Below are 49,806 nucleotides of genomic sequence, written 5' to 3' on the forward strand. Positions count from 1 at the left end.
TTCACCTTTCACCTTTCACCTTTCACCTTTCACCTTTCACCTTTCACCTTTCACCATCAAGCCCTATCGACAGGAAACGCCAAGACATGCTCGATAGACTCGGCTCCGGCCATCACCATCAATAAACGATCCAAACCGATCGCCATCCCGGAACAATCGGGCAAACCCGATTCGAGCGCCTGTAAGAAGCGCCGATCTTTGTCAACAGGCGGCAGCCCATTGCTGGATCTAAATTCGATTTCCTTATCGAAACGGGCCTCCTGCTCGTCGGCATTACACAGTTCATAAAAACCGTTACCCAATTCCACGCCGTCGATAAAAATCTCGACACGGTCGGTTATTGCGGGATTATCGGCATTCAGGCGCGCAAGCGACGATTGACAGGCCGGAAACCCGTAAACCATGCATAAACGGCCTTCTCCCAGATGAGGCTGCACGCAATGACTGAAAAGAAAATCCAGCCACAGCGCATGATCGTTTTCACAAATCGAAACAGCTTCCGGTAGGCCCGCGCTTTCGGCAAATTCCCGGTAAACGCTGGCCGAAAACATCAGCGGATCAAGACCGGTATAATTTCGAAAGATTTCTTGGTAATGAACGGTATGCGTTTGCTTAAGTGTTCTAAAAGGCTTCGCGACAACCTGTATCAACCGGTCGATTTCCGCCATCAATTGAAATAAATCGAAGCCGACTCGATACCATTCGAGCAAAGTAAATTCGGGATTATGAAAACGGCCGGACTCGCCGTTTCTGAAAGCCTTACAGATTTGGTACATCGAACCATAACCAGCTGCCAGCAATCGCTTCATCGCAAATTCGGGCGAAGTCTGCAAATACAGCATCTGCCTATTCGGATGAAAGCAAAACTCGGTACTGAAAAAGGCTAACTGCGGATCTGTGCCGATGCCGTGACAGAGGAGCGGTGTTTCAACCTCAAGTATATTCGATTCGTCGAAGAACCGGCGAATCGCAGCCAGCATTCGCGCCCGCTGACGCAAATGCTCCAACGAACCGGTCGGTCGCCAATCGCCCGGTGTCACTATTCTTTGACGCGCGAAACATACTCGCTGGTACGAGTATCGACCTTGATCACTTCGCCGGTTTGCACGAATAACGGCACGCGAACGACCGCGCCGGTTTCCAAAACTGCCGGTTTGCCGCCGCCACCGGAAGTATCGCCGCGGACGCCCGGATCGGTTTCGGTAATCGCCAATTCGACAAAATTGGCCGGCACGATCGAAAGAGGAACGTCGTTCCATAGCGTCACGGTACACATATCTTGATCCTTAAGCCAAAGGCCGGCATCTCCGACGGCCTTTTCATCAGCCTGATACTGTTCGAAAGTATCCGGAACCATGAAGTGACGGAATTGACCGTCGTTATAGAGGTATTGCATTTCGATATCGACCACATCGGCGCCTTCTAAAGACTCGCCCGATTTGAACGTTCTTTCGATGACTCGTCCAGTTTTCAGATTTCTGATCTTAACCCGATTGAATGCTTGGCCTTTTCCCGGCTTGACGAATTCGTTTTCGATAATCGCGGCGGGATCGCCGTCCAGCATAACTTTCAATCCGGCTTTAAATTCATTGGTACTAAATGTGGCCATATTTTCCTCACGACTGCCAATTAAGAATAAAGAATTAATTAAAAATAAAAGCTCGCCATTATAATAGACGCCCGAACTGTTAGAAACACGAAATCGCACCCGATGACCAAAAACCCTCCGTTTATCCCGAAAATTCCCTGGCAACAAGAGCTTGCCGAAGCCTTCACGACTATCGATGCGCTGTGCGTGTTCTTGGAACTCGACCCAAAAAACTTACCGATATCGAAACAGGCCGCGAAGCAATTTGCACTGAAAGTGCCGAAAAGCTTTGCAGAAAACATGCATAAAAACGATCCCAACGATCCTTTATTGCTTCAAATCCTACCGGTTCACTATGAAACCCTCGCCAACCCGGGCTTCAACGACGATCCGGTCGGCGATCTCATGGCTACCCGCGAAAACCATATTTTGCACAAATATCAAGGCCGGGTATTGATGATCAATACCGGAACCTGCGCGATCAATTGTCGTTATTGCTTTCGTAGAAATTTTCCGTATGCCGATTACCAACTCGGACGCCAAAAACAAAACCGGGCCATCGAATATATCCGCAATGATACGAGCATAACCGAAGTCATTCTCAGCGGCGGCGACCCGTTGTTATTAAGCGATAGCCGTCTAGCCGAACTCATCGAGCAGCTAAATGCGATCGAACATCTAACCCGCATCCGCATTCATAGCCGCATCCCTATCGTGCTGCCGTCGCGAATCACTGATGAATTAATCAAGACCCTGAATACCGCAAGGCCAAGCGTTACGATCGTCATGCACTGCAATCATGCCAACGAAATAAGTACCGCCGTCGAGACCGCAAGCCGTAAACTCAAGCTTACCGGCATCATGCTTTTCAATCAGGCTGTGTTACTAAAAAACATCAACGACAATGCCGATCAACTCTGCCGGCTCAGCGAAACTTTGTTTCGCAACGGCATCGTGCCTTACTATTTGCATTGCCTCGACAAGGCGACCGGTACCGGGCATTTTGAAGTTTCCGATGAAAGAACTTTGAGCCTATACGAAACCCTGCAAAAAAGACTGCCGGGTTATCTCGTACCGAAATTGGTGCGAGAAATCGCCGGAAGTCCTTATAAACAGCCGCTTACTCCATAACAACATAGATGCATACCTTTTGCACTTCAAATTTCGGTAGTGGCCCAGGAGGGGCCGGATGTCCGATCCCTTGCCTAACGCTAGATGAGGGATCGGCACGGAGCTCACTTAGAGCCTACATGGACGTATTCACCCAGCGCCTAAATTATTCAAGATAGTTAACCATAGCTAATTATAAAAAGAGCAGTTTGAGACTTCACTAAGCCGGTGAAAGTGTTGTAGACCCTTCATGTTTCGAATTGGCTCAGCACGAACGGTCTAAAACACATGCCAACTGTTCTTTTCAGACTAATGGACTAAGGAATTTAGGTGATGGGGGTCACGGCGTCCTTTGACGCCCCCCCTGGTGCCGAATTTTGATCTACGAAGGGTACGTTATCTCAATAAATTATTTACCCGTAAGTCGAATTGCGAACATTTTCTCAACGAAGATAGCTACACCGATTACAATTATTAAAAAAATGACCGAGATCCTTACAATGAAAAAAGCTGAATCATTACCATTTTCACTTGAGACGGAATCGGTTAGCTCATGGTTGAGCCAACTCAGCGAACTCGATGCGATATCATCCGGCATGGAACTTTATGCGGTTTTAAAAATTCTTTACCGCATCGGTATAGGCGACAGCGACCTACTATCAACACTCGATTTATTAAGCCCATCGACCCTTCATGTTTCCGATAAACTTTACTCGTTACTGGTACCTGCAATTGCTGCCGAAGGTTCGGTTAATCCTAAGTCCCGCAAGATTGCAAGACTCGGAAGCCAACTTTTACGGAGCCACTGTCTCGCCTATTGTCATGCCGCAATCGATCAACCCTTAACCCAAGACCGCAAGGCCCACGCCATTTACTCCGGGCTTCAACTGGCCGGTTTAACGATGCGAATGAACACATTGATTTCCGAACGCCAGTCAATGACGCTTTGGCAAAAAACGGCCGAACTCTATCGAATCGCCGTTGAAGAAAAATTATTTCATTCGGCTATTTCAACCAAGTTTCAAGCATTTAAACCGCTTCAATCGATTGTATTGGTGTTGCAACGCAATCTATTATTCGCGTTATTCGAGCCCTACCCTGCCTCACCTGAACGCATCTCCTGGTATTACAATCTCGCCGGAAAATGCGCAGAACTGATCAAAATCGAAAATACTTTTGACTCAACCAACACTTATTTCTGGGACACTTGCGAAAATAAACCGCGAAAGATTCTTCCGAACGATCCGGAAGGAACCGGGCTTGTCTTTGATATCGAAGCCGTCTCACGGCACTTGCTCGAAATTGCTCCGGAAATCGAAGCTCATGACGGTTATTTTTTTAAGCTAAGACAAAAACTAAACGGACATCAGGAAATACTCGACTCCATCATGCTATCAAAACCGAAGGCGCATTACTTTGCAATCGGCTTGACCGCGATAAGCGCAAGCTTAAAGCGTCTGGAACGAATCTTTAAAATCAACCGCATAAGCGGTCAACCCGCCCCCGCTGCATCGATTCGCGACTTGGAACTCGCACCTTTGGATAGCGACTTTAAGTCGGCAAGCCCTCAACACATGAATTTATCGCAACGACCGGGCAAAAGTATCGTAACGGACCGGATTCATTTACAGCAGGCTAAAATTCCAAACTATTATTTGGGTCAAGCGAAACAAGACGGCATCGCTACCGGCCAACCGATAATCATCTATAACGAACAAACCAAACCGAAACTCGGCATCATTCGCGAATCGCTCAGCAACACATCGCCCTCTCAGCAGGTGCTCATTGAAACAATTCCCGGCGAGCCGAAATCCATTTCAATTCAGAGACTGTCGAATCACTTCGAGGCCATCACGATCGAAGTACCGAACAAGGATAGCTCCGCCTTTTTACCGCCCGGCAAATATTCAACCGGCGATCAACTCATACGCTCCGATCGGCCCGAAAGCCGATATTTTCTGAAAAAACTCATCGAAGAAAACGACCATTTCATGCATTACCGGATCGTTTCCGATTATTGACCCCGTGCGGCACATGAGCCGCGGCAACATGCCGAGCAGCCGATTCGCAATGACCTTGTTGATCGTCGAAAAAGATATCCGCACCGAAAGCATCCAAGAAAGGGCCTTTCGGCATGCCGCCTAAAAATAAAGCCTCATCGATTCTGACCCCCCAAAGTCTAAGCGTCCTAACCACCCGTTCGTGAGCCGGCGCGCCGCGCGCGGTTACTAAAGCCGTACGAATCGGCACGGCATCCGGGTCGAACTGAGCCTGAATACGATGCAATGTACTCAAAAACTCCTTGAAAGGACCTCCAGGCAGTGGATTTTTAGCTTGGCTGCACTCGTTTTCGGTAAATGCGCTTAGACCGCGCTCTTGATAGATACGCTCGGAATCGTCCGAAAACAAGACCGAATCGCCGTCGAATGCGATACGCAATTGATCATGAGACTTTTTCAGCGAAGAACCCGACAATATCGTCGCGGCCGCATAACCCGCCGCCAAGGCGTTAGCGACATCGACCGCATTCGACGAAAGGAACAAATGCGCGCCGAATGCCCGAATATATTCGTAAGGTGAAACACCGCTGGTAAACGCCGCGCGGGAAATATCGAGTTTATGATGCGCGATCGAATTAAAAATTCTAAGACCGGTATCGGCACTGTTGTGAGACAACAAGATCACTTCGACAATCGGGCCGCTTTTGCTGATGGCGTTCAACGCCAGAAACTTCTTCACCAGTTCATAACCGAAACCGGGCTCCAGTATTTCATCCTCATGCTCGATCTGGTAACGGCAAAAAGCCTCCTTGCCTTCCTTCTCGAAGATACGGTGCGACTCGTCCAAGTTAAACAAAGCCCGGGATGAAACAGCAACAACCAGCTTTTGATGCGTGATCTCGATCGGCGCCGTCATATCATCGGCACTTGGTAACGAACATGAAATAAATTCGATAACTGTTGGAAGGGGGGTCGGCGGCTCGATTGACAGGGTCGGTGGCAGGGAAAGCCGCCGTCAAGCCTACATCGAAGTATTCACGGCTTCCTGTCAAGCGAGTCACCGAACCGCCACAATGCGTAATGCTGGTAGAAGTTATTTTGTACATATTCCTTATTTTTTACTGGTATTGAAGGTATACGACCGAACAATGCCGTTATTGTCAAAGCGAATGACCAAATCCTCTGTTTCGGCCGGTCCGAATAAGGAATATTTATATTTTCCGTACGTCCAAGTGTGACGACCGTCTTCCATGCCCATCCGCCATGGCTGACCAAACATTTCCCGTACTTGATTTTGAGTCGTCTCGCCGATTTTTAGATCCATCACCCGCGATGCGGCAAAATCCTTACCGACCGTAGCGCAACCGGAAAGCCCCGCGACACCTATCGAACCGGCAAACAATATAAGACTTAAATTCAAAGCCCGTAAAGAAGGTAAACTAACATTTTTCATAGCAATTGATCCTATTCGATTAAATTTTCTGATGAAAACAGCATGGAAAAGCCATTATTCGGCATAATTCCACCGCGTAAGTCGTATTTAAATATTGAGCCATATTAACTGTTTACAAGGCTTTTATAAATTTTATTTACTCAAGTCCTAAGGATTTCATGAAAAATAACTTCCTGGAGCTATGAGTTTTGTAGCGGGTTACCGAACCTGCTTACCGTGCATTAAAAATAGGGAAGTTATTTACGACCGAATCCTAAAAAACCGCGACCAAAGACCTTGAAACTGCGTTCTCTCATAAGCCGTAATCACACACTCGCCGAAATATCGAGAGAAATCGTCTAAAATGAATTAGGCGTTAAAAAAAAGGTCTGAAACAAATATCAATAAACACCGTGAGCCCAGGCTATGAAATGGTTTACCCTCTTTTGCGCATTCATCTTACCGGGATGTTCCAGCCTACCCGTGGCAATACAAAACGCACCGGTGCCGGACATTCAATATATCGAAACCATCAACCGCATCGACACCTATAAAAATTACCGAGTACGCTGGGGCGGCACGATCATCCAAGTCGATAATGAGGAGAACCTTAGCCGACTACAGATTCTTCATTACCCGTTAGACAGATTCGGAAGACCGCAAACCGACAAAGAAACCGCAGGTCGATTCATCCTGGAAACTCCCGAATTTTACGACCCTGCCGTTTACCGTAAAAATACCCAAATCACAGCCGCCGGCACACTAAAAGGCAGCGATACGCTTAAAATCGGCAATAAATCGCTGACTGTACCCGTCGTCGAAATCCAAACGGTTCATCGTTGGCCCGAACGCACTCAAAGGGATTGCCGCTGCGATTTCGGCGCCGGTTTCGGTTACGGACCTTATCCCTGGGGCTTTTATCCTTACGGGTACTACCGCTATCGTCCTCGTTTTTATTATCCGTGGTATTAATTCCAATTATAGAACACACTCCCGGTCAGCTTTCTCGGCCGCCGCGCGCCCGTTTGCCTCGCTTACTTGTCGGCTGAAATACAAAGCCGCGCCAAATAGTACAATGCAAAACAAGATCGCGCTTTTCAGCCCGACCAAAATCTGCAACAAACCTATTGCCATTAAGCCGAACATGCCGGCCAACTTCATCGATAAACCCCAAAAACCGAAATACTCGGCAGAACGCGATAACGGCGAGAACAAGCCGACTAGAGTTCGAGTCGACGACTGGCAAGACCCTAAACTCAACCCCGCAACACTACCGACGAATAAAAAAACATATTGCGCTTGCCAAGCGACATTGAACTGAGACAGCATCATCTCAGTAAACACAGGAGTCAAATAAATCATCGCAATGGCCGATATCCACAATATCAACGTCAGCCGATAAGTAAACAACGCACCCAACTTATCTTGTATGAAACCAAAAGCCACCGCCCCTAAGGCTGCGGTAATCTGCACAATAATGAACATCCAAGTTCTGACCTCTTCGTCCCAACCGATAATTTGCGCACCATAGATGAATGCATACGTAATGATGATATATATACCGCTCATCGCGAAAAAAATCGACACCAACATTACCGCTAGGTCGCGGTGATCCTTGATATGTTCAACCGTATTTCGCACACGGCCGATACCGATACGAAAATATCCTGTTCCAGGCGGCAATGGACAAGGCACGCCACGCTCCTTGACCCATAAAAAAGTCGGAATCGCCGCGACTAAGAAAAATGCCGCCGCCCAGGGGCCCACCCAACGAATACTTTCAAAATTTTCAGCGCTAACTTCACCCAGCACGAGCAATACAAATATCGCCGAAACCATCCCGCCGACATAACCGAGCGCCCAACCGAAACCGGAAATTTTGCCTAAATCGTCCGGCGGGCCGAGATCGGGTAAAAATGCCGCAATAAATGCTTCGCCGATCGAATAGGCAAAATTAGAAATAATCAATAATAATACGCCCAACCACGCCAAACCCGGCTCGACAAAATAAAGCGCTGCCGTACTGAACACCGTCAATAGATAACTACCGAATAAAAAACGTTTCTTATTGGCTGTGTAATCCATAACTGCGCCGGCTATGGGCGAAAAAATGACGACACCCAAATAACCGATTGCCAACGAAAGACTCCAAAGTAGATTACCCAGCCGATAATCGGGCGCATCACCGACGATCACTCGCGTAAATAAATCGCCGAAGACGACCGTTACAATGAGCAAGGTATACGCCTGGTTTGCAAAATCGAACATCGCCCAACCGAATATTTCTTTATTCGACGCTCTAACACGTGGATTCATTGCCTTATTCCTGACTTGAATTGACTGATTTGGGATATTCTTTGCGATTCCCGTAAAAACGACATTATAGACTCGGAAAATAAATTGATTTGTAAGTATTCATCGATACTTCATAAAATATTTATTCACCATGAAGAACATGAAGAAAATGAAGAGAAAGACAATAATATCAAAAATTTAATCCTTAATATTGCCTCATGCTTTTCATGGTTATTTCATAATATTGAATACTTTCACAGCCTCTCCGGCTAGAGAAACCCTGAACGCTCTTGCAGTAATTATTCACATCCCCCCTATCGTTCCCACGCTCCAGCGTGGGAACGAAGACCGAGACGCTCTAGCGTCTCGTACCGCTGGAGCGGTACTCAGGCATTCCCACGCAGAGCGCTCATCGTTATACATAAGCCAAAAAATTACCCTTTTGCAAGCTTAGCCAATGAGACCTCAATACCATTTATTGTCACTTAACACTCGCGGACCACCTAGCGCTAGGCGATCCGCGTAGGGTACGCTGAGCGTACCATGGTAACCCCGCAATGTTCATGTGCCAACCGAGCCGCCAGGGCACGGTTTTGGTACGCGCAGCGTACCCTACAATTTATGTATAACGATGAGCGCAGAGCATGGGAACGATAATTGCCGGAGGACTGAAAAGTTACCTCTTGCATGCCGGTTTCGAGAAGCTCGTCAACAAAACCTTTTTCGACAACGATGGTCGAAACGAAACACTAACTCCAAAAATCTTACTTTGCGAGTCCGAAACCGTAACAACATATTCGGGTAAATAATGATGAATAAAATTCGAATTAGCCAAACAGTTCCACTATTGCCAGTATCCGATTGGGTACAGGGAAACCCTATTGATTTAACACAGCAACACGGGCGAGTCGTACTTATCGAAGTCTTTCAACTCAATTGTCCCGGCTGCTTCCTTTATGGCTTGCCCCAGGCAATAGAAATGCATCGAAAATACTCCGATAAGGGCCTGACGGTCATCGGCATATCAACGGCTTTCGAAGATTTCGATAGAAACACGCTGGACAACTTAAAGCTTTTGGTTGATCAACAACAGGTCATCGGGCATACCTATCGTGTATTGGCCGAACATGATTTGCTGGATGACGGCAAGCTTTCCTATCGGATCCCATTTCCATTGGCCATGGACCGCTTGATCGAACGCAGGGCAAACTTCACCGACGAAGAAATTACCGAGTTCATAAATTCGCGTATTCCCGATTTCGAGCAACAAAGCGATCTGCAACGCGAGCAAATCCGGCAAAATGTAGCCTTTTACCTTGAAGGCCTTAAATACCGTGCCGAAACCTTCGAACTTTTCGATCTGCAAGGCACGCCGTCCAGCATTCTAATCGACAAAGAAGGCCGGTTGGCCGAATGCTTGTTCGGACATGATCCTGAACTGGAATTTAGAATTCAAAAGCTGCTTGAAGCATAAATACAGTAATGATGTTTTTTGCCATTAGGTTGGCAAAGAATTAACTGATTAGCAAGTTTCTTCAGCTAAAGCCCAAAGATCAGCATATCCCCTAGCAGGACGGGGTTCGTAAGCCATGCGCGTCAAGCTAAAAACGACCAACCCGCATCACGCTCTTTCCCAAGGTCCGGCTTGGGAAACACGCCCCGGAAGCTCCTGCTTCCAGTGACCGAAACAACCGCAATCAACCCCGACTCGCTCGTTCAATCTTCCTTGATCGTCGGGAAGCTAGAGCTTCCTGAACAGCTTACCCAAGCTGGAGCTTGGGTAACAGCATAATCCTCCTTTTTTAAAGGGGGAGGCCAAGTTGTCAACTTGTTTTGGATGCAAGGTCTGAACAATTACTTGGCGACTATCGTATTCCATCGGATTGCAATCTTTTCGAAAACCATCTTTTTTTTAGCGCCGCTTGCTCCAATCCTTTATGCATATCCTGACAATATCGGCCTCAGAAATAGATTGATTCAATTTTTAACCGAAATGTCATAAAGGCTCGCTAAAATCCAAACATATATACACACTAGGGGTTAATAATGAGCCGGCCTTCCTTACTTCTGTTGATGCTAGCGTCGTTTCAAGCCCATGCAGTTTCGATCGCTAACATCGGATCGATGAACTGTTCCGGCATTCAAACGGTTTCGTTTTTCAAATCCGTCTCGCTCGGCTGTTCCGGAGATTTCTCTATATCCGACGGGACAATCGAGTCCGATAGTAAAATCTCGATAACTTCCGGCGGTTCTTTATCGATCGATAATGCAACCCTTAGCGCACCGACGATTGAATTAGTAGCCAGTAATATGCTTATTGGTTCCGATGTAGTCTTCGGTGCGCCCGAAGGCTCGATAACATTATCCCAAGGAAGTGATATCGGCAATTCGAGAGATAGTTATAGCAGCATTTCTGTCTCTGCAGGCAGAGGTACCCTTCTAGTGGGTAACACTCCGGGTTCTATCAGTGTAAGCGGTGCGTTGAATTCACCAAATATCGATCCAGTTCAAATTTTGTATCCAATACTTATAGCTCCTCCTGCCCTAGTCCAATTACCGGACGGAATTACTCCTTCAGCCCCAATACCATTACCTGCCGGTATTAGCTTATTTTTCTCTGGCATTCTTTTATTGACGAGTTTACAAAAACGAAACAATCTTGACGCCGATCAAAACAACACGGATTAAGGCAAATCGTTCAGCCACCCGCTGGACTACCTATAGCTCGTTTCTTTTCTAATATTTCTATCGCATACTAAAAAATAGATCGGGCAATAGAACGCAAAATGGCGTTCTTGGGTGCTGGAATGTCTTATCTTCCTTCAGTCTGTTGTTTTTTGCGTGTAGGCGACTCCGATCATCGCGACGAAGGCGTCGCTCCCACAGCGCTTGGAAATCCATTGTGGGAGCGACGCCTTCGTCGCGATTTCGAAGCCCGGAGAGGACGGGTAAGAAGAAAAGGTATCGAAGCCGCGTAGCTTAAATAAACTCCGCAACCGATACAAATTTAAACATCCTCAAGCGCCTTCAAAGTCTGCTGGGCTTCCTCGATACCGATAAATTTGTCGTCTTTGCCTACGGCCCGCTCAAGATGCTCTTTCGCCCGTTTGCTATCGCCTTGTTTGAAATACACCATGCCCAAACGGTATTGAGCGATCGCCGATTCGGGCGCGAGCGCTGTCACTTTCAACAACAACTCTTTCGCCTTTTCGTAACTACCTTGCTTGTAGGCCAACACGGCGACCGTATATAACATATCGGGATGCCCCGTTTTCGCCAGCGGCGCGGCCAATTTGGCCGCACGATCCAATGTTGCGCTATCGTCGCCCAGTTCGGTCAAATAACGGACCCAATTATTCAAAGCCACCGCCGAATTCGGTTGCATACGGTAATTTTCCTCCAATAAGGCAAGCGCTTTATCATGAGCTCCGTCGCGGTGATAAATCGCGACTAAGTCGCCGGTCAAGGTCGTCGATGCGGTTTTCTCGATGCCTTTATTCAGAATTTCAACTGCCTTCGTTTTATGGTTTTGATTGAGATAAATACCGGCCAAATTGCGGTACGGATTTTCCCACTCGGGCTTGATATCGATCGCCTTTTTGAATGCGGCGACCGCATCGTTCGCTTTGCCCGCCGCGGCCAACACGCCGCCCATCAGATTGTAAGCGACAAAATGCTCGGGTTGCCGCTTCACGGCTTCTTGAAGCTTGACCAAAGCGCGGTCCGGCTTTTTCGATTGCAACTGGATATTGACCAATTGCGTCAACGGCTCGATCGCATCGGGTTGTTTGACCAACGCATCGGCAAAGCGCTCGACCGCCTTTTCGGAATTACCTTCGGCTTGGTAAGCCAAACCGGCCAAATAGTACCCCGTCGCTTCATCGGGAAAGGCTTGCTGCACGGCATCCGAGACTCGGCGGGCTTGTTCCCATTGCCGTTGTGACAAATAAATCTTGAACAAAGCCTCCAATCCTTTTTTATGATTGGGATCGGTTTGCAATAACGCGCCGATATGCTGAACGGCCTTACCGGGATTACCGGTAGTAAGCAACAATTCGGCCAATTCAAGCCTCGCATTCTCGTCGGTCGGCTGCAATTGCACGATTTTTTCAAGATTTTCCAACGCCGGCACCGGTTCTTGATTCAGCCGATGGGCGGTGCTCAACAACTTCAATACCACGACATCGTTCGGGCGATCCACCAACACCTCGCGCAAGTCTTTTATCGCATCGGTCAAGCGGCTTTCGGCGAGCGCCAACTCGCCGCGCAAAATCAAGGCATCGCTTTGTTTGGGCTGTTTGTGCAATACGGATTCGAGTAATTCGGCAGCTTGCCTGTTTCGGCCGGTATTGGCGTAGAGCCTTGCCAAGCGATTTTCGGCATTGATGCCCTGAACACCGGAAGGATCAGCCTCGACTATCTCCAATAACGCCTGCTCGGCTTTATCGGTCAGATTTTGCGCCAGATACAAATTAACCAAGCCGAACTTCAAAACAAAGTCGTCGGGATATTCTTCCAATAACGGAATCAGTTCGGCTTCGGCGATTTCCGGCCCCCGCTTTTCGGTCAGGAAATCGAGCAGATTGACAATCGCCTGCCGATTGTCGGGCAAATCGATAACGGCATCGCGCAATACGCTTTCAGCCTTGTCGAGTTGATTGTGCTCGATCAAAAACAAAGCCAAACGCTTACGATGCAGCAAGGGTTTCGGTTCGATTTTAATGATGTCTTCGAGAGTTTTTTCGGCCTTGTCGAAAGCTTGAGTCTTGACGTATAGATTGACCAGCATCAAGCGTAACGAAGTATCGTCGGGATTTTGATCTGCATAACCGCGGACAAACTCGATCGCTTGATCCAGTTTGCCCGATTTGGCCTTGAGCGATGCAAGCAGCAATACGGCAGGAACATCACCCGGCCTTTTCGCGAGTGCGGCTTCCGCCTTGACGATCGCGGCATCACTACTATTTTGCGCGGCCAAAATCCCAGCCTGCAAGACCAAGGCATCTGGACTCTCGGCATCGATAGCCAACGCCTGTTTCATCAATGTCTCGGCCTCTTGGACTTGACCGGCCAACAGATAGATTTGTCCGAGTTTGACGCGAGCCTTCAAATGTTTCGGATCGGCATTGGCGACCTGCCGGTAAAGGTCTGCGGCTTGTTGTACATTGCCCAACTTTACTGAAATCTCGGCCGATTCGAACAAGGCTTCGACTTGATCCGGTTTAAGTTCGAGCGCCTGTTCGAAAGCGGCAAGGGCTTTCTCGTAATCGCCCGCTTGAAAAAATTGCTTACCTTGTTCGAGATATTCGTTCATTTTACGTTCGGTGTCGTCGCAGGCAGTCAAGGCTGCGGAGGAAAGGATGATAAAAAGAATGGAACGGTACTTTCGTGTAAAAGACTTCATGAATATTTGTTTGGTTCTGAAATTCGGGCTGTTCTGACGGGTTTGCCGATTGATGTTTCTTCGCATTTTCCAAGAGCGGAAGCGAGCAGGCGAGGCAATAGGTATAAGTTATCGCTCCTTCCCAAGCTCTAGCTTGGGAAGGCAGAGACCGGAAGCTCTAGCTTCCGGAGACCTGTTCGACCGATTGAACTTCGGGTTCCCACGACCCTCCGTGGGAACCCATGCGTTGGCTGCCGAGGGCAAGATCGGTATGCATTCACAGGCTAGAACGATGGAACGAGGCAACATTAGCTTCTCTTTCACTTTTCTGGTTCCCACGGTCCTCCGTGGGAACGAGGGAATGCCTGCAGTCTTAGCCTATAAGACCTCGATGACTTTTATTGCAACCCACCTTTAACGACTTTCCCTCACCTAGCGTTAGGTGAGGGACGATCTGGGGATCGCTCCCACAGAGCATCCGCCCCCTTGTGGGAGCGACACCTTCGTCGCGGCGATCGAAGCCCCAATCGCTCATGTTCCATAGTCTTGCCGGACAACATGGCAATTTAGCACTCGGTCGCTGCCCTTTTTCTGGTTCCCACGGTCCTCCGTGGGAACCCAGACATTGGCTGCCGAAACAAGATCGGTATGCATTCCCACGGAGGACCGTGGGAACGAGGGATGTTTAGATATCGTTCGATATTTCTTTTAACCGCCTTCCTCAATTTCGTCAGGTTCTTGAGCTTCTTCAGGTTCTGAATCTTGAGCGGATTCCTGCATTTCATCCACGATTTCTGCCTCTTCGTAAACTTCCTCAAGCTCGGTCTTGCGCCTGTACTTTTGCTCTATCAATTTGTCTTCATATTCCTGAATGATGTTTTCGAGTTCGACGCTTTTGAATTGGAAAACCGGCTCGGACTGCACCAATCGCGACCAAAGGCTTTGCCCGCTATAATCTTTGAGCATGCCTCGAGTCGCTTGATACATCTTGATATTTTTATCTTCGCAGGTATCCAGTTCCGAAACGGTAAACTCTTGTAGTTTTTGCAACTCGGCATGTTCCAGGCTCAATTGGTTTTTGGCCTGATTCAAAACCTTATATTTTTCGACAACCTCTACCAATTTCTCATGGGTTTGATCGAGCCGACCGCGAACCGCTTCATTGGTACTTTTTTGCGTGTCCAGCTCGCCGCTCAGCTTTTCTTCACGAGAAACCGCCGCTTCATGCTGCTCTTTCAGCGTTTCGATTTCCGCGGCCAGCGTTTCATTTTCGGATTTCAACGCATCGCGCTCGGCGGTCATTTCTCTGACCATCGCCTGCAGCTTGTTGATAACACGCGCGCTGCCGCCGTCGTCTCGGCGTGCCGCCTGAGCATGAACTTCGGTAACCGTCATTGAAACAACAGCAAGCGCCAGTACGATCGATTTAATTATATCGGCCTTGTTTAACATTGGCTTAGAACTTGGTGTTGATATCGAATTGGAATACGTCGACGGCGAACGGCGGACCCGTAATCGCATCGGCGCTCAACCAGCGGCTAGTCAGCCAGACATTGTTCAAAAATGCATAGTTCGCGCCGAGAATCCAACCTTTCGCGTTCGTGCCGCCGAGATGAAAGTCCGAATCCGTAAACGCATCGAGGACGGCATCCCGCTCGACCCGTTTATAAGCGACAAAAGTACTCCAGTTACCTTTCTTATCGACTCGGAGCCAACCCAAGTCGGCACGGACTTGCCAAGCTGTAGTTTGCTCGTCGACCTCACCCGCACCAAGCACCCTTCTCGCCGCAACCTTGGCGCTATCGAAACCGATATTCTTCGCATAGTCTCCTGAAAATGTCAGATGAACATCGTCGAACAGGGACATATCGTAACGCATATTGACATTGACGATATTGAAATCGGATGCGAGACCTAACATTTGGGGTATTTGAGTAGGAGCCGTTTGCGTCCCTTCATAACAAATCGTAGCCAGGCTATTTCCGCCTTGCATGAACTCGGGCATTGATGCGGTGTTTTCTCGATTATTCAAATCGCAAGTATTCGGCTCTGTCGAGTTCGGTCTAGCAGCAATATTTTTATAATCGTAATAAGCCACGGCAACTTTAAGGCTGTCGTGATTTTTGAATCCCCAGTTCATCCCAAGCTGTCCGCCGAATAACCATTTGTCGTTGTGACTGAACGGTGCTTCCTGCAATGGAAAGGCGCCGGCAGTCGCATAAATCATGCGGGCATCATCGCCGAGTCCGTTGGTCAAACCCAGATTATAGCGGTAGGTCGCGGCAAAACCCTCGAAGGACAAATCGGGATCCCAAACCATCTCGGAGCCACCGGTGAACTCGCCGCCTCCGACGAAGAATGGATTCTTGATTCGTCCTCCCATCAGAGAAAGCCAATTAAAACCAAAACTGTCGACATCGTCGTATTGCAGATAGGCTCGATCGACACTGAATTCATAACGATCGCCGGTTTGTCCCAATGTCTGATTCGTCGATACAGGATCGCGGAAATTGCCGGTCGACAATCGCACTGCCGCCTTTAAACCTTCCGCGATATTGGCTTCGATTCCTAGACGAAAACGTTGGCGAAAACGCTGGTTGTTCGTCTGCGTGTTTTCGAATGCTTCTTGTCTGGCGATAGCGTTAGTCAACCCCCCTAGTTGATTGATCGCCTGGACATTAGGATAACTGGGGCCGGGAGCGGCATTACTATCCGATAAAAACACCGGCTCATACCGCAACCGCATATCCCCCGACAACTTAAACTTCCGCGTCCATTCCGGCAACGCATCAGCCAAGCCCCAGCCTTCTTCCTTGGCCTTGCTGATCACGTCACCAGTCACATCCTCGCGTAGTTCCGCGCGAATCTCGTCGCGAATTTGATCTTTGATGAAATCGGGAATATAGGAAACCCTGACTTCCTCATCATCGGGTTCACCAACCGATGCCGCATTGCTGAGCGCAGCGGCGGTTCTTGCCTGCTCGGCAATTTTTCCGGCTTCGGCTTCGGCCTCTTTGAACATCGTCTCGGCGGTTTCTTCGGTCAAAATTCCTTGTTTAACCAATTGTTTGATTAGGCTTTCGGTCGTGCTGCGCAGTTTTAGCAATTCCTCTTTTTCACCGGCCTGCACCGGCCCTAAAACGCTCAACAACACTAAGGCCGTGACAGCCTTTTTCTGTAACATTTTCTTTCCCATTAACTGAAGTTAAATGCGGTTCGTGATTCGTAATTTGATCGGCTGTTTCATCCCGACCGGCGGAGCTTTATTTATTCGTTTCAACTTCGCGAGCGTCATTTGCAACTTATCGTCAATCCGTGCATCGTTACTGCCGCGCACCAATTCGTATCGCGTGACATTACCTTGTTTATCAACCCAGATACGAACCGTCGCCGTGTAACGCGTTCTGCGTAAATCGTCGACTTCGGAAATGACCACTTGTATTTGATTCTTAACGATATTGCCGTACCAAGCATTGGGATTGCCGCTCAACAAACCGCGCCCGCCTTTCCTAGCAGCCAAACCGAAACCGTCGGAACCGGCGCTGCCGTCGGCATCCAAACCTAGACTATCGGCAGGCGGCGCGTCGTCGACATCCGGAAGATTCTCAGGCTCCGGATCAGGCTCCGGAATCTTTTCCTCAATCTTTTCCGGTTCGGGCGGCTTCTCAATTTTCGGTGGCGGCGGCGGAGGCGGAGGCGGCTTCAACAAGGTAATCGGCTGAATTTTTTTTTGCGGACGCCCGTCGCTTTCCTGCTTGAAATTGCTAATACCGTAAATGATCAATGCAACCAAAATCGCGCCGATAACGCCGCCGATTATTTTCGGCAGATGTACCTTCCAGCTTTTGTGTTTACTCATAACCGCATTATTTGACCAAGTTCTGCGTCACCAGACCGATCTGCGTAATATCGATGCGGCCCAATAAAGCCAATACATCGACAACGTTCTGATATTGCACGGTCGCATCGCCTTTGATGATCACCGGCAATTCCGGATCGGCCGCACGGTACTGTTGCAACAATGACTCCAATTGCTCCAACGTTACCGGGTAGGTATCGAGAAAAATCGTACCGTCGGCCGTGATCGTGATTGCCTTGGTTTTCGGCTTGGCTAGGCTCGGCGTATCGCTGGCTTTCGGCAAATTGACGGTAATGCCCTGCACGGCGGCCGTGGTCATGATAATAAACACGATCAACAGTACATAAGCCAAATCCAACATGGACGTGACATTGATATCGTCGTAACTTTCCAGTTCTTCTTTGTAACGCATAATATATGACTCGTTCGGCTTCGACCGTGCCGCACGCCGCTAAAAAGCTTCACAGAGCACGGTAATTCATGATATGTGGGCTTGTCAGCTGCTATAGCGTTCCGACAACTTGGCCGTGAACTCGTCGACAAAAATATACATATCGGCGGTAATTAATTTGATACGGCTATTCAAATAGTTATAGCCGAACAAACACGGAATCGCGACGACCAGACCGGCAACGGTTGTAGCCAATGCCGCCGCAATACCGGGCGCGATCGCATTGACGTTAACCTCGCCGCTGGCCGCGATTTCACCGAAGGTCGCCATAACCCCGATTACGGTACCGAGCAGACCTAAAAAAGGCCCCCCGGAAATAGAAATTGTCAGTAACACCATCAGACTGTTGAGCTTTTGCGTTTCTCGAATCAAACAAGATTCCATCGCTGCACGAATCGAATCCATGCCTTTTTCGGAGACGACCGCCTCGGCAACATCGGCGCCGACACTCTTGGCAAGACGATTGTGCAGCTCTTCTATACCGACATGATACAGCCGGTAAACGGAAGACCCGGTAAATCGTTCATGCCCGCCGGTCAACGAAGCCAACAATGGCGAGGCATTGACCGCTTCGTCGTCCTCGGTATCTTCGTGGTTCAGTGCTTCCAATTCGGCGGTTTTCAACTTCATGAACTCGTCTTCGAAGCTGCGGTTTTCCTTGTGATTCTTGATCAAGACCAACGCCTTCGCGGCCATTACCAAAAAGCTGATAACTAACATCACCGCCAAGATCCCGATGATAATCCACCCATCGAGCGAGACATGCTGCATCGTCGACAACACATGCGACCCGCCGCCGTCTTCCGATTCCGGCGACAAATCTTCGCCATACACCAATAAAGGCGAAGCCTGACCTTGCATCAAAACATCGAACTTGATCGCTTCTGCCGAACGCGGAGACTTGTAAACACTCAATTGATCGATCGCACCGACCAAACCGCGCGCGCCATAGGCATCGGCGCCAATGGTAATATCGCCGTCCAAATCGGGCACCACTAGCGGAAATGATTCGGCCTCGGCTCCATCCAAATAAATCACTACCTTATCGGCAGTTACAATTGCGGCGAAATGATGCCAACTACCCGGAGTCAACGGCGTAGTAACCGGGAAAGTTTGCAGTTCGCCGGAAGCATCGGCAATCTCTAAGTTCACCGATTGTTCTCTAACAGAAAAAGTCAGGCTTCCTGTCGCGCCGGTTCTTTGAAAGATCACCCCATCTTCATTCGGCTGATCGATTTTCAACCATGTAGACAAAGTCCAACCGGGATCGGGAGCCGTCAGTAAAGACGCGGAAGCCGGTATCCGAACGATTTGCTCCCCTTCAAAAACTCCCGAATGCCCAATCAAGCCGCCTTCTCCTGCCGAGGCAGTCGCTTCGGACGGATTATTCGCATAAGCGGTCATGTCGGCAACGCCATCCTTCGTAAACGGCAGGCTCAAGACTAGATCGACAGGAAAAACACCGGCCGCATCCTGCCCGTCAGGCGCTAGAGGATTACTGTAATACATATACAGGGTAGGCTCCGGGGCCTTTGCAATATCTTTCGGTAACTTGACCCAAATCAATGCCATTTCATTGATTGAGTCCAGTTTTTCTATATAAAACTTCAACGGCGTTTTGTCGTCTCCCGCCATAAAGCGGATATCCTTACCCAAATCCGCTATATCCATAAAATAGGCAAAATTGCCGGTGTGTAAACGAATCAATGCCACGGCATCTTCCGGAACGCTAACTCCCGCCTGCTTGAGATCCAGATCTATTTTTTTCTTGTAACTCCAATCGGCGTTCCACCATGCAGAAGCCATTTGCGGCATCAGCATCAAAAAAAATAACAAAAATCCAAATCGTTTCATTGGTACTCTCGGTGCTTAACTTAAAGCGAAATTATTTCAGGAATTTGTGACATTATTATGACGATTCGAAGACTCTTTAGCGTCTGTTCGGCTATAGGGATAAAACTTTCGCATCCGAACTCCCTTAGCTTGATCCCTTACTTCGGCACAGCAAATTTAGGCACCATGTTTTTTCTCTAAATAACTAAGGCAGAACCAGCACCGTAGGGTGCGCATCGCGCACCTTTCCATGGAGCCGAACCCAACGATATATCTGACCCAGGTGCGCGATGCGCACCCTACGTCTGGCGTTTTATAATCAATGAACACCAACAATTTCCAAGATATTTTGAGAATAAAGAAAGCGGGAATACAGAAACTACCTAAATCGGCTTTTTTCGGCAACCTACCCTCACTTCCGAAAATATGGGAATACGGCATTAAATAAGCCGAAATTCAATAAGCCAACGCCATAAGGAATTTTCCGTTCGTCCGGAATCCCTCAACAATGTTCGAAACACGCTTGTTGAAAACCCCGTAACAAACCCGGTAACCAGTCGACCGAAACCCCGCTCCAGTAAACCGAAACGAAATCCTCTGTCATTCAGAACCATTAATGCACATCCTCGTCACCGAACCCGACGATATCGACGCTGATGATGCCGAGCGCCGCCGCGCTGGCCATTTTGTCGGACGCATCCTTACCGGCATCGGCCGAACTATCGACCGCCTGCTGGACGGCAGCCGCCACGTTCCCGACATTACCCAATCCGGCTGCAATACTGCCCGACGATGCCGCCGGAACTCCGACCGATACGCCGCCCACGTCGATGTTGTCGGAACCGACGATCGCTGTCGCGCCGACCGTGACATCCTTACCGCCGACGCCGGCTTCGGATGCGTCGATGATTCCTTGAAATGCGAATAGCAAAGCGTCGCCTTGAGAACCGTCCGGCGCCTGATTCGCGCGGATGCCGCTACCGGCTACCGCAGTCGGTAATTCTACGATCATGTTACCCTTCTCATCGAAGCGAACGATCGGCGGCGGTGCCGCCAAGGCTGTTTTCGCCCCTCGTCCGGCATCGATATCGCCTTCGGTCGAACCGATCACGATATCGCCTCCGCCCAGCGTCATCACCCGAGTCGTGTTGACTTGGAAATCATCGCGTACAAGCGAGTGAACGGCACCTTTTTTGATCGCGACCACACCTAAATCCGATGCATCTTTAGCGCCGCTGGAATTGACAGCCAAACCGGCATTAACGCCTCCATTCGGCGCGTACAAATTGATATCGCCGCCATCGGTCGAGTGTATCTTGCTGAAGAACATCGATATGTCGCCGGTTTGTAGTTTATTTCTCGGTTTACCGAAGGCAGCACTCAAGATACTGCCGGCATCGTTACCGCCGTCAAATACAATGCCATTGACCGAATCGATAGAATATCCATCAACTCCCGCCAAGACAGTCGTGCCGGGAAACAATGCTTCAGTCGCGGCCAACAGCTCTAACTGCGCGGAATCCATTTCAAGTTTATAATTAAAACGCTCATCGTCGTCGCCGGCATTATCGAATCCGTTTTTTGCAACCGAGAACTTATTGCCCTGTACTTTCATCTGATCGTTGAAAGTCGTTCTCAACGCATCCAGAAAGTGCGCATTGAAATGCGCCTGTTCGACCGCCGCCAAAGACTTGAAAGCTTCGGCCGCTAAGTCTCCGGACAAACTGTCATCGCCGGTCAAGCGCCGCATATAGTCGGTCACCGCTTGGCGATAGTTCTCGCCGAAAACGCCGCCGTCATTTAGAAAACCGGCGGCATAGGCGGCAACATCGATGTCCGTTTTAGCCAGCCCGGCAATCACGTCGATACTCGCCCCGTCCTCGGCCAATGCCGGATTGACTTGATTCCCGACCGTGAAGAGACCGTCGGAAGATCCGAGATCGACATTACGGCCCGCAAGAACCGTCAATTGCCCCGGCCCGGAAGTCTCGATCTTTTGCACTCTGTTAGTCAGCGCACCGGTCAATGAATTTCTGGCGATATCGAATTTAATATCCCGTCCTGCAGTTATGACTGATTGAGCGTCATTAAAATTATGTTGAATCTGAAAACTAACATTACGTATATCATTGCCCGACATGACTTCGGCATGCTTTGCTGAAACAAACAGCAAAGGATCCTTACCGATTATATTGCCGGTTCCGGTACTAATTAAAACAGGTTGAACGTCATTAATATGATTAGGAATTGTCGAATAAATCATACTCGGATCGCCTTGACCTGAAATAGTTAAACGTCGCGACAATTCCAAATAATTTTGCGCGGGTATCGACATCGAAGGCAGCAAAGCAGGATCGGTATCGGACATCACAATATTCACAGGATTACCGGTATTGCCCGTGGTAATGTTTTTAGCACCATACAACTCCAGTTGCCCTTGAGCGCTTGGGTACATAATCAAGCTGCCGTCCAACTTAACATCACCACTCAATGCGTAAGCGGACAGCGAAGCGGGATATACTCTCAACGCAGTCAATGCGCCGTTCTGCGCAAAATTAAGTTGATTGAATAAGGAAGTCATGGATGACACATTATTTTTCAGAACCACGTCGCCGGTAATCGATGTCAGACTGACTTGACTGTCGGCACTGTATCTAAAAAACAGATTTTCCTTATCCGTTATTTTCCCCTGCGGTAAAACCATTGGGTCGAGTATCGCTTCCAATGCGATATTTTTTGCAACCGTAACATTCAGTTGCGAATCCCCCAAGGCCAAAACGGGGCTTCTACCTTGATTGGAACCGGCCGTCAAAGAGCCGCCTGCAACGATATCGGCAGTGCCTTTATCGACATAAATCATGCCGCCTGCGATATTGGCGCCTGCATTGATCGAAAGATCGCCGCCGCCGTTGACTTCGACAACATTAGTCAAATAATTGGTATCGAACCCATCGGACGGATCGGCTGGCTGACCGATTTGCTTACCGGTCGTCGGAATCACAACCGACAGATCATTTATATTACGCGCAGCGGTTATCGAAACATTACCGCCGCCCAATGCTCCCACGTTTTGCCTATAATCGGGCGTCAACGGTTTAAACTCGGTTCCGCTAAGACCAATACCCCATGCCGTGGGCCTTTTCTCCGCATTATCTCCACGGGTCCAGTCGCCGGTACGCAACAACCAATCTGTGACCAACTGATTAGTCACCGCACCTTTTATGTCTCGTCCGGCTTTGAAGCTGATATCGCCGCCGTCAATAGGATATTCCGCGTAAAAATCTAAGCCTGTAATAATCGGTTTAAAACCGTAAGGATTCTCATCATCCGGTCTACCGGCGGTATATACGACCGATCGATTATTGCCGTAAGCGATGTCGCGCCCCGCTGTAAAATCGATATCTCCAGTGCCAGTTCGAACTCTGACGTTGTTACCGATTTTGATATCGCCGATACCAACCGTCACGGCTTTACTATTAGCTGCAGCAATTTGAGAGCCGGCCGTGACGTTATAATTCCACGATCTTCCCGACTGCAACATGTCGTCGACCTGAATTTCGAAACCGCTGTCGGCAAAAGGAATCGCACCGGGCGCGAAAGCATCGCTAAGATCCTGCTGCAGCACGATATCGCCCGCGGCTCTTAGTGTTAAATAACCGGGCGTATCGTTCGGTCCATAACGCCAATCGGCCAAATCCCATTTTGACGACAATGCGATATTACCGGCTGACCTGACTTCAATGCCGGGGGCCATTTCAAATCCTGTACCGAACTTGTCATTTATAGAATCGTTAACTGCGACTGCGCTCATATAAGCCGCAGTATCGTTTTTGATGGTATTGATCGCAGTACTGTTTAGATTGCTGTAATTATATATTTCGACTGCTTCGACCGTAACGTTCGAGTCGCCGCTAATCGCACCTTGAGCGATTGCACCGATATTGATGTCATTAGCGCCTAAGCGCTCGGCTCTCAAATGCACCTCACCTTCTTTGCCGCCATTCGCCGATACATCGATTGTTGCGCCGTTTTCTATCACGATACCACCGCCATCGATTGACGAGAACTTGATCTTACCGCCGTGGCCTTGTGGATTAAGGGCTACGGCAGTCAATTCGGCAGTCGACGCCAATGTCAACGCATCGCTCGACGACAAATTGATCGAACCGCCATCCGCAAAGTCGGCATCGAGTTTTCCGGCTATATCGAGCTTACCGTTATCGACAGCTAGATTGATATTTTTCGAGTTGATATGGTCTTGCTGTGCGATCGATAAATTACCTTCTCTCAATCGAATATCAATTGCCCCTGTAAAACCGGATGACGACAACAGCGTGTTAATACCGCTAAACCCCGCATCCGAAAACGAAGCAACATCCAGCATCACGTTTCCGCCAGAAGCCAAATTGCCTCCTAACGCATTGATGGAGCCATTTAATTGCGCTTGTCCTTGAACCGTCGAAACAGTTAGAGCCCCGGCGTCCATGACCGAGGTGATTCCATTTAGCGACAACCGGCTTCCCGAATTCGTAACGACATTTTGTTGATGCGAAATCAGCTCGATACGACCTGCTTGCAAGTGAATAGGATCGCTCAATCCTACCGTAACGACTGTACCGGAAACATCAATATAGCCATTTTCTGCTAAAACAACATCGCCGGTTTTAGCTTCGGCCCTTACAACTCCGCTTCTGAAGAGCAAAGGCGCTTCGATTGCCAGTTCATCTGCTATTAAATTCAGCTCTGCGGCAATACCGAATTTATTCGGCATTTGAACGTCTTGAATTGCAGCAATGGACAAATTATGTCCGCTTGCATCAATCGTCGTTTTAGACCCGGTCGCGCCGGTCAGGTAACCGCTAGTAATCGATAAATCCCCAACAGATGTCAACGAAGAATCACCAACTCCGGTAATTGATTGCTTGCCTGTCAAGTCAACCGAATTAAATCCGGACAATTTGAAAGCCCCCCCGCCTATTTCCATAGAATCGGCTATTAAATAAAGCTCGCCCGAACCCGCTCCGACTACTCCATTGATTGAATTTTTATTTTTCAGCGTTATTGTTTCTGCCGAAACCAATGCCTTTTGGCCATTCATTTGATGCCCGGCCAATCCTGCCGAATCGATGATCAAATTCCCGAATTCAAGCGATGTAAAATTCCCTTCGTTATCGACAATGGAATTACCTTCATCATCAGTTCTGTGTACGTTACCGAAGATATTAACGTTTCCACGACTGTTAAGTGACAATTCATCGACATTCAGACGACTCAATTGCATATTGTTGAGCGATAGTCCGTTTAATGAATTATCCACTTCACCTAAATTGATCGCCTCTGCGCTGATATTTAGGGATTTTCCGGCATCCACCTCACCGCTCATTCGCAATTGCCGAGTAGAGTCGAGAAGCACAGAACCATTTGAAGCAGCAATCGTTGAATCTTGCCCAATAATTAGATCGCCTTTGGCTCCAACTGTGCCGGTTCTATTTTTAACGACTTGATTTCCGACTGAGACTCTCACTAAGGCTCCGTCTCCCGTCGTTTCCAAGATATTTGTTTGCTCCGACGCATTCGCCTCCCCAACGGCGGAAAGTATGGATCTTTCTTTTAATTCCAGCGTATCGGTAGCGGTCAAGATAATTTCAGCGCCCTCCAAAACGGTATCTTCGCTCAATGTTACCGTTTCAGATTTAACATCGATTTTTGTCGTGCCGGTAGCCTTATCGAAGGACCTCGAACCGCCAATTAATAAACTTCCAACTTCTAGGTTATTGAGATCGACGGTTGTCAACTGAACAACTCCACCAACCGAACCGTTGCTTTGATTAACGATCGAAATATTTTCGGCAATGATGTCAACTAAACCGGCTAGACCGCCATTCGAAGCTTCCGCTCGGACGGTTGGCAAATCCAATCGGTTTTTTGCATCGAACAATACATAACCGGCATCCTTCGGTAATCTCGGCATAGCCGTTTCATTGGCAATGGCTTGTTGCGCGAAAAACTCGTTTGCCGTCGTCAAGTTCAATTGCGAACGAGTTAATGCGATACTTCCCAGTTCGACTGCAAATCCCTCACGGCGTTGGGATTGAGCGTTCGTACCCGCAATCGATAAAAAGCCCGACACGACCGGCGCCCCTTCCAGGTTAATCGTTCGAGTACCCGACATCATATCCCTGGTACCCGATTGAGGCGTTATCAGATATGCGCCGGGCAACAAAGCATATCGAGCAGGTAACACGGTGTAATTGCCCGCAGGCAAAGCATCGCTGCCTTCTAAGTAGACAGTAGCGCCTAAATCGATATTGGCCTGCGTGCTAATAAACGGATCAAGCGGAGCATAACCGTTAAATCCCGGTATCACAGCAAACGATTCGCCGGTCGCCAACACGTCCACCGAACCGCCGATACCCGGAATAAATTCATAGGCTAACAAATCTCCGCCCCCGGACAAATCGATCACGGCACCTTCATCTCGTTGAATACGGTCGGATGTTAATGCTATCCGCTTTTCCGGAGCCGACACGATAATATTACGATTACCTACCGGATAAAGCCATTCCAGTCCGCCTTCGGTAACCCCGAACGGTATAATTTCCCCTTCGGCGGATACCGAAGTCATACTCTGCGCACCTAACTTGATGGAATTGTCAGCGTCCAACACAATTTCGCCGAGCGGCGCTTTGATTACGCCATTCTGTTCGATATTCGGGGCTTTGAACGCCAATTTTCCGAAAGCAGACAATACCGGAGCGCCCTCGCCTCTTCCTTTAATAGCGATCGAACCGTTTGGATCACCGATAACGGCCAATTGAAATTGAGACAAGGTAGTTGGATAAATCTGTTTCGCCGTTAAATTCAAGTTCGAGAAAGTTATGAATTCGCCGACAAAATCCATTTGCGTATTAATAATACGCTCGCCCAACAAACGAATATCGTTTGAGGCATTTAGGTTAACCTCGTTGAAACCGGAGGTAAAAGCGCCGCCGTTCAGTTCTATCAAATCGGCATTAACCGTCAACGAAGCGTTTCCACCAGTCGGATTGGCAATGGCCGTACGATGGCGGGTCGATCCTATTTTTACTTGTGCCGCATTCAAAACAACTTGACCTGCGTTCCCCGGATTCGAACTTACCCAACCGAACTTAGGACTATTCATCACCAACGAGCCTTGAATTTTCAAAGCGATATCGTCTTTAAAACGAATTTCATCGTCGGCAAGCACATTTAACGAGGCGAATCCACCGCCGCTCACTTGGTCGGAAGCCAGATAACCTTTTGTAGCCAATTGCGCGGGTAACGCATCGCCTGCTTCGGCAAACGCACCTAACAACACCGGCTGAATTTGCTGCGAAATCTGGAGAACACCCGGTCCGGTCGGAAAATTCAGTATGATGCCTTCACCCTCATCCGGATCTCGACGCGTTGCGTCTAAACCGACCGAAAGCGTAGCTCCTAAAGTACCCGGGGCGTTTCCGCGGCGACCAAGCATCTGCCCTTCCACAAACAAACCTTCGGCAGCCGATATTTCGATTGATCCCCCATGAGAACCGACAGTGATCGGATCATAACTTAAACCAAAGCCGTTGGGATTCAAACGCGGCAAATTCAATGAAGCGGAGGTGCCCGACACATTGATGAACGAACCGCTATTGGTCGCTACGAATCCCCGGGCCGCATCCAATATCACACTTCCGCCGTCGTAAACTTCACCGCCCTGCCTTTCTAATGCATCAACAGTCGTGATTGCGATACCGGAAACATCAATTCGAGCATTTTCACCAAGCCATAATCCCTGTGTCGGTTGATATAACGGATCGGGCAGATTAACTGGAGGAATTATAGACATCAATACATCGCCTCCTCGCGCCGTAATCGAACCGTCGAAAAACAATGACGAATCCGAAATCAGCGAAATACTGCTCAGAGGATCGGCAACGATCTTAGCATTGCTGCCTATCTCCAAATGGCTATTAGGATTAGGATTAATCGAGTGGTTTGAATCCAGCACCAACAAACTCGGCGATCTTTGAATTAACGGCAAGGTCGATACGCGCGAAATCGCGGCAATGCTATCGGCATTACCCGTAGTTATTGCCGCTCCGTCCAAGACCCGATTAACTTGCCGCAAGGTGATGTTTACGCCATCATCGACAACCAGACCGTTGACATTAGACCTAATGATATAGTTGGCAAATCCACCTTGTCCGAAAAAACCTTCTTGTAATTGTAACGGACGTAACCCCTCGGTCTCGTCTTCTCGCTTTCGCCGTATCGCAACCGCATTAGCTTCCAATTCCAGCGTTCCGCCGTTTTTGATTCCGTAAGCATTCAGCGTACCGTCAAGGGTAATGTTGGACCCTATGTTTTCAGCCGCGGCGATCATTCGGACGCTTCCGGCCTCGCCAGCCTCGATCGTACCGTTGGTTTTGAGCCATGCGCCGCCGCTGACATCGATCACGCTGCCGCTCTGCAATGCTATGTCGCCGTTGGCCCTTGCGACAAAATTACCGCCGCCGATCGTCACCGGCATACTATCGATCAAAGCAAACGGCGTTGCCCTATCATTGACCCATTCGCCTTGCAAATCGATCTTCGCGTCTTTGCCGATATTGATGGAGCCGTCCAATCTACCGATCGTTTGCGCATTCAGCGCGGTCGTCAACGACAGATCGGCACCGGCTCCTTTGACATGACCGTTAACGTTAATCGAACCGCCTTGCAAACGAAGACTTCCGCCGTCCGCCAATCCGACGGTGCTATTGCGGGCAATCTCAACCGTGCCATTCGTCAGTATCGATACATCTTGAATTCCGCTTTTTCCGATCATGCCGGATTGAATCGCCAATGCCACATTCAAGCCTTGATCGTTAACCGGAAAAGGATCGTCGAGGTCGACTTCCACTCCGACTCGGTTCTGAGCCGACGATAAAATCACCGACTGAACCACTGCGGACGCTGCTCGCATGTCAATCTGCAATTCGCCGCCATAGGCCTTACTATCTACAGTCCGCTGCAAACGCCCGCTGGCGGTGCCGCCTTTCAACTCGCCTTCGAGTAATGGGTTGGGGCTTTTTATCGTCAAACGTCCGGCGTCATGACCCTCGATATAACCGGCTTCGCGTCTCGCCAATGAAAAAGGTCCGTCTACTTTCCAGACTTTTCTAACGCCCCATTTTTCATACACCTTGACAACTTCCCCGTAAATACCGTCGTACTTAAGAGACGGATGAGCTTCGCTGATATCGAAAATTCTGCCGTTCGAAGTCAGTTTCGTCGTTGTGATGAAGCCGTCCAGATAGGTCACCGCGCCGCCCGAGAAATCGAGCACCGCGTTTTGTTGAACCAAGGTATCGCCTTCCGAACTCAGATTAATTTCGCCCCCCTTCGCCAAACGCTCGCCCAAGGTGCGCTGAATCGCATCGATATCGGGTTGCACATCGGCTATCGGGGATCCTTTTCGGATATCGACCAAAATCGTTTTTCCGAACAAAATGCCATCGCGCTGTAAAGGGGAGTCTTTTAATTGGTTCAAACGTAATTCGACTTCGACGATATTGCTTTCCATCGCCTTCACGGTCGTCGCGATACCGGACACGTCGATCGTTGCGCCGGAATCGACCAAAATACGGCTACTGTTTCGGTTGACGGAATTTTGCAACGGGTTGATAGGGTTTTGTGTCGCTACCATATCGACCCGGCCTCCCGGCACGATGATATCGGCGTCTTTCTTCACATGGATCTTATGCCCCATCGCTTCGATCTTCGACAAAGGCTGAATCTGTTCGTCAATCGCGGTTTCTCCCGTACCGAGCTCCGGCAATACTTCAGTCAAGCTGTTCTCGCCGAAACTGACCGTGGCCGACGTACCTAAACCATCGCCGATATCGGCAGCCCGTGTCGTGCTGGTCGCGCGCATTTCGAAACCGTCCGTCTCAAATACGGAGGCCTTTTCGCGGGCGATCAGCCGGATGCTTCCATTGACATTGATCGACGTCGATGCCGACACTTTCCCGTTTTGGTTGACCGCGAAACCGATCATCGTGACATTGCCGCGCCTTGAGGATATTTCTCCTAAATTGCTGACATCGCCGCCGGTTTCAACCTCGACTAGAAGCCCTCGAACGTCGCTATCGCCGCTCGCCTCCTGCAAATAGACTTTATCGGTGGGATCGGTATTGGGGGGAGCGGTATTGTGGGAAGCGGCGAGTATTACTTGACCGTCGTCCGATTGTATCGAACCCTTATTGGTAATCGTCGGCGCGATGATCAAAATCCGCTCGCCGGTACCGGATTTCACTTGCGCGCCTTCCTCGAGAGTGATCGACGCTCTAATCGAATTGCCGTTCGCATCTTTTGCCAACAACGCTTTTATCGGCTGACCGGCATCGTCAAGAACGGCGTCACCGTTTTGATCTCTGAGGACGAATTCATTGCTTTGAAATGCTGCGGAACCCGAATTGGAAAAAACTTTGGTGATGCCTTGATCGAACACGTCGTCCGAGATATCGAGCGTGGAGGCTACCAAGCCGCGCACGTCGACGCGCGAATCCTTGCCGAATACGAAGCCGTTGCGGTTGACTAGATAAACTTGGCCGTTCGCGGTCAATGCGCCGAGAATTCGGCTCGGGTCGTTTTGGAAAATTTTATTCAGTGCGATCGAGGTGCTCGAAGGCTGTTGAAAATGGACCGAATTCTCCTTGCCTATGTTAAAGCTTTGCCAGTTCAAGATCGCCCGATCGGTCTGCTGATTGATCTGCATGTGATTACCGATCACTTGCCTAGTCGCTTGCCCCATGCTGGCCCAAACCGCGCTCGGCACCGGAAGTTCGGCTTGCACCGGCGACATCGAACCGACCGCCAAGCCGCCGGCGACGGCCAGTTTTACGCAGGCCGCCGACCGTTTGAGACTAAAGCGGTGCGGATTCCGGACGGATGGTTGAATTCGTTTTTTGTTAGCCATGTTCGTTGCCCTCGTTATGTTCTTCCGCCGAAGCGTCGGATACGATTGTCAATCGTCGATAGTGGCAACCCGGCCGTCTCGTCGTTAAAGACCCGTGGCTTTCCGTCCCCGTCTCGCGGCGGGTTTGGCTTTTCCGTCAATTTACCGCATCAATGGCTGTAGCCGCTGGGCTTAAGGCCATTGTTGAATTTCTATAATTTGCGACGTAGGCGTCGCTCCCACAGTGTTTTAAAATTCGGCCGCGACCCTAAAATGCAGCCTCGGATCGCCTCTTTCTATCGTCCCTGCGGCGATAAACGGAAACGCGACATCCAAATTGGCGATCAAATATTTCAAGGCTTGAAACCGAATGCCGAAACCGCCGCTGGCCAGATTAAACTTGCTGTCGGTACCGGCCAACACATCTTTCGACCAACCTCGTCCGGCATCGAAAAAGACCAAGCCTTTAAGATTGTTGACCCATTCCCAGTCCTCGTTCATCGGCAGCAGCCGCGGCGAGTACAATTCGAATGAACCTTGCACGCCGTCGTCCGACAACACTTGCGTCTCGAAATAACCCCGGACGCTTTCATCGCCGCCGATCGAATATTGTTCGTTACTGATGATCGGCGAGTCGGATACTTGCCCCGATAGCCGGGTCATGAACTGCATGCCCCACGGCAGATTGCGTGAATAATCGATGTCGCCGTTGACGATCATGTAATTCGGTTTCGCCTGAAAGCGTTTGTCAGCAAATTCCTGCTCGTCGTTGCCGAGGCCGCGAATCGAAAAATTTAAACCGACGCTGAACGACAACAAGGACTCCTCGCCTCGTAAATTGCCGGCATACTGCACCATGAAAGGCACGTAGGTAATCGGCGTTGTCAACGTATCCGCGCCGATCAGGTTCAAGTCTTCGTCGAACGACTTGTAATCCACGCCCGCCGTCAAGGTATGAAAATAATCGTCCTTTCCGGGCAACGGCATCACCAAGCGCGCTCCGTAAATGTCGCCGATACCGACCACCGACAAGGCTCCCGCGCTGGCTATTTGCGATTCCGAAGACGAACTAACCGCGTATAGAGCCAAGCGGTTTTCGGTATCGAACAACGGCATCACGTAGGTTCCGACCATCACTTCGACTTCTTCCGGTATCTCGGGCGAAACTTGATACATGAACGAGGCGCTATGAAATTTTTGCCACAGATTGTCGTAACGGATCGAACCTATCGTACGCAAGCGGCTGGTATTCGCGACATTGCGCCCGTTGACCTCGACCTTGCCGTGCAGCGGCAATTCGTCGCGGACTTTCAAGTCCACTTCGAGCGTGCCGGGCGTGTCGCCCGCGCGTAAGATCGGCACCACGGTCCGATCCGAGGATTGCTTGCCGAGTTCGGCCAATTGTTCCTGCATTTTCGGCAGATTCGGCACATTGCCTTCGGCCAGCTCCGGCACCTTGGACTTGATGGCGCCCAACGAAAAATAGCGCGAATCTGTCACGCGCAAGCGGGCCACTCTGCCTTCGGTGACTTCCAAATAAACGACGCCGCCGACCACATCCTGCTCGGGTATGTCGACCGACACCGTCTGAAAACCTTGTTTTTGGTAGACTTCTTCAAGCGCGGCGCGCGCTTTTTCCACCGTATCGATATTTTTGTCTTCGCCCAAAAAGGGATAGACCGTGCGTTCGATTTCCTTGCGTTCGAGCAAGGTATTACCCTTGACGCGCAATTCCCATAAATCGAAATGATCGGCGTCCTGGGCAAACGTTGCATGACTTAACAATCCGGCCCATAACACCCATAACAAACGAAACGACAAATCTACCTTCCTATACATAGAGTTTTGTTGGCTTTTACAAACAGGTCAGCCCCCGCGTTGCGGGGGCTGTGATTTTTGCGTCCTTGCCGGCCCCGTTGCAGGACCTATTTCCTTTTCGTCCGTTACAGCAACGGCTTGTTTACCACTGCTGATGGAATCGTTGGAACCACACAGTTATTGATGCCTGCGCCGAGGTCATGGGTATACGGCCAGATTGGCGCATTTTCATTCAGGATGCCGGTAAAGCTCGCATCGGTTGCAAATGGAATGGCCGGCGCCAAATATCCCGACTTACCGAACGGATAGTTCGATTTGACATTCAAAATACTGGCAACAACCGAAGGTTCGCTTGCTTCCGTACGCATCTGTTCGATAATGACTTTAATATCGCCTACCGGTGGTTGTGGACCGCAAGTCGCCAAATGTTCGCCTTCGCAAGCCGGTAATTTGTTGACACCGGGTTTCAACCATTGGTAAGTCATCTCGACCACATCGAAATATTTACCGTTGAAGGCATTAGCCAATGTTGGAGCTACATTGTCGATTCTGACAAATTTATACGGCCATGCTTGATCGGCATTTTTTTCTAGACTTTGTGTGCCTAAGGCCCAAGCTTTTGTGGTCGGTGTAAAAAAGCCTGTGTTAGCGCCCGTGTTGTTGATGCCCAATTCATAATCGTTCAAACACAATTCGACATCGCCGGAACCCGAGTTTTGGATCACGATAGGACCAGTCGATACGTTCGATGATTGCATCGGTTGAGCAGCACCCGAAACGCATGGATTATGCAGGAATTTCGCATATTGTTGCGCACCGGTACCGGAACCGTTGACCCGTTTGCAATAGCGGACGAACTTCGAGCCGCGAGTGGCCGGCAAAGGCGTAACGCCCGGATATTGCGTCAACGGAATGCCGTCGATTTTAAAATCGTCCCATGTTTTGACTGTGCCGCTTATCAACGACGCAACTTGTTGTTTAGTCAAACTTGGGATACATTCTTCGCGGGCATATTCGCCGATCGTACAATCGTTAGGCAATAAGCCTTCGCCTCTTTGCGCGGTTTGCAGCGCGTCATACAAAGCATTATTGACCGGAACGCCGAATATCAACGCAGCTACCGAAACGCTATCCAGATCTTCTGCACTTTCCGGATTGACAGGATTGAAACCGGCCGGAGTATTAACGCCTCTAAACATCTTGGCGTCCACGTCCGAGATACCGATATCGGAATAACGCAATTCCAAATCGCCCGGATTGCTGATGCTGCATAAATAGCGATTCGGGTCGGTATCTGACGGCGACAATGTGCAATTATTGTTAAAGATATTCATCGCTTCCAAGCGCTGTTGATCGATCAGCGGATTGACGCCTTGGGCGGAACCGCCGGCGGAACGTTTGACAAACAACACTTTTTGGCTAGCCGATAAACCGTCGACTTTATCCGGACTCAAGGTACAGAAAAAGGCACGGTAACGATTACCCGGATTCGGACCATCGTTGAAATAGCTATGCAAAGTACCCGCATCACACAAGCTGGTGAACAGGGAGGTGATAGAGTTATCCATTGCAGTGGCACCCGACATGTTGATTCGTAAATCGGGTACATCGCTTGGCGTCCACGCCGAAGCCGTGCCGGAAAAACCGGCAATCAAAGCCGCGCCCAAGGCGGCCGTTACGATATTTTTTTTCATGACCATTCTCTTTATGTAGGTATGAGTGTAAAAAACTCCCGGACCTGCATCCGGGTATGCTTGAATGATTTTCTTATGCTTTACGGCGTTTGGCAGCGATCAAGCCCATCAGACCCGTGCCGAAAAACCATACCGCCGCTGGAACGGGAACCGGCGCGAAATTCAATGAAGCGCTGCCATTTTCAATCGAAAAGTTCCAATCGCCGAGGTAAACCGCCTTCTCTGTCAACTCGAACGTATTGGGATCCATGTCGAAGCCCCACCACCAAAACCCTGTCGATTCGCCTGCTGACGACGAAAGATTACCTGAGAAAGAATTACCAATGTTCGAACCCCAAGTTGTCGGAAAATAACCGCTTTGCCCAGGCGCCGAATAAGAATCTAAATTGACCGCTTTATCGCCGATTTGTTGATTGGTGCCGGTCAATTCGCCCGATCTTGCATTCAATTGGTCGATATGTTGATCAAGTGTTGATGACGAACCTGAAAAACGGTCGAAAGGGCCGACAGTAATTTCATTTTTGGATGTCATTAAAATGCCCAAATAATTCACGCTATCGAAATCGACGAATGAATTGTGAGCCGAGGCAATGTTATAGATCACCCTGTCACCTGGCGAGGTTGCGGCCATAAACTGGCTGAATGCATCGGTGTTGATCGAGTGATTCATTGCTTGCGGATTATCCAAAAAATCAGCATGCCGGATACCTAAATCCATTGCATATGAAATTTGCGCATCCGGATTGTAAACGCTCAGAAAAAGCTCGGAGCCACGCGGATCGTTTTCGAAACCGGTCAATTTAACCCCGGCGATTCTCGCTTGAGCACCTGTCGCAACCAACGCCATCGCGCCGACCGCTAGAGATTTACCTAATAAATTCATAAAAAATATCCTCGTAAAGTCTGTTAACAAAAACCAAACCGGGGTACATGGCCATTCCTAGTAAATGGTCGCGGCCCGGCTATCTCTTGATACTTGATAAGAGACCCGCAGCTTTCCGTCCCCGCCTCGCGGCGAGTTTGGCAACATCTTCACACCCGGCATATCCGGCTAAAACCGGAAACTGCCTATTCCTTGTTAAATCGCTGGCAATCAGTACCGCCCATGTTATGATTGCCTTCGCCGGCCCCACTCCCCCTCGCCGGATCCACTCCGCATCCGCAAAGTTTCAACTTGCGCATATTTTTTCATAGTCATTAGTTCAAAAGTTTTACAGCTTCGTTAAATTTTCATGAAACGTATTACGTTTTAAACAACTAACGCCGTTAATGCGCCGACTGTTTTGAATTGTCGCATTTCTGTCATATTTTTCGTTTATGTTTAAAAGGTTCGACTTGATACGCATATCCATATATCCAAAAACCCATAAACCTAAAAAGATCATTTGAGACTTCACCAAGCCGGTGAAAGTGTTGTAGACCCTTCATGCTTCGACTTAACTCAGCACGAACGGTCTACAACACATGCCAACTTCATCTTTCTAGGATAGAAATACATAACTTTTGCCGTTTTCAAGCCGTTCCGTTGTTAATATTCAGCCACCCGGCAATTATCGTTCCCACGCTGGAGCGTTGGAACGATAGGGGGATGTGAATAACTACGTTCCGTTAGTCAATCCGAAATATTTTTGAATTAGGTATAAGAAATTGAGCGAACTGAAACACATCATTTCACTGCGTATCGAGAACAGTATTCGTAACGCGGTTCAAGCCACCGCTTCGCGGTTTTATGTGCGGGAGTCGGATATTTACCGTTTTGCGATCAACTACATGCTAAAGCGCTTTAAGTGCTTGCATGAAGACGACTTTAGCGGCAGCGATTTGCTACCCCTTATGCTGGACATTCGCGAGGAATTAATTGGCAGCCTATCCTTAAAAAAACATCAGCTCTTCAACATCCTAAACGGCAACAATGTTCACCCGGATAAGTTTGTCGCAATGTCAGATATCGAGTTGCTATTAACGCCGCAACACTTAGTAAAACAACGCTTGCAAAAAATCGACGATAGTCCTCAATCCGATGTCGATACCGAAACCTGGCTGAAGCAATATTTACTTGAGAAATATCAATCGCCGTCGCTTCAGGATAGTTCCGACACGCAAACCCAATCATCGAATTGAAGCCATACCTAAATCATGAATTCGTAGCTCATGGGTTTATGAAAGCTTCCGATCGTTTTGCGCTAACTACTATTTGGAACTAAGCTAATAGCTCCGTAGGGTGCGCATCGCGCACCGTTCCACGGTGCCGAACCGACAAGAGCCCGACCCAGGTGCGCGATGCGCACCCTACACCTAGGCTTAATAGCCTATGAACAACAACAATTTCAAAAATATTATGAGTTTAAAAAGCGGGAAAACAGCAATTAACTACTAAAGCGAAAATGGACATATCTAAAACATAAATTCGTAATCGATTGGTCATCCATACTTACGATCGCTTTGCACAAAGCAATAACTACTATTTGGAACTAAACTAACAGTAACTTTTAGATTCTTCGAGAATTTTATGGATGCTCTATCGGCTATTAACCGCATTTTTCTTAGCCCAATCGACGGCCAGTCCCAAGATGATGAATTATTAGTCGATAAGCTTAGAAATTGGGCCATCCGCTTCGCCGATTGCAATTATTTGCATCCTTGCCTAATTGACGGGCAGCGGTCCTTAGTCTGCGCCAACCACCTTAGTTTAAAAAATCCTAAAGCTTATCAAGCTCTAATCGAGATTGCGCGGCATCATGATATTTTTCTGAAGGAGGATGCCAGAACATTAAGTTCGGCAACGTTTTATGCCGACCGGCGGCAAAAAACGCCGGTTTTTCTTGCTTTGTGCCTCGGCTTTTTGATCGCGACAACCGATACGCGAGCCGAACAGGTCGCCGGCAGGCAAGTGACTGCTGAAATAACGTCACAACTCATCAAACCGTCAAACCGCTTAAATTCGGTTAAAATCCAAAAAGGAAACCACACGATCGTTCGTTTGGTCCGCTCTGCTCCGCCCAAAACCATGCCCATTCAATCCGTCCATGACGCACAATTAAACGTTAAGCCGGATCCGCATGCTCAAGTTCGAATCAGCCGTTTACTGCAGCAAGCATACACCCGCGAACCCGGCGACCCGCCGACTATTCGCGCCGATCTCGATAAAATGGCCCGGTATTATGCAAGCTATCCTGAAGCCATCGGCCTGTTGAAATTACTGGAAGATAAAGAGTTAAAACTTCGTTATCGAAAATATACTTGGCAAACACAAGCCTATGGCAACCAACTGACCGTAACGTCGGCAACGATATTTTTCGATCCGCGCATAGGTGCAAAGCTATGGCTGCATCGCGATTGCAAAAACCACCCGGCTTGCCATATTTCTCCCGCGGACGCACTTTTACACGAGTTGTTGCATGCCAAAATCATGTTACACGACACCGACCGCTTCATCGAAAGCGGCGGAATGAAACCCACGCTTTATTTATTCGACCACGAACACGACGTCATTAAAATGGAAGCGAAGCTGTTCGATGCAATGAACCGTACCGACGGTATGTCCCGGCCTTTGCGCAATCGACACACAGGAAGACTGATCAAAGTCGAATGTTCGATTTGCTTGCCGGAAATATCATTCGTTGCCTCGGCCGATTGAACGTCTCGGCAATGCGCCCTACCGAAACTTACAGCCTCCACCTATAATTCATTCGTAAATTATCTTCCGATAATTCCACTTGCCTTGACTATGCTTGTATAGGCTCTAGCTAGGGTGTCGAAATTTACCGATTTTCAGGTCAGAAAAAATGACTGTTTTATGGGTTTTGAGAAAATAACGGATGCTCTATAACCTATGATCATCAACAATTTCCAAGATAGTTTGAGCGCCGTAGGGTGCGCATCGCGCACCTTTCCACGGTGCCGAACCGACAAGAGCCCGACCCAGGTGCGCGATGCGCACCCTACATCTGATTCTTAATAGCCTATGAACACTAACCATTTCAAAAATATTTTGAGTTAAAAAGCGGGAACCGGCAATTAGCAAAAAATGGCCTTTTTCGACAGCCTAGGCTCTAGCTATGTTCATACAGGCCTCGCTCTACTTCACACTACCGTTTCAACCTAATCCCAACGCTAAACATTCATGAATTCCGGTTTGATTTTGACGGCTATAATTAGCCTTTTTTCCTCAAGTGTTTTAGGACAAGCCTATGATGAAGAAAGGATTTATCGCGATGCGCTCGATGCCGCTCGTAGCGGCCGGATTCAACAGGCATTGGAGCAACTGCAAATTCTACGAACCGAACATCCGAGAACGCTCCGCTATCTTTACGATTATGTTCAAATTTTGTCGTGGACCGACCAATACGAAAAAGTCATCGAGCTTAGCCGTTCCATTGATTTAGATGCCGCCCCAATCTATGTCATCGAGTCCGTTGCAAGCTCAGCCAGAAATTCAGGCGACTTCAAACAGTCGGAAACGCTTTATCGTTCAGTCCTCGAAAGATTTCCCGACCGATTTGAGTCCAAGCTCGGTCTTGGGTTAACGTTGAAACAAAGCGGCGATCATGAGCGGGCCATTATTTATTTAACCGAGCTTTCCGAAGCTTTTCCCGAACGACTCGATATTTTGATCTTTTTGGCTCAGATCCATGAAAACCTGAATAATTTTTCGAATGCCGCTAATCTCTATCGAAAAATTTTATCCATTCAACCGGATCGAGCGGATGCACAAAAAAATTTGGCATTCGCTCTGCAAGCAAACGGTCAATATGAAGACGCACTATCGACGGTCCGACACTATAAAGCCGCTTTTTCCGACGAGGAGTGGGCCGGCTTCCGCTGGGATTATGCAGCCGCGCTGATTAGAAAAAGCGCCGGTATTCCAAGCGGCAAGCCCAACCGTTATCAAGAAATGGATAAGGCAATTTCAGCCGTAGAAGCCAATATCGAATCGATCGCAGGGCTTGAATTGTCCGAACCGCAAATCTGGCTCGATAGAGCCAATTTCGATTTGATGGTCGCTTTGCGCAACCGTAACAAAATGCCGGAGGTTATCGCATTATTCGAACGACTCAAGGAACAAGGTATTGAAATTCCTTCCTATAGTCGAATCGCTGCTGCCGATGCTTATCTTTATACCAGGCAACCTAAACGGGCCCGCGACCTTTATCTTTCTATCATTGAAGATTCGCCCGATAATCGCAATGCCCGAGCTTCATTGATATATGCTTATCTGGAATCGGAACAATTTAAAGAGGCCATTGAGCTAGTGGACAGGCTCAATGAAGAACAACCGGAACCCCTCGAATTTAAAGACGAGCTCGGTCATTCCCGTGTTCGGGATAATCCCGACAAAATTTATCCCGAGATGACAGCCGCCCTAATGAGGGCTTACGCGGATAAACTCTATCAAGGCCAAAGCCGAATGGAAGATTTGTACCGGCGCACGCTCTACAATCCCGATATAGAAGCAAAATTAGCCGACATTTATTACTTTCGAGGTTGGCCGCGCAAAGCATTGCGGCTAATCGAACCGGCACTGGAACGATCGCCGAATCACTTAGGATTGCGTGTCGTGCAAACCAAGGTTTTGCATGAATTAAGAAACTACCCGGCGGAAGAACAAAGCGTACAAGAACTTTACGACACCTTCCCGGACGATACCGGGGTGCAACGGCAGTCGCGATTATGGAATATACATAACGGCTGGGAATTCAAAATGTTCACCGGAGGCGGAGTTAGCGATAACCAAACCAACGATGTCGGCAACCCTAACATCGGCACGGAAGACATGAGTCTAGAGTCTTATTTATATTCAAGTCCGATTGCGCATCATTATCGAGTCTATATCCATAACGCCTGGAAAATGGGTTTATTTCCGCAACCCGAAGGCCGCGGATATTTGAATACGCATGGATTGGGTCTGGAATTCGCCGGAACTAATGTCTTAGCCACCGGCGAAGTCCATTACGATAATTTCGCAAAGAATGCGGTCGGCGTCGGACTCGGTTTAGCTTACGATTTTGACGATCATTGGCGTATTTCCACTTATTTGGACAGTCTCAACAATCGAATCTCTTTACGCGCGTTGACCGCACTTGCCGATGAGAAAGTCGTAACTACGGCAAAATCGGCGCAAGCGAGACTGACTTACCGCTTTCATGAGTCGCGGCAGATGGACTTGGCGGCAAACTATTATCATTTCAGCGACGGCAATAATCGGTACGGTGTCGACGGCGCTTATTACGAACGATGGTATAGCGGACCGTTCTATAAATTCTCGACTTATTTAAATGCCGGCTACTCAACCAATACGCGGCACAGCGGATCGCCTGACAATCCGAATCGGAACGTGAACGCATATTACTTTAACCCGGCACAGGATGCTTCGGTATCGTTGACCCTGGATAACGATTTGTTGACTTATCGTTTTTACGAAACGGCTTTCAATCAACGCCTAGCGGTTTCTATCGGTCAATATTGGCAGCAATATTTCGGCTCCAATCCGGTCGGCAACATTCAGTACGAACATCGTTGGAAAACGGCCGATCGTTTAGAAATCGCGTACGGCGGCATCAGAGGCTATCATTATTACGACGGCAATCTGACTGAAAGCTGGTTTATGTATCTTAATCTTAATGTACGATTCTAGCCATGCGCCGGTTATTTCTGATCATCCAAATCGTGTCGATGACTTTATTCTCGAGATTCGCTCTGGGGGATGGTTCCTTTATCGCGCTTTGTTATCACGATGTACAACCTGAGTGGAACGGTAATCCATACACCATTACACGAGCCCGACTCATCGAACAATTCGCTTGGCTAAAAGAAAATAATTTTCACCCGGTCAGTCTGCAGACACTGATCGAGTCAGGACAAAACAACAAGCAGCTTCCTGAAAACCCTGTGTTGTTAACTTTCGACGACGGTTATGCGAGTGTCCATGACACGGTCTTTCCGATTCTACAGGCTTTCGGTTTTCCTGCTGTCGTCAGTCCGGTGACTGCTTGGCTCGAGACCGATACCAATCAGTCGGTACAATATGGATCGAAGTTGATACCAAGAGAGCATTTTTTAAACTGGAATCAACTCAAAGAAATGCTCGAGTCAGGATTAATAGAAGTCGCCTCGCATAGCCACGATTCGCACCGAGGTATACCGGGCAATCCGCAAGGCAGTATGCAACCGGCCTTAACCACGCGTTTGTTCAAAAAATCCGAACGGCGTTATGAAACGGATGCCGAATTCCAAACTCGCGTATCGAACGATATAGCCGAAAGCGTTCGGATTTTGCGGAATCGCCTTGACCTAAAACCTAAAGCCATTACATGGCCTTACGGCTCTTATAGCCTGGAATCGATCAAACTCGCGGAAAAACAAGGTATTTACGTTTCCCTAACCTTGGACGATAACTGGAATTCCGTTAACGATATGCAACTGGTTCATCGCTATTCGATCGACCATGCACGTAACATGGAAGAATTTAAGGCTCTTTTTCTACGCAATAGAAACGATTCACCGGTTAGATTGGCTCATGTGGACATGGACTATATTTATGACCCCGAACCGTTACAAATTCAGCGTAATCTAGATTTATTACTCGACAGAATTAAAGAAATAGGTGTCAATACGGTCTATCTGCAAGCCTTCTCGGACCCGGACGGAGACGGCAATGCCGATGCGCTTTATTTTCCGAACCGGCATTTACCGATGCGCGCGGATTTGTTTAATTATGTCGCGTGGCAATTGCGCATGAAAACTCGCGTATCGGTCTTCGCTTGGCTTCCGGTTTTGTCGTTCTCGATTAGCGCCCCCAAAGAATGGTGGGTTCATGAATTAAAAAACGGCCGTCCGATTCCGAGTCAAAACAATTACATGCGCCTGTCACCCTATCACCCGGAAGCTCGGCAACTGATCGCCGATATTTATCTAGACTTGGCGAAACAAGCGCATTTCTCGGGAATTTTATTTCATGACGACGCATTTCTTACCGATTTTGAGGATGTTAGCCCGTCGGCATTAGCCCATCTTAAAAACCGAAACCCTTCTGAAAAAACCGAAGCAAAGATAACCGTACTGACCGAATTCACGCATCACCTTACCAATAAAGTCCGGTATTTTCGGCCCGACATCAAAACCGCCCGAAACCTCTATGCCAATGCCGTGCTAAATCCCGAAAGCTCCGAATGGTTCGCGCAATCGCTACCTGACTTTTTGGTTAATTACGATTACACCGCGTTAATGGCCATGCCGTTCATGGAAGAAGCGGAAGAGCCCATGATTTGGTTGGAAACACTCATCGACAAAGTGTCTGAACATCCGCTGGGTTTGAAAAAGACCGTATTCGAACTGCAATCGGTGGATTGGCGTACCCAACAAAAAATTCCGGCATCGATTTTAGCCGACCAAATGCGCCTTTTACAACGGATGAATGCGCTTAATTACGGTTATTATCCCGACGATTTTCATAACAACCATCCGCCGATTTCTCTTCTTAAAGAAATGATGGCTCAATAACATTGAGCGTTTCCCAATACTCGACCCACTATTTTAATCAAGCAAATCGCATCAACCCTTCTATTAATGAACTTCATCGAATCCCTTTTAACTTGGATAAAATACCAATCGATAACGGTAGAAAGCTTTTGGTCAGATCTTTCTGATGACTTAGCATCACTCGACGTAACTTGGGAACTTAATTCGTTTTTCAAACAGGACTCGCTAAAAGAGATCATCGATTTTTTGTTGAGCTTTGCTTTCTATTATCCGCTGCTGATGGCATATCTCTGGATGATCGGGGCATTGATATTTTATTTCCGCCGCGAGAGGAACAGCCCTTGCCGGCACGATGAAGTTCCTCAATTGAGCGACTACCCACCCGTCTCCATAATCATTCCATGCCATAACGAAGGCCGTGATATCGCCGAAACGATCGAATTTGTATTGCAACAACGCTATCCCGATTTTGAAGTTATCGCCGTCAACGACGGCAGCACCGACGATACGCTTGAGCAACTATCGATACTTGCCGAACGACATAAACAAGTGCGCGTCATCAATTTAGAAAACAATCAAGGTAAGGCCGAAGCATTGAACACCGGAGCTTTATTCTCAAAGAACGAATATTTGATTTGTATCGACGGCGACGCGCTTTTAGCGCCCGAAGCGACAGCCTGGATAATGATGCATTTTTTAAGCGGCCCTCGAGTTGCCGCAGTCACCGGCAATCCGCGTATTAGAACCCGGTCGACTTTATTGGGAAAAATTCAAGTCGGCGAATTTTCGGCGATCATCGGCATGATTAAAAGAGCGCAACGGGTTTACGGCCGCATTTTTACCGTTTCCGGAGTCATCGCAGGGTTTAGAAAATCGGCACTGCATAGAGTCGGCTATTGGAGTCACGACATGATCACCGAGGATATCGATATCAGTTGGAAATTACAATTGGATCATTGGGATATCCGCTATGAACCCAACGCATTATGCTGGATTTTAATGCCGGAAACGTATAAGGGACTCTGGCGCCAACGTTTGCGATGGGCGCAAGGCGGAGCGGAGGTATTGTTACGCTATTATCGGAAATTGGGAATTTGGCACTCCCGGCGCATGTGGCCGGTTTATCTTGAATATTTCATTAGCGTCTTTTGGTCGTATACGATGATGACGACTTTCGTGTTATGGGCTTTGGGATATTTTGTCGTACTCCCGAAAGCGCTCGAAATTCCGACACTGTTACCGAGCTGGGGCGGAATACTACTGGGTATCACTTGTTTAGTTCAATTCGCGCTCAGTTTGGCGATTGATTCCCGTTATGAAAAAGGCATTGCACGAACGTATTATTGGATGATTTGGTACCCATTGGTTTATTGGGTAATTTCGGTCTTCACAACCTTTGTCGGCTTGCTGAAAGCTTTATTTAAAAAACGCAACACCCGCGCAACTTGGACAAGTCCTGACAGAGGAATACGATGAAACCTTTAATCATCAATTCGCCTTCGCTGCAAAGTTTAAAGCAAAAATATATTTCCGCCGCCCTGACTTTTATTTTTTGGATCCTTTGGTTTTACCTATGGATACCTGTAATCACATTGCTAAGTTGGTGGGCGGGAGCCGATATGTTTTATCTGCAAATGATCGAGCTGGGTGGTGTGGAACTGCTCTTTCAAGACTTGGAGTTCATTTTAAAATGCATCGCGTTATTGGGCGGTTCCTTGGCCGTTTGGGCCGCCTACAATTATTATCGTTTTAGAAATCTGGAGCGCCGCACACCGTTACCGAATGTATCCAAAGAAGCACTCGCTCAACACTTCGGCATCGACCCGAAATCCTTAACCGATTTACAAAACGCTAAATATATTAATGTTCAATTCGATGACAACGGCAAAATCACCCAAAGCGATAAAATGCCGAGTTTTCAACTACAACCGGAAAATAAACCGCCCTTCTTAGATCGTGATTTGAATTAAGCCTATGTCGTCGTAATTGTTCAGACCCCTGCATTTAAAATAAGTTGGAACTTTACCTCCCCCTTTGAAAAGGCTATGAATGCGGTAATAGTGTATTTATTCAGTCCCCCGGCAATTATCGTTCCCACGCTCTGCGTGGGAATGCCTGAGTACCGCTCCAGCGGTACGAGACGCTAGAGCGTCTCGGGCGGCATTCCCACGCTGGAGCGTTGGAACGATAGGGGGTGTGAATAATTACTTGGAGATTGGTGTAGTATTCACTTCAACTATTAACGCGAACATAGCTTTTGAAAAAGGGGGATTGAGGGGGATTTATTTAAATAATCTCCACCTATTCCCTTTTTTTTCATCGTTCCTACGCTCTGCGTGGGAATGCATCCCGGGACGCTCTGCGTCCCGATAGATCGATAATCCCAGCAACCAGACATTCTCTACAGTTTCTTAATACAATTGCCCGAGGCAGTCGACGCAGAGCGTCTAAAGCAGCATTCCCACGCAGAGCACTCATCGTTATACATAAATTGTAGGGTACGCTGCGCGTACCAAAGCCGTGCCCTGGCGGCTCGGTTGGCACATGAACATTGCGGGGTTACCATGGTACGCACAGCGTACCCTACGCGGATCGCCTAGCGCTAGGTGATCCGCGAGTGTTAAGTGACAATAAATGGTATTGAGGTCTCGATGGTTAAGATTGCGAAAAGGTAATTTTTGACTTATGTATAACGATGAGAGCTCTGCTTGGGCAAGAAGTCTTGGAAGCTCCAGCTTCCCGAAGCCGGCAAGCAGAGCTTGCGAGACGGGTTTCCCAAACAGAGTTTGGGAAACAGCGGAAGATGTGTATAACGATGAGCGCGCAGAGCATGGGAACGAGCGTTTTGTGGGGATACCTCAGGGATTGAGGGGGATTTATTTAAATAATCTCCACCCAACCCCTTTTTTTTCAAAGAGGAAGACTAAATATTTACGTGTCGTTAGATTTCATACCCTATCATTTACCAGCCACGCCTTAGGATATCGGCAATGACTAGAGTTATCGCGCTTTAGTTGAGGCAACTTGCTAAACAAGTGCATCATACTTTATTAAAACAATAAATCCGACAGCCCGCCGACCCATTTGCCTTTTGTGACTAATCTGTCGGCAGCCATGTCAAAAATGTCAGCTCCTTTGGCCACATCCAAGTTTAGGAACGAGCATGAAATAACTTCGACAACTTCTGGGAGGGGGGCGGTGGCTCGATTGACAGGTGTCGGCGGCAGGGAAAGCCGCCGTCAAGCCTACATGGACGTATTTACCCAGCACCTAAATACCATAACCCGTTGGCTACGGTTAATTAACTTGGATAATTTAGGTGCTGGGTTTACGGCGTCCTGCCAAGCGAGTCACCGAATCGCCGCAATGCCTACTACTTGTAGCAGTTATTTTGTGCATATTCCTTAGGACTTAATCGTAAATCAAAAAAACCGGCACCGGAGCCTCCTTAAGCATCGTCGAAATTTGAAGTACGAAAGGCATAATACTTGGGCATGAATAATGCTTAAATATATTATTTAGAGCATTATGCTAATTTTTTGACATCTGCGTGTAATAATATTCGAAGATACTTTTATCAGTTTTCGACACAACACGCCGATCTTTGTATAGTCATCGTAGATCAAAATTCGGCACCGGGTGCCTTTTCGGACGCTACCGAAATTTGAAGTACGAAAGGTATACTATTTTATTTAATTTAACCGGATAGGAATTTTATAATGACGCAAAAAGCCCGAGTTCTTCTTGCTCTAGCACTATCGACAGCCTCATTTCATTCTCATGCTGTGACTTTGAACCCTGAAAACGGACATTATTATTTATTGGTCGACTTCACCGACGACTGGCGCCTCGACTGGAATGATGCAAAATCCCACGCCGAAACGTTGACGCATAACGGTGTATCGGGGCACTTGGCCACAATAACTAATCAGCAAGAAGACGATTTTATTTGGCAACTGGGCGGCGAAGGCCGTTTCCTGGGCGGATTCAATAACAGCACGCTCAACGAAGCAGGCGAATGGGTTCATAATGATTGGCAATGGGTAACCGGCGAGGCATTTGGTTTTTACAACTGGGTCGAGGGAGAGCCGAATCACTGGAACGATGGAACCGGCCAAACACCTGCTAATGAAGACTATTTGATGTACTGGTGGTCGGACGCCAATTTAATAGGACGGTGGAACGACACGAATGTCGACTCTTCTTGGTTCGACGGTAACAGCATTGTTTTTACCACGCAAGGATTCATTGTTGAATTTTCAACAAGCAATACTTCTCCTGTTCCCCTACCTGGCGCGTTTTGGCTTTTTTCGAGCGGATTATTGCTTGCCGGCTACTTGCGACGAAACCGTATTATACCCATCGCAGATCAAAATTCGGCGTCGGGGTGTCCGTCAAAGGACGCCGTGAATACATCCCTGTAGGCTTTGCCAGCTCCATGCTGGCAAAGCCTTTGCCGCAAACCCCGGCGCCTCCTCAGGCACTGCCGAAATTTGAAGTGCGAAAGGTATAGTTAAGAATTAATACTTGGCGGGTTTCCATAACGCCAGGGATGGTGTGTAAGCAGAACTGTTGTTAATCACAACCTCTGGCGGCCTGACGATTAAACCTACTATGTGCGTTAAGTCGGCAACTACGATTTTATTATTAGAGCATACAAACAACCGAAATTCAGGAGCTCACGCAACAACATCCTTCTCATCTCTACAAACCAAACGGCCTGGGAAAATGCAACTAAAACAACTTCCCTTCCCGACTTCGCTATTTATTTCTAATTTGGCTTCATGATTTTGCAGCGCATGCTTGACGATTGCTAGCCCCAAACCGGTCCCGCTTTGTTTTTTACTGAGATTGGTATCGACCCTGTAAAAGCGTTCGGTGACTCTTGGAATCTCGGATGCCGCTATGCCCTCGCCATGATCTTCCACATCCAGTCTCGGGCAACCCTGATGCTCATACCAGCGCACATTGACAATGGAGTCTTCGGACGAATATTTCAAGGCATTGACTAACAAATTGGTAAAGGCGCTACGTAAATCCTCTTCCACACCGATTATTTTGGCTTGGCTATCCAGTTTGAGATCGATACGTCCTGACGACTTTTTCAGACTAGCGCCTTCGCTGCATATTTTACTTAGCAAACCTGGAATATCGACGCATTGCGCCTTCTTTTTTTGAGTTTCCAGTCGCGTCAACAACAATAAATCGTCGACTAGATGCTCCATGCGCTCGGTTTGACTCTGCATTTGCGTGATCGAATTGCTTAACAATCCCGATTCGCCGTCATCCATATCTTTGATCGTCTCCAAATATCCTTTCAGTACCGTTAGCGGCGTTCTTAGCTCATGAGAAACATTCGCGACAAAATCCTTGCGCATGATTTCCATTTTTTTCAGCTGAGTAACGTCTTGCGCCAAAAGCAATCGCAAGCCGACTCCATAAGGAACGACTCGGACTGAGAGCATCACATTTGCATCGACTGGAGAAGGGAGCACGATCACATCGTCGTATTTGCGATTATCCAAGTAGCGGGTGAACTCGGGAAAACGAATCAAGTTAGGTATCCGCTGACCTTTGTCGGATTTGTCGAGACCCAGCACTTTCATCGCCGCTTTGTTGGTCCATTCGATTTCATCGCTAGGACCAAGCACAACAGCAGCATCCGGCAAAGCCTCGGTCGATTTGCGAAATTGATCGACCATTTTTCCGAGCTTTTTTTTGCGCTTTTTTTCGCGCTTTTTCATGCGATAAACGTGGTAGTAAATAGCCTCCCAAATACCGGTCGACTTCGGATATTTTCCACTACCGCCGTTGTCTATCCATTTTTCGAATCGATAAATCTGATAGAACTGCCGAATCAAAATGCTCACTAAGAGTACAAACAGCATCGGCACAAGAATTTTGCCCAAAACCCCGACAACGATTGCGGCAAGCAACAGTAGCGATAATGTTGCAACTTCCCTAATCCATGGATTCATTGGGTTTTAGCTAATCAGCGAAAATCGGTATCCGAATCCGCGTACGGTTTGCACCAGTTCTTCCCGCCCGTATTCGGCCAATATTTTTCTTAATCGTCTAATATGCACGTCGACGGTCCTCTCTTCGATATAAACACTACGCCCCCAAACTTGATCGAGCAATTGCGTGCGGCTATAGACTTTATCCGGATGCGTCATAAAAAACTGCATCAATCTGAATTCGGTCGGGCTGACATCCAGTTGTTTGTCGCCTATCGTCAACCGGTGCTGCTCGCTGTCAAGAATCATGTCGCCAAGCGTAATCTGTGCCAAGTCTTGGATTTTACCGGTTCTACGCAGTACGGCGCGTATTCTTGCGACCAGTTCCTTCGGCGAAAAGGGTTTAGTCATGTAATCGTCGGCACCAATTTCGAGCCCGCGCACTTTGTCTTCTTCCTCGCCTCGAGCGGTCAATAAAATAATCGGGATTTCCCGGTAAAATTGGTCTTTCTTAAGACGCCTAGCCCATTCGATACCGCTAATGCCGGGCAACATCCAGTCCAACACGATCAAATCCGGCATGCGTTCCTGAAGAATCAAATTAGCCACTTCGGCATCGGCGCATTGACTCGCTTCGAAACCGGACTGCTCCAATACCATCGCCAGCATTTCTCGGATAGCATCCTCATCTTCGACGACTAAAACGCTCAATCTACTCATATGCTTCTACAGGTCAATAAAATTTCGATTTTAGCAGGAGCTATGTTACGTTTTTATGACAATTATGTGATCATGCCGATATTGTATACCTTTCGCACTTCAAATTTCGTCAGTGCCGGAGGAGGCCTCGGGGTGCTAGGTCGATTTTTGCTCCTGCAAAATCGACATTCACGCCATCCATGGCGCTCGCAAAGGCTTTGCCAGCATGGAGCTGGCATAGAGCCTACATGGACGTATTCACGG

General features: G+C 48.4%; 30 protein-coding genes and 2 riboswitches. Of the genes, 12 read left to right on the plus strand and 18 right to left on the minus strand.

Annotation, left to right across the window (positions count from 1 at the left end):
- Nucleotides 1–56: 56 nt before the first annotated feature.
- Together epmA and efp are read right to left on the minus strand one after the other, a co-directional pair.
- Nucleotides 57–1,040 (minus strand): EF-P lysine aminoacylase EpmA, encoded by a 984-nt coding sequence (gene epmA, locus ACRJJO_RS15440; protein ID WP_431066568.1) that lies wholly within the window; start codon nucleotides 1,038–1,040, stop codon nucleotides 57–59.
- Complete coding sequence (gene efp, locus ACRJJO_RS15445) at nucleotides 1,040–1,609, minus strand: elongation factor P (protein WP_014149403.1); 570 nt, start codon at nucleotides 1,607–1,609, stop codon at nucleotides 1,040–1,042. Before efp ends, epmA begins: the two co-directional genes overlap by 1 nt.
- Nucleotides 1,610–1,711: 102 nt before the next feature.
- Between efp and epmB the strand changes: the two genes are divergently transcribed.
- Together epmB and ACRJJO_RS15455 are read left to right on the plus strand one after the other, a co-directional pair.
- Nucleotides 1,712–2,719 (plus strand): EF-P beta-lysylation protein EpmB, encoded by a 1,008-nt coding sequence (gene epmB, locus ACRJJO_RS15450; RefSeq protein WP_431066569.1) that lies wholly within the window; start codon nucleotides 1,712–1,714, stop codon nucleotides 2,717–2,719.
- A 479-nt stretch (nucleotides 2,720–3,198) separates the two neighbouring features.
- On the plus strand, nucleotides 3,199–4,719 hold the full coding sequence (locus ACRJJO_RS15455; RefSeq protein WP_431066570.1) for a hypothetical protein: 1,521 nt from the start codon (nucleotides 3,199–3,201) through the stop codon (nucleotides 4,717–4,719).
- Here ACRJJO_RS15455 and ACRJJO_RS15460 read toward each other — a convergent pair.
- The 3 genes from ACRJJO_RS15460 to bamE are packed head-to-tail and all read right to left on the minus strand — an operon-like array spanning nucleotide 4,688 to nucleotide 6,151.
- Entirely contained in the window at nucleotides 4,688–5,614 is a 927-nt protein-coding gene (locus tag ACRJJO_RS15460; protein WP_431066571.1) for a 5'-nucleotidase, read from the minus strand. The two genes, ACRJJO_RS15455 and ACRJJO_RS15460, sit on opposite strands and share 32 nt — an antisense overlap.
- A gap of 1 nt (nucleotide 5,615) precedes the next feature.
- On the minus strand, nucleotides 5,616–5,804 hold the full coding sequence (locus ACRJJO_RS15465) for a hypothetical protein (protein WP_431066572.1): 189 nt from the start codon (nucleotides 5,802–5,804) through the stop codon (nucleotides 5,616–5,618).
- Nucleotides 5,805–5,809: 5 nt separating this feature from the next.
- On the minus strand, nucleotides 5,810–6,151 hold the full coding sequence (bamE, locus tag ACRJJO_RS15470) for an outer membrane protein assembly factor BamE domain-containing protein (protein ID WP_431066573.1): 342 nt from the start codon (nucleotides 6,149–6,151) through the stop codon (nucleotides 5,810–5,812).
- Nucleotides 6,152–6,556: 405 nt separating this feature from the next.
- On the opposite strand from bamE, the gene ACRJJO_RS15475 reads away from it, so the two are divergent.
- Entirely contained in the window at nucleotides 6,557–7,102 is a 546-nt protein-coding gene (locus tag ACRJJO_RS15475) for a Slp family lipoprotein (protein WP_431066574.1), read from the plus strand.
- A gap of 6 nt (nucleotides 7,103–7,108) precedes the next feature.
- Here the strand turns inward: ACRJJO_RS15475 and ACRJJO_RS15480 are convergent, their stop codons facing one another.
- Nucleotides 7,109–8,446, minus strand: coding sequence for an MFS transporter (locus tag ACRJJO_RS15480; RefSeq protein WP_431066575.1), 1,338 nt, complete (start codon nucleotides 8,444–8,446; stop codon nucleotides 7,109–7,111).
- Between the two features lie 790 nt (nucleotides 8,447–9,236).
- On the opposite strand from ACRJJO_RS15480, the gene ACRJJO_RS15485 reads away from it, so the two are divergent.
- Together ACRJJO_RS15485 and ACRJJO_RS15490 are read left to right on the plus strand one after the other, a co-directional pair.
- Complete coding sequence (locus tag ACRJJO_RS15485; RefSeq protein WP_431066594.1) at nucleotides 9,237–9,899, plus strand: peroxiredoxin family protein; 663 nt, start codon at nucleotides 9,237–9,239, stop codon at nucleotides 9,897–9,899.
- A 572-nt stretch (nucleotides 9,900–10,471) separates the two neighbouring features.
- The gene (locus ACRJJO_RS15490; protein ID WP_431066576.1) at nucleotides 10,472–11,113 is read left to right on the plus strand and encodes a hypothetical protein; all 642 of its coding nucleotides are present in this window, start codon (nucleotides 10,472–10,474) and stop codon (nucleotides 11,111–11,113) included.
- 319 nt (nucleotides 11,114–11,432) lie between these two features.
- Here ACRJJO_RS15490 and ACRJJO_RS15495 read toward each other — a convergent pair whose 3' ends face one another.
- From ACRJJO_RS15495 to ACRJJO_RS15540, 10 genes are all read right to left on the minus strand, one after another.
- Nucleotides 11,433–13,829: a tetratricopeptide repeat protein gene (locus tag ACRJJO_RS15495; RefSeq protein WP_431066577.1), complete on the minus strand. Its 2,397-nt coding sequence runs from the start codon at nucleotides 13,827–13,829 to the stop codon at nucleotides 11,433–11,435.
- 687 nt (nucleotides 13,830–14,516) lie between these two features.
- Nucleotides 14,517–15,260 carry a hypothetical protein gene (locus ACRJJO_RS15500; protein ID WP_431066578.1) on the minus strand — a complete coding sequence of 248 codons (744 nt, stop codon included), beginning with the start codon at nucleotides 15,258–15,260 and terminating at the stop codon, nucleotides 14,517–14,519.
- 4 nt (nucleotides 15,261–15,264) lie between these two features.
- The gene (locus ACRJJO_RS15505) at nucleotides 15,265–16,992 is read right to left on the minus strand and encodes a putative porin (protein ID WP_431066579.1); all 1,728 of its coding nucleotides are present in this window, start codon (nucleotides 16,990–16,992) and stop codon (nucleotides 15,265–15,267) included.
- Between the two features lie 21 nt (nucleotides 16,993–17,013).
- Nucleotides 17,014–17,667 carry an energy transducer TonB family protein gene (locus ACRJJO_RS15510; protein WP_431066580.1) on the minus strand — a complete coding sequence of 218 codons (654 nt, stop codon included), beginning with the start codon at nucleotides 17,665–17,667 and terminating at the stop codon, nucleotides 17,014–17,016.
- A gap of 7 nt (nucleotides 17,668–17,674) precedes the next feature.
- Nucleotides 17,675–18,079 (minus strand): ExbD/TolR family protein, encoded by a 405-nt coding sequence (locus ACRJJO_RS15515; protein ID WP_125220254.1) that lies wholly within the window; start codon nucleotides 18,077–18,079, stop codon nucleotides 17,675–17,677.
- Nucleotides 18,080–18,163: 84 nt separating this feature from the next.
- Nucleotides 18,164–19,972, minus strand: coding sequence for a DUF2341 domain-containing protein (locus ACRJJO_RS15520; protein WP_431066581.1), 1,809 nt, complete (start codon nucleotides 19,970–19,972; stop codon nucleotides 18,164–18,166).
- A 592-nt stretch (nucleotides 19,973–20,564) separates the two neighbouring features.
- Entirely contained in the window at nucleotides 20,565–30,917 is a 10,353-nt protein-coding gene (locus ACRJJO_RS15525; RefSeq protein ID WP_431066582.1) for a filamentous haemagglutinin family protein, read from the minus strand.
- 60 nt (nucleotides 30,918–30,977) lie between these two features.
- Nucleotides 30,978–31,056: riboswitch (cyclic di-GMP riboswitch) on the minus strand.
- 89 nt (nucleotides 31,057–31,145) lie between these two features.
- Nucleotides 31,146–32,735, minus strand: coding sequence for a ShlB/FhaC/HecB family hemolysin secretion/activation protein (locus ACRJJO_RS15530; RefSeq protein WP_431066583.1), 1,590 nt, complete (start codon nucleotides 32,733–32,735; stop codon nucleotides 31,146–31,148).
- A gap of 104 nt (nucleotides 32,736–32,839) precedes the next feature.
- Nucleotides 32,840–34,408: a hypothetical protein gene (locus ACRJJO_RS15535; RefSeq protein WP_431066584.1), complete on the minus strand. Its 1,569-nt coding sequence runs from the start codon at nucleotides 34,406–34,408 to the stop codon at nucleotides 32,840–32,842.
- A 73-nt stretch (nucleotides 34,409–34,481) separates the two neighbouring features.
- Nucleotides 34,482–35,291, minus strand: coding sequence for a hypothetical protein (locus ACRJJO_RS15540; RefSeq protein WP_431066585.1), 810 nt, complete (start codon nucleotides 35,289–35,291; stop codon nucleotides 34,482–34,484).
- A gap of 66 nt (nucleotides 35,292–35,357) precedes the next feature.
- Nucleotides 35,358–35,443: riboswitch (cyclic di-GMP riboswitch) on the minus strand.
- Between the two features lie 612 nt (nucleotides 35,444–36,055).
- On the opposite strand from ACRJJO_RS15540, the gene ACRJJO_RS15545 reads away from it, so the two are divergent.
- The 7 genes from ACRJJO_RS15545 to ACRJJO_RS15575 all read left to right on the plus strand — a co-directional run bounded on the left by ACRJJO_RS15545 (nucleotide 36,056) and on the right by ACRJJO_RS15575 (nucleotide 47,310).
- On the plus strand, nucleotides 36,056–36,529 hold the full coding sequence (locus tag ACRJJO_RS15545) for a hypothetical protein (protein ID WP_431066586.1): 474 nt from the start codon (nucleotides 36,056–36,058) through the stop codon (nucleotides 36,527–36,529).
- A 388-nt stretch (nucleotides 36,530–36,917) separates the two neighbouring features.
- A complete protein-coding gene (locus ACRJJO_RS15550; protein ID WP_431066587.1) occupies nucleotides 36,918–38,045 on the plus strand; it encodes a hypothetical protein in 1,128 nt (375 codons plus the stop codon).
- 486 nt (nucleotides 38,046–38,531) lie between these two features.
- Nucleotides 38,532–41,042, plus strand: a complete 2,511-nt coding sequence (gene pgaA / locus ACRJJO_RS15555) for a poly-beta-1,6 N-acetyl-D-glucosamine export porin PgaA (protein WP_431066588.1) — start codon at nucleotides 38,532–38,534, stop codon at nucleotides 41,040–41,042.
- 2 nt (nucleotides 41,043–41,044) lie between these two features.
- Entirely contained in the window at nucleotides 41,045–42,907 is a 1,863-nt protein-coding gene (pgaB, locus tag ACRJJO_RS15560; protein WP_431066589.1) for a poly-beta-1,6-N-acetyl-D-glucosamine N-deacetylase PgaB, read from the plus strand.
- 66 nt (nucleotides 42,908–42,973) lie between these two features.
- A complete protein-coding gene (pgaC, locus tag ACRJJO_RS15565; protein ID WP_431066590.1) occupies nucleotides 42,974–44,362 on the plus strand; it encodes a poly-beta-1,6-N-acetyl-D-glucosamine synthase in 1,389 nt (462 codons plus the stop codon).
- A complete protein-coding gene (gene pgaD / locus ACRJJO_RS15570; RefSeq protein ID WP_431066591.1) occupies nucleotides 44,359–44,856 on the plus strand; it encodes a poly-beta-1,6-N-acetyl-D-glucosamine biosynthesis protein PgaD in 498 nt (165 codons plus the stop codon). The genes pgaC and pgaD overlap by 4 nt, the downstream gene beginning before the upstream one ends.
- 1,749 nt (nucleotides 44,857–46,605) lie before the next feature.
- Nucleotides 46,606–47,310, plus strand: a complete 705-nt coding sequence (locus ACRJJO_RS15575) for a hypothetical protein (protein ID WP_431066592.1) — start codon at nucleotides 46,606–46,608, stop codon at nucleotides 47,308–47,310.
- 255 nt (nucleotides 47,311–47,565) lie between these two features.
- Here the strand turns inward: ACRJJO_RS15575 and phoR are convergent, their stop codons facing one another.
- Both phoR and phoB read right to left on the minus strand, forming a co-directional pair.
- The gene (phoR, locus tag ACRJJO_RS15580; protein ID WP_431066593.1) at nucleotides 47,566–48,864 is read right to left on the minus strand and encodes a phosphate regulon sensor histidine kinase PhoR; all 1,299 of its coding nucleotides are present in this window, start codon (nucleotides 48,862–48,864) and stop codon (nucleotides 47,566–47,568) included.
- Between the two features lie 6 nt (nucleotides 48,865–48,870).
- Nucleotides 48,871–49,563 (minus strand): phosphate regulon transcriptional regulator PhoB, encoded by a 693-nt coding sequence (phoB, locus tag ACRJJO_RS15585; protein WP_014149425.1) that lies wholly within the window; start codon nucleotides 49,561–49,563, stop codon nucleotides 48,871–48,873.
- Between the last annotated feature and the right edge of the window lie 243 nt (nucleotides 49,564–49,806).

It is taken from the genome of Methylotuvimicrobium sp., from assembly GCF_050611805.1.
Classification (GTDB): domain Bacteria; phylum Pseudomonadota; class Gammaproteobacteria; order Methylococcales; family Methylomonadaceae; genus Methylotuvimicrobium.

Bases quoted from the DNA above. Each gene is read 5' to 3' on its own strand.
- efp (WP_014149403.1), bottom strand. From the start codon at position 1,609: ATGGCCACATTTAGTACCAATGAATTTAAAGCCGGATTGAAAGTTATG.
- epmB (WP_431066569.1), top strand. From the start codon at position 1,712: ATGACCAAAAACCCTCCGTTTATCCCGAAAATTCCCTGGCAACAAGAG.
- ACRJJO_RS15455 (WP_431066570.1), top strand. From the start codon at position 3,199: ATGAAAAAAGCTGAATCATTACCATTTTCACTTGAGACGGAATCGGTT.
- ACRJJO_RS15460 (WP_431066571.1), bottom strand. From the start codon at position 5,614: ATGACGGCGCCGATCGAGATCACGCATCAAAAGCTGGTTGTTGCTGTT.
- ACRJJO_RS15465 (WP_431066572.1), bottom strand. From the start codon at position 5,804: ATGTACAAAATAACTTCTACCAGCATTACGCATTGTGGCGGTTCGGTG.
- bamE (WP_431066573.1), bottom strand. From the start codon at position 6,151: ATGAAAAATGTTAGTTTACCTTCTTTACGGGCTTTGAATTTAAGTCTT.
- ACRJJO_RS15475 (WP_431066574.1), top strand. From the start codon at position 6,557: ATGAAATGGTTTACCCTCTTTTGCGCATTCATCTTACCGGGATGTTCC.
- ACRJJO_RS15480 (WP_431066575.1), bottom strand. From the start codon at position 8,446: ATGAATCCACGTGTTAGAGCGTCGAATAAAGAAATATTCGGTTGGGCG.
- ACRJJO_RS15485 (WP_431066594.1), top strand. From the start codon at position 9,237: ATGAATAAAATTCGAATTAGCCAAACAGTTCCACTATTGCCAGTATCC.
- ACRJJO_RS15490 (WP_431066576.1), top strand. From the start codon at position 10,472: ATGAGCCGGCCTTCCTTACTTCTGTTGATGCTAGCGTCGTTTCAAGCC.
- ACRJJO_RS15495 (WP_431066577.1), bottom strand. From the start codon at position 13,829: ATGAAGTCTTTTACACGAAAGTACCGTTCCATTCTTTTTATCATCCTT.
- ACRJJO_RS15500 (WP_431066578.1), bottom strand. From the start codon at position 15,260: ATGTTAAACAAGGCCGATATAATTAAATCGATCGTACTGGCGCTTGCT.
- ACRJJO_RS15505 (WP_431066579.1), bottom strand. From the start codon at position 16,992: ATGTTACAGAAAAAGGCTGTCACGGCCTTAGTGTTGTTGAGCGTTTTA.
- ACRJJO_RS15510 (WP_431066580.1), bottom strand. From the start codon at position 17,667: ATGAGTAAACACAAAAGCTGGAAGGTACATCTGCCGAAAATAATCGGC.
- ACRJJO_RS15515 (WP_125220254.1), bottom strand. From the start codon at position 18,079: ATGCGTTACAAAGAAGAACTGGAAAGTTACGACGATATCAATGTCACG.
- ACRJJO_RS15520 (WP_431066581.1), bottom strand. From the start codon at position 19,972: ATGAAACGATTTGGATTTTTGTTATTTTTTTTGATGCTGATGCCGCAA.
- ACRJJO_RS15525 (WP_431066582.1), bottom strand. From the start codon at position 30,917: ATGGCTAACAAAAAACGAATTCAACCATCCGTCCGGAATCCGCACCGC.
- ACRJJO_RS15530 (WP_431066583.1), bottom strand. From the start codon at position 32,735: ATGTATAGGAAGGTAGATTTGTCGTTTCGTTTGTTATGGGTGTTATGG.
- ACRJJO_RS15535 (WP_431066584.1), bottom strand. From the start codon at position 34,408: ATGAAAAAAAATATCGTAACGGCCGCCTTGGGCGCGGCTTTGATTGCC.
- ACRJJO_RS15540 (WP_431066585.1), bottom strand. From the start codon at position 35,291: ATGAATTTATTAGGTAAATCTCTAGCGGTCGGCGCGATGGCGTTGGTT.
- ACRJJO_RS15550 (WP_431066587.1), top strand. From the start codon at position 36,918: ATGGATGCTCTATCGGCTATTAACCGCATTTTTCTTAGCCCAATCGAC.
- pgaA (WP_431066588.1), top strand. From the start codon at position 38,532: ATGAATTCCGGTTTGATTTTGACGGCTATAATTAGCCTTTTTTCCTCA.
- pgaB (WP_431066589.1), top strand. From the start codon at position 41,045: ATGCGCCGGTTATTTCTGATCATCCAAATCGTGTCGATGACTTTATTC.
- pgaC (WP_431066590.1), top strand. From the start codon at position 42,974: ATGAACTTCATCGAATCCCTTTTAACTTGGATAAAATACCAATCGATA.
- pgaD (WP_431066591.1), top strand. From the start codon at position 44,359: ATGAAACCTTTAATCATCAATTCGCCTTCGCTGCAAAGTTTAAAGCAA.
- ACRJJO_RS15575 (WP_431066592.1), top strand. From the start codon at position 46,606: ATGACGCAAAAAGCCCGAGTTCTTCTTGCTCTAGCACTATCGACAGCC.
- phoR (WP_431066593.1), bottom strand. From the start codon at position 48,864: ATGAATCCATGGATTAGGGAAGTTGCAACATTATCGCTACTGTTGCTT.
- phoB (WP_014149425.1), bottom strand. From the start codon at position 49,563: ATGAGTAGATTGAGCGTTTTAGTCGTCGAAGATGAGGATGCTATCCGA.